General features: G+C 64.3%; 49 protein-coding genes. 21 read left to right on the top strand and 28 right to left on the bottom strand.

Going from position 1 to position 56,475, the window contains the following annotated elements:
* Window positions 1-161 precede the first annotated feature (161 nt).
* On the top strand, window positions 162-1,610 hold the full coding sequence (locus ACUXVH_RS28070) for a catalase (RefSeq protein WP_019094236.1): 1,449 nt from the start codon (window positions 162-164) through the stop codon (window positions 1,608-1,610).
* Between the two features lie 155 nt (window positions 1,611-1,765).
* Window positions 1,766-2,230, top strand: a complete 465-nt coding sequence (gene bfr / locus ACUXVH_RS28065; RefSeq protein ID WP_011063770.1) for a bacterioferritin — start codon at window positions 1,766-1,768, stop codon at window positions 2,228-2,230.
* Window positions 2,231-2,348: 118 nt separating this feature from the next.
* Here the strand turns inward: bfr and uvrA are convergent, their stop codons facing one another.
* Window positions 2,349-5,183 carry an excinuclease ABC subunit UvrA gene (gene uvrA / locus ACUXVH_RS28060; RefSeq protein WP_065363594.1) on the bottom strand — a complete coding sequence of 945 codons (2,835 nt, stop codon included), beginning with the start codon at window positions 5,181-5,183 and terminating at the stop codon, window positions 2,349-2,351.
* Between the two features lie 178 nt (window positions 5,184-5,361).
* Between uvrA and ACUXVH_RS28055 the strand changes: the two genes are divergently transcribed.
* Both ACUXVH_RS28055 and ACUXVH_RS28050 read left to right on the top strand, forming a co-directional pair.
* The gene (locus ACUXVH_RS28055; RefSeq protein ID WP_011063768.1) at window positions 5,362-6,756 is read left to right on the top strand and encodes an MFS transporter; all 1,395 of its coding nucleotides are present in this window, start codon (window positions 5,362-5,364) and stop codon (window positions 6,754-6,756) included.
* Between the two features lie 9 nt (window positions 6,757-6,765).
* The gene (locus ACUXVH_RS28050; RefSeq protein WP_011063767.1) at window positions 6,766-7,275 is read left to right on the top strand and encodes a single-stranded DNA-binding protein; all 510 of its coding nucleotides are present in this window, start codon (window positions 6,766-6,768) and stop codon (window positions 7,273-7,275) included.
* A gap of 97 nt (window positions 7,276-7,372) precedes the next feature.
* Here ACUXVH_RS28050 and ACUXVH_RS28045 read toward each other — a convergent pair whose 3' ends face one another.
* The 13 genes from ACUXVH_RS28045 to ACUXVH_RS27985 form a co-directional block, all read right to left on the bottom strand.
* Entirely contained in the window at window positions 7,373-8,425 is a 1,053-nt protein-coding gene (locus ACUXVH_RS28045; protein WP_065363595.1) for a hypothetical protein, read from the bottom strand.
* A 14-nt stretch (window positions 8,426-8,439) separates the two neighbouring features.
* Window positions 8,440-10,266: a hypothetical protein gene (locus ACUXVH_RS28040; RefSeq protein ID WP_065363596.1), complete on the bottom strand. Its 1,827-nt coding sequence runs from the start codon at window positions 10,264-10,266 to the stop codon at window positions 8,440-8,442.
* A 3-nt stretch (window positions 10,267-10,269) separates the two neighbouring features.
* Window positions 10,270-11,556, bottom strand: coding sequence for a hypothetical protein (locus ACUXVH_RS28035; RefSeq protein WP_065363597.1), 1,287 nt, complete (start codon window positions 11,554-11,556; stop codon window positions 10,270-10,272).
* Window positions 11,557-11,569: 13 nt separating this feature from the next.
* A complete protein-coding gene (locus tag ACUXVH_RS28030) occupies window positions 11,570-12,511 on the bottom strand; it encodes a hypothetical protein (protein WP_053154150.1) in 942 nt (313 codons plus the stop codon).
* Window positions 12,512-12,577: 66 nt separating this feature from the next.
* The gene (locus tag ACUXVH_RS28025) at window positions 12,578-14,989 is read right to left on the bottom strand and encodes a hypothetical protein (RefSeq protein ID WP_065363598.1); all 2,412 of its coding nucleotides are present in this window, start codon (window positions 14,987-14,989) and stop codon (window positions 12,578-12,580) included.
* 10 nt (window positions 14,990-14,999) lie between these two features.
* Window positions 15,000-16,181, bottom strand: coding sequence for a hypothetical protein (locus tag ACUXVH_RS28020; RefSeq protein WP_011063761.1), 1,182 nt, complete (start codon window positions 16,179-16,181; stop codon window positions 15,000-15,002).
* A complete protein-coding gene (locus ACUXVH_RS28015) occupies window positions 16,160-17,605 on the bottom strand; it encodes an alkaline phosphatase family protein (RefSeq protein WP_011063760.1) in 1,446 nt (481 codons plus the stop codon). Before ACUXVH_RS28015 ends, ACUXVH_RS28020 begins: the two co-directional genes overlap by 22 nt.
* Entirely contained in the window at window positions 17,595-18,833 is a 1,239-nt protein-coding gene (eboE, locus tag ACUXVH_RS28010; protein WP_445496452.1) for a metabolite traffic protein EboE, read from the bottom strand. Before eboE ends, ACUXVH_RS28015 begins: the two co-directional genes overlap by 11 nt.
* Window positions 18,830-19,714 carry a TatD family hydrolase gene (locus ACUXVH_RS28005; protein ID WP_065363600.1) on the bottom strand — a complete coding sequence of 295 codons (885 nt, stop codon included), beginning with the start codon at window positions 19,712-19,714 and terminating at the stop codon, window positions 18,830-18,832. Before ACUXVH_RS28005 ends, eboE begins: the two co-directional genes overlap by 4 nt.
* A gap of 50 nt (window positions 19,715-19,764) precedes the next feature.
* Window positions 19,765-20,532, bottom strand: a complete 768-nt coding sequence (locus tag ACUXVH_RS28000; RefSeq protein ID WP_065363601.1) for an EboA domain-containing protein — start codon at window positions 20,530-20,532, stop codon at window positions 19,765-19,767.
* Window positions 20,529-21,413, bottom strand: a complete 885-nt coding sequence (locus tag ACUXVH_RS27995; protein WP_015637217.1) for a UbiA family prenyltransferase — start codon at window positions 21,411-21,413, stop codon at window positions 20,529-20,531. The genes ACUXVH_RS28000 and ACUXVH_RS27995 overlap by 4 nt, the downstream gene beginning before the upstream one ends.
* Window positions 21,410-23,293 (bottom strand): 3-dehydroquinate synthase, encoded by a 1,884-nt coding sequence (locus ACUXVH_RS27990; protein ID WP_065363602.1) that lies wholly within the window; start codon window positions 23,291-23,293, stop codon window positions 21,410-21,412. Before ACUXVH_RS27990 ends, ACUXVH_RS27995 begins: the two co-directional genes overlap by 4 nt.
* Before the next feature lie 731 nt (window positions 23,294-24,024).
* Window positions 24,025-24,591: a cysteine hydrolase family protein gene (locus ACUXVH_RS27985; RefSeq protein WP_011063754.1), complete on the bottom strand. Its 567-nt coding sequence runs from the start codon at window positions 24,589-24,591 to the stop codon at window positions 24,025-24,027.
* A gap of 159 nt (window positions 24,592-24,750) precedes the next feature.
* Here ACUXVH_RS27985 and ACUXVH_RS27980 point away from each other — a divergent pair, with 159 nt between their 5' ends.
* A complete protein-coding gene (locus ACUXVH_RS27980; RefSeq protein ID WP_217438384.1) occupies window positions 24,751-25,692 on the top strand; it encodes a GlxA family transcriptional regulator in 942 nt (313 codons plus the stop codon).
* A 16-nt stretch (window positions 25,693-25,708) separates the two neighbouring features.
* On the opposite strand, the gene ACUXVH_RS27975 is transcribed toward ACUXVH_RS27980, so the two are convergent.
* The gene (locus ACUXVH_RS27975; RefSeq protein WP_065363603.1) at window positions 25,709-26,920 is read right to left on the bottom strand and encodes an MFS transporter; all 1,212 of its coding nucleotides are present in this window, start codon (window positions 26,918-26,920) and stop codon (window positions 25,709-25,711) included.
* Between the two features lie 213 nt (window positions 26,921-27,133).
* Here ACUXVH_RS27975 and ACUXVH_RS27970 point away from each other — a divergent pair, with 213 nt between their 5' ends.
* The gene (locus tag ACUXVH_RS27970; protein ID WP_041120721.1) at window positions 27,134-29,239 is read left to right on the top strand and encodes a mechanosensitive ion channel family protein; all 2,106 of its coding nucleotides are present in this window, start codon (window positions 27,134-27,136) and stop codon (window positions 29,237-29,239) included.
* Window positions 29,240-29,328: 89 nt separating this feature from the next.
* Here the strand turns inward: ACUXVH_RS27970 and ACUXVH_RS27965 are convergent, their stop codons facing one another.
* Complete coding sequence (locus ACUXVH_RS27965) at window positions 29,329-33,615, bottom strand: DEAD/DEAH box helicase (protein WP_065363604.1); 4,287 nt, start codon at window positions 33,613-33,615, stop codon at window positions 29,329-29,331.
* A 190-nt stretch (window positions 33,616-33,805) separates the two neighbouring features.
* Between ACUXVH_RS27965 and ACUXVH_RS27960 the strand changes: the two genes are divergently transcribed.
* Window positions 33,806-34,690 carry a sugar nucleotide-binding protein gene (locus ACUXVH_RS27960; RefSeq protein ID WP_036995925.1) on the top strand — a complete coding sequence of 295 codons (885 nt, stop codon included), beginning with the start codon at window positions 33,806-33,808 and terminating at the stop codon, window positions 34,688-34,690.
* Window positions 34,683-35,612, top strand: a complete 930-nt coding sequence (locus ACUXVH_RS27955) for an NAD-dependent epimerase/dehydratase family protein (protein ID WP_041752620.1) — start codon at window positions 34,683-34,685, stop codon at window positions 35,610-35,612. The genes ACUXVH_RS27960 and ACUXVH_RS27955 overlap by 8 nt, the downstream gene beginning before the upstream one ends.
* 59 nt (window positions 35,613-35,671) lie before the next feature.
* Here the strand turns inward: ACUXVH_RS27955 and ACUXVH_RS27950 are convergent, their stop codons facing one another.
* The 5 genes from ACUXVH_RS27950 to ACUXVH_RS27930 all read right to left on the bottom strand — a co-directional run bounded on the left by ACUXVH_RS27950 (window position 35,672) and on the right by ACUXVH_RS27930 (window position 39,732).
* Complete coding sequence (locus ACUXVH_RS27950; RefSeq protein ID WP_011063748.1) at window positions 35,672-36,370, bottom strand: OmpW/AlkL family protein; 699 nt, start codon at window positions 36,368-36,370, stop codon at window positions 35,672-35,674.
* A 167-nt stretch (window positions 36,371-36,537) separates the two neighbouring features.
* Window positions 36,538-37,059, bottom strand: a complete 522-nt coding sequence (locus tag ACUXVH_RS27945; protein ID WP_169893459.1) for a DUF3299 domain-containing protein — start codon at window positions 37,057-37,059, stop codon at window positions 36,538-36,540.
* A 25-nt stretch (window positions 37,060-37,084) separates the two neighbouring features.
* The gene (locus tag ACUXVH_RS27940; protein WP_015637208.1) at window positions 37,085-38,350 is read right to left on the bottom strand and encodes an ABC transporter permease; all 1,266 of its coding nucleotides are present in this window, start codon (window positions 38,348-38,350) and stop codon (window positions 37,085-37,087) included.
* Window position 38,351: 1 nt separating this feature from the next.
* Entirely contained in the window at window positions 38,352-39,062 is a 711-nt protein-coding gene (locus ACUXVH_RS27935; protein ID WP_019093216.1) for an ABC transporter ATP-binding protein, read from the bottom strand.
* Window positions 39,063-39,123: 61 nt separating this feature from the next.
* Complete coding sequence (locus ACUXVH_RS27930; RefSeq protein WP_011063744.1) at window positions 39,124-39,732, bottom strand: DUF2796 domain-containing protein; 609 nt, start codon at window positions 39,730-39,732, stop codon at window positions 39,124-39,126.
* Between the two features lie 134 nt (window positions 39,733-39,866).
* On the opposite strand from ACUXVH_RS27930, the gene ACUXVH_RS27925 reads away from it, so the two are divergent.
* Window positions 39,867-40,208, top strand: coding sequence for a hypothetical protein (locus ACUXVH_RS27925; protein ID WP_015637205.1), 342 nt, complete (start codon window positions 39,867-39,869; stop codon window positions 40,206-40,208).
* Window positions 40,209-40,291: 83 nt separating this feature from the next.
* Here ACUXVH_RS27925 and trxA read toward each other — a convergent pair whose 3' ends face one another.
* The 3 genes from trxA to ACUXVH_RS27910 form a co-directional block, all read right to left on the bottom strand.
* A complete protein-coding gene (gene trxA / locus ACUXVH_RS27920; RefSeq protein ID WP_011063742.1) occupies window positions 40,292-41,164 on the bottom strand; it encodes a thioredoxin in 873 nt (290 codons plus the stop codon).
* 62 nt (window positions 41,165-41,226) lie between these two features.
* Window positions 41,227-41,883 carry a class I SAM-dependent methyltransferase gene (locus ACUXVH_RS27915; RefSeq protein WP_053154128.1) on the bottom strand — a complete coding sequence of 219 codons (657 nt, stop codon included), beginning with the start codon at window positions 41,881-41,883 and terminating at the stop codon, window positions 41,227-41,229.
* Window positions 41,880-42,338: a lipoprotein gene (locus ACUXVH_RS27910; RefSeq protein WP_041120023.1), complete on the bottom strand. Its 459-nt coding sequence runs from the start codon at window positions 42,336-42,338 to the stop codon at window positions 41,880-41,882. The genes ACUXVH_RS27915 and ACUXVH_RS27910 overlap by 4 nt, the downstream gene beginning before the upstream one ends.
* A gap of 129 nt (window positions 42,339-42,467) precedes the next feature.
* On the opposite strand from ACUXVH_RS27910, the gene nrdR reads away from it, so the two are divergent.
* From nrdR to ACUXVH_RS27850, 12 genes are all read left to right on the top strand, one after another.
* Window positions 42,468-42,932 (top strand): transcriptional regulator NrdR, encoded by a 465-nt coding sequence (gene nrdR / locus ACUXVH_RS27905; protein ID WP_019095943.1) that lies wholly within the window; start codon window positions 42,468-42,470, stop codon window positions 42,930-42,932.
* Entirely contained in the window at window positions 42,929-44,062 is a 1,134-nt protein-coding gene (ribD, locus tag ACUXVH_RS27900) for a bifunctional diaminohydroxyphosphoribosylaminopyrimidine deaminase/5-amino-6-(5-phosphoribosylamino)uracil reductase RibD (protein ID WP_015637201.1), read from the top strand. The genes nrdR and ribD overlap by 4 nt, the downstream gene beginning before the upstream one ends.
* Before the next feature lie 47 nt (window positions 44,063-44,109).
* A complete protein-coding gene (locus ACUXVH_RS27895; RefSeq protein WP_011063737.1) occupies window positions 44,110-44,772 on the top strand; it encodes a riboflavin synthase in 663 nt (220 codons plus the stop codon).
* Between the two features lie 16 nt (window positions 44,773-44,788).
* Window positions 44,789-45,880, top strand: coding sequence for a bifunctional 3,4-dihydroxy-2-butanone-4-phosphate synthase/GTP cyclohydrolase II (ribBA, locus tag ACUXVH_RS27890; protein WP_011063736.1), 1,092 nt, complete (start codon window positions 44,789-44,791; stop codon window positions 45,878-45,880).
* Window positions 45,881-45,971: 91 nt separating this feature from the next.
* On the top strand, window positions 45,972-46,448 hold the full coding sequence (ribH, locus tag ACUXVH_RS27885; protein WP_011063735.1) for a 6,7-dimethyl-8-ribityllumazine synthase: 477 nt from the start codon (window positions 45,972-45,974) through the stop codon (window positions 46,446-46,448).
* Window positions 46,445-46,945: a transcription antitermination factor NusB gene (nusB, locus tag ACUXVH_RS27880; protein ID WP_011063734.1), complete on the top strand. Its 501-nt coding sequence runs from the start codon at window positions 46,445-46,447 to the stop codon at window positions 46,943-46,945. Before ribH ends, nusB begins: the two co-directional genes overlap by 4 nt.
* An 18-nt stretch (window positions 46,946-46,963) precedes the next feature.
* A complete protein-coding gene (gene thiL / locus ACUXVH_RS27875) occupies window positions 46,964-47,929 on the top strand; it encodes a thiamine-phosphate kinase (protein WP_065363605.1) in 966 nt (321 codons plus the stop codon).
* The gene (locus ACUXVH_RS27870; protein WP_011063732.1) at window positions 47,926-48,429 is read left to right on the top strand and encodes a phosphatidylglycerophosphatase A family protein; all 504 of its coding nucleotides are present in this window, start codon (window positions 47,926-47,928) and stop codon (window positions 48,427-48,429) included. The genes thiL and ACUXVH_RS27870 overlap by 4 nt, the downstream gene beginning before the upstream one ends.
* 10 nt (window positions 48,430-48,439) lie before the next feature.
* Window positions 48,440-49,183 (top strand): substrate-binding periplasmic protein, encoded by a 744-nt coding sequence (locus tag ACUXVH_RS27865; protein ID WP_065363606.1) that lies wholly within the window; start codon window positions 48,440-48,442, stop codon window positions 49,181-49,183.
* A 128-nt stretch (window positions 49,184-49,311) separates the two neighbouring features.
* Window positions 49,312-49,929: a GTP cyclohydrolase II gene (gene ribA / locus ACUXVH_RS27860; protein WP_011063730.1), complete on the top strand. Its 618-nt coding sequence runs from the start codon at window positions 49,312-49,314 to the stop codon at window positions 49,927-49,929.
* Window positions 49,926-50,345: an MFS transporter gene (locus ACUXVH_RS27855; RefSeq protein WP_065363607.1), complete on the top strand. Its 420-nt coding sequence runs from the start codon at window positions 49,926-49,928 to the stop codon at window positions 50,343-50,345. Before ribA ends, ACUXVH_RS27855 begins: the two co-directional genes overlap by 4 nt.
* Window positions 50,345-51,142, top strand: a complete 798-nt coding sequence (locus ACUXVH_RS27850) for a cobalamin-binding protein (protein WP_011063728.1) — start codon at window positions 50,345-50,347, stop codon at window positions 51,140-51,142. The genes ACUXVH_RS27855 and ACUXVH_RS27850 overlap by 1 nt, the downstream gene beginning before the upstream one ends.
* Before the next feature lie 68 nt (window positions 51,143-51,210).
* Here the strand turns inward: ACUXVH_RS27850 and ACUXVH_RS27845 are convergent, their stop codons facing one another.
* The 4 genes from ACUXVH_RS27845 to ACUXVH_RS27830 form a co-directional block, all read right to left on the bottom strand.
* Window positions 51,211-53,103 (bottom strand): TonB-dependent receptor plug domain-containing protein, encoded by a 1,893-nt coding sequence (locus ACUXVH_RS27845; protein WP_065363608.1) that lies wholly within the window; start codon window positions 53,101-53,103, stop codon window positions 51,211-51,213.
* Between the two features lie 120 nt (window positions 53,104-53,223).
* Window positions 53,224-55,125 (bottom strand): 1-deoxy-D-xylulose-5-phosphate synthase, encoded by a 1,902-nt coding sequence (gene dxs / locus ACUXVH_RS27840; protein ID WP_065363609.1) that lies wholly within the window; start codon window positions 55,123-55,125, stop codon window positions 53,224-53,226.
* A 112-nt stretch (window positions 55,126-55,237) separates the two neighbouring features.
* On the bottom strand, window positions 55,238-56,125 hold the full coding sequence (ispA, locus tag ACUXVH_RS27835; protein WP_019092778.1) for a (2E,6E)-farnesyl diphosphate synthase: 888 nt from the start codon (window positions 56,123-56,125) through the stop codon (window positions 55,238-55,240).
* The gene (locus ACUXVH_RS27830; protein ID WP_011063724.1) at window positions 56,122-56,364 is read right to left on the bottom strand and encodes an exodeoxyribonuclease VII small subunit; all 243 of its coding nucleotides are present in this window, start codon (window positions 56,362-56,364) and stop codon (window positions 56,122-56,124) included. The genes ispA and ACUXVH_RS27830 overlap by 4 nt, the downstream gene beginning before the upstream one ends.
* Window positions 56,365-56,475: the final 111 nt, after the last annotated feature.

Here is a 56,475-nt window from a genome sequence, read left to right as displayed (position 1 = left end):
CAAGGAACCGGGCCTAGCGCCCGGTTTTTTGTGTCTGCCTATATTGGATATTTCTATCGTTAGCTAATGTGTAATGCATTGGATGTTGTAACACTGGTGGTCAATACTCTTTGTCAGCCGATTAGCCGGCAGTTTCACAGACTGACAGAGGAAGATTGAGCATGAGCCAGACCAAAACTCTTACTACCGCAAGTGGCGCTCCTGTCGCTGATAACCAGAACTCTCGTTCCGCCGGCCCCCGGGGCCCTCTGCTTCTCGACGATTTTCACCTGATCGAAAAGCTCGCCCATTTCAACCGCGAGAATATTCCCGAGCGTCGCGTGCACGCCAAGGGTTCAGGCGCCTATGGCACTTTCACCGTTTCTCGTGATATCACCGAGTACACCAGCGCCAAGTTGTTTGAGGCGGTAGGCAAGAAGACTCCGACCTTCCTGCGTTTTTCCACGGTAGGCGGCGAGCGTGGTTCGGCAGACACCGAGCGGGACCCACGCGGCTTTGCCCTCAAGTTCTACACCGAAGAAGGCAACTGGGACATCGTAGGCAACAACACCCCGGTGTTCTTCATTCGCGACCCGCTGAAGTTTCCCGACTTTATCCACACCCAGAAGCGCTTGCCCCAGAGCAATCTGAAAAGTGCCCAGATGATGTGGGATTTCTGGTCCCATTCGCCCGAGGCGCTGCACCAGGTAACCATTCTGTTTTCCGATCGGGGTATTCCGGACGGCTACCGCCACATGCATGGCTTTGGCAGCCACACCTACAGTCTGATCAACGCCAAGGGTGAGCGGCACTGGGTCAAGTGGCACTACAAGACCAAGCAGGGCATCAAGAACCTGGCGCCGGCTGACGCAGCGCGCCTGGCCGGTACCGATCCTGATTACGCCCAGCGCGACCTGTTCAATGCGATCGAGCGCGGTGAGTTTCCGAAATGGAGCGTGTGCATCCAGGTCATGACCGAAGCTCAAGCCGCCGCGCATTACGAGAACCCCTTCGATGTGACCAAGACCTGGTCGCAGAAAGAGTTCCCGTTGATCGAAGTGGGTGAGCTGGAACTGAACCGCAACCCGTTGAATTACTTTGCAGAGGTCGAGCAGGCTGCATTCGGCCCTAGCAACATGGTACCTGGGGTAGGTCTTTCGCCGGACCGCATGCTGCAAGGCCGGGTATTCGCATACGCCGACGCGCATCGCTACCGTGTGGGTACCAACCACCAACAGTTGCCGGTGAACGCTCCATTGAGCCCGGTGAACAGCTACCAGCGCGACGGCTCCATGGCTTTCGGTACCAATGGTGGTGCGGCGCCTAACTACGAGCCCAACAGCTATGGCGATGCGCCGAAGCAGGCTCCACGTTATGCCGAGCCGGCCCTGGCACTCAGCGGTGCTGCGGACCGCTACGATCATCGTGAAGACACCGACTACTACAGCCACGCTGGTGCGTTGTTCCGCCTGATGAACGATGAGCAGAAGGCATTGCTGATCAATAACATCGCCGGCGCCATGGCTGGAGTGACGGCTGATGTGGTTGATCGGCAGTTGCAGCATTTCTACAAGGCCGACCCGGCTTACGGCGAAGGCATCGCCAAAGCTTTGGGTGTATCGCTCAAGTAAGTCTAAATAAGAAGCAGAACCGCCCTCATTCGGGCGGTTTTTGCGTTATTTCTACTGGTTTTCTCAGATATTCTTCACTTTTTCAGCTGTTTCTAAGTGACCTGCAAGTCAGCTTGGTTCAAACTATCCACTTTCAAGCAGGGAGATGTAGGGCGATGCAAGGTCACCCGGACGTAATCGATTACCTCAACACGTTGCTGACGGGCGAACTGGCAGCACGCGACCAATATTTCATCCACTCGCGGATGTACGAAGACTGGGGCTTTACCAAGCTCTATGAGCGTATCAACCATGAAATGGAAGAAGAGGCGCAACACGCCGACGCCCTGATGCGCCGCATCCTGATGCTCGAAGGCACTCCGCGCATGCGCCCTGACGATCTCGACACCGGAACCACGGTGCCGGAGATGCTGGCCAGCGACCTGCGCCTGGAATACAAGGTGCGCGCCGCGTTGTGCAAAGGCATCGAGCTGTGCGAGTTGCACAAGGACTATGTCAGCCGCGACATCTTGCGCATCCAGCTGGCGGATACCGAGGAAGATCACACCTACTGGCTGGAGAAGCAGTTGGGCCTGATCAAGTCCATCGGCCTGGAGAACTACCTGCAATCGCAGTTCTGATTGCCTTAGGTGTTGCTGCCTGTTCGCGAGTAAAGCTCGCTTCTGCGGGAGGGGCAGCAACCCCTAGAGACAAAAAAGCCCCTGGCACCGTCAAGTGCCAGGGGCTTTTTCATGGGCCTCAGGCGCGGTCGCGGGTCAGCAACGGCTTGAGGTAGTGCCCGGTATGGGACTGCGGCATCTCCGCAACCTGCTCCGGGGTGCCCACGGCAATGATCTGGCCGCCCTTGGAACCGCCTTCCGGCCCCAGGTCCACCAGCCAGTCGGCAGTCTTGATCACATCCAGGTTGTGTTCGATCACCACCACGGTGTTGCCGTGATCGCGCAGGCGGTGCAGTACGTCCAGCAACTGCTGGATATCCGCAAAGTGCAGGCCCGTGGTCGGCTCATCAAGGATATACAGAGTCTTGCCGGTGTCGCGCTTGGACAGCTCGCGAGACAACTTGACCCGCTGCGCTTCGCCACCGGACAGGGTCGTCGCCGACTGCCCCAACTTGATGTAGGACAGGCCCACATCCATCAGGGTCTGCAGCTTGCGCGCCAGGGCAGGCACCGGGTCGAAGAACTCCCTGGCTTCCTCGATGGTCATTTCCAGCACCTCGTGGATGCTCTTGCCCTTGTACTTGATTTCCAGGGTTTCGCGGTTGTACCGCTTGCTCTTGCACACGTCGCAGGGCACGTAGATGTCCGGCAGGAAGTGCATTTCCACCTTGATCAGGCCATCGCCCTGGCAAGCCTCGCAGCGCCCACCCTTGACGTTGAAGGAGAAGCGACCGGGCCCGTAGCCCCGGGAGCGCGACTCGGGTACCCCGGCGAACAGCTCGCGGATCGGGGTGAACAGCCCGGTGTAGGTCGCCGGGTTGGAGCGCGGAGTCCGGCCGATCGGGCTCTGGTCGATATCCACTACCTTGTCCAGGTGCTGCAGGCCGTTGATGCTGTCGTGTGGCGCGACTTCCAGGGTGGTGGCGCCATTCAGTGCGGTGGCGCTCAAGGGGAACAGGGTGTTGTTGATCAGGGTCGACTTGCCCGAGCCCGATACCCCAGTGACGCAGGTCAGCAGGCCAATGGGGATCTCCAGGTCGACATTGCGCAGGTTGTTGCCGCGAGCGCCCTTGAGGGTCAGGGAGAGCTTCTTGTTGCGCGGCGTGCGCTTGGCCGGCACCACGATCTTCACCCGGCCCGAGAGGTATTTGCCGGTCAGGGAGTCCGGATGGGCCATGACCTCTGCGGCGGTGCCTTCGGCAACGATTCGCCCGCCGTGCACACCGGCCCCCGGGCCGATATCGACGACATAGTCGGCCAGGCGAATGGCGTCTTCATCGTGTTCAACCACGATCACCGTGTTGCCGATGTCGCGCAGGTGTTTCAGGGTTCCCAACAGGCGATCATTGTCCCGCTGGTGCAGTCCGATGGACGGCTCGTCGAGGATGTACATCACCCCCACCAGGCCGGCGCCGATCTGGCTGGCCAGGCGGATACGCTGGGCTTCGCCGCCGGACAGGGTGTCCGCGCTGCGGTCCAGGGTCAGGTAGTCGAGCCCGACGTTGACCAGGAACTGCAGGCGCTCGCGGATTTCCTTGAGGATCTTGTCGGCGATTTCGCCACGGCGCCCGGTGAGTTTCAGGGTGCCGAAATAATCGGTGGCGTCGCCGATGGGCAGGCTGGTGACTGCCGGCAGGGTTTTCTCGCCCACCCAGACGTGCCGCGCTTCGCGACGCAGGCGGGTGCCACGGCAATCCGGGCAGGGCTGGGTGCTGAGGAACTTGGCCAGCTCTTCACGCACGGTGGCCGATTCGGTTTCCCGGTAGCGGCGCTCTAGATTCGGCACTATCCCTTCGAACGGGTGGGAGCGCTTGACGATGTCGCCCCGGTCGTTGAGGTATTTGAAGTCTACGTTCTGGGTGCCGCTGCCGTGCAGGATGACCTTCTGCTGATCCGCGGGCAGTTGGTTGAACGGTACTTCCAGGCTGAAGCCGTAATGAGAGGCCAGCGAACCGAGCATCTGGAAGTAATAGACGTTGCGCCGGTCCCAGCCGCGTATCGCCCCTTCGGCCAGGGTCAGCTCGCCATTGACCAGGCGCTTGATGTCGAAGAACTGCTTGACCCCCAGCCCGTCGCAGGTCGGGCACGCACCGGCCGGGTTGTTGAAGGAGAACAGCTTGGGTTCCAGTTCGCTGATGGCATGGCCGCAGATCGGGCAGGCGAAGCGCGCGGAGAAGATCATCTCTTCTCCCGGCTCGTCGTCCATCGGCGCCACCAGGGCAATCCCGTCCGCCAGTTTCAAGGCGGTTTCAAAGGATTCGGCCAGGCGCTGCTGCAGGTCGGCGCGGACCTTGAAGCGGTCGACCACCACATCGATGGAGTGCTTCTTCTGTTTATCCAGCTTCGGCAGCTCGTCCAGCTCGAACAGCTTGCCGTTGACCCGGGCGCGAACGAAGCCCTGGGCTCGCAACTCTTCGAAGACCGACAGATGTTCGCCCTTGCGCTCGCGGATCACCGGGGCCAGCAGCATCAGCTTGCTGCCTTCGGGCTGGGCCAGCACCAGGTCGACCATCTGGCTGACGGTCTGGGCTTCCAGCGGGATGTCGTGGTCCGGGCAGCGTGGAGTACCGACGCGGGCATAGAGCAGGCGCAGGTAGTCGTAGATCTCGGTGATGGTGCCGACGGTGGAGCGCGGGTTGTGGGAGGTGGATTTCTGTTCGATGGAAATCGCCGGCGAGAGGCCTTCGATGGTGTCGACATCGGGCTTTTCCATCATCGACAGGAACTGTCGGGCATAGGCCGAGAGCGACTCGACATAGCGGCGCTGGCCTTCGGCATACAGCGTGTCGAAAGCCAGGGACGACTTGCCGGACCCAGACAGCCCGGTGATGACGATCAACTTGTCCCGCGGCAGGGTCAGGTCGATGTTCTTCAGGTTGTGGGTGCGGGCCCCACGAATCAGAATCTTGTCCAAAAGTGGCCTCGATCGGCGGGCGTAAAGGCAGGAGTATAAAACCAAACACTGGATGGATGCACACTATCGTTCGGCGCTTTTTTGATCGCTGGCATGGGCTGCGCGGCAAAGCGTCGCCATATACCCCCTCAATCGATCCGACTGGTAGAATCGCCGCCGGTTCACATGAGGTTTATCCATGCACGATCCCCACAACGAACGCATGAGTGGCAGCGAGACCCGCGCGGCAAGCGGGCTGGCCCTGGTGTTCGCCTTCCGTATGCTTGGCATGTTCATGGTACTGCCGGTCCTGGCGACCTATGGAATGGATCTCGCAGGAGCGACCCCGACCCTGATCGGGCTGGCGATTGGTGCCTATGGCCTGACCCAGGCAGTGTTCCAGATTCCCTTCGGGATCATTTCCGACCGTATCGGTCGTCGTCCGGTTATCTACCTGGGGTTGATCGTGTTCGCCCTGGGCAGTGTGCTGGCGGCCAACGCCGATTCGATCTGGGGGGTGATCGCCGGGCGTATCCTGCAGGGCGCCGGCGCAATTTCCGCGGCGGTGATGGCGCTGCTTTCCGACCTGACCCGCGAACAGCACCGGACCAAGGCCATGGCCATGATTGGCATGACCATCGGTCTGTCCTTTGCCGTGGCCATGGTGGTTGGCCCGCTGCTGACCCGCAGTTTCGGACTTTCGGGGCTGTTCCTGGCCACCGGGGCCATGGCCCTGGTGGGCATTCTGATCATCGCCTTCATGGTGCCGCGCTCAACCGGGCCGCTGCAGCACCGGGAATCCGGAGTGGCGCGCCAGGCGCTGATCCCGACCCTCAAGCACCCCGATCTGCTGCGCCTGGATCTTGGTATCTTCGTGTTGCACGCGATGCTCATGTCGAGCTTCGTGGCCTTGCCCCTGGCGCTGGTGGAAAAAGCCGGCCTGCCCAAGGAGCAGCACTGGTGGGTCTACCTCACCGCACTGCTGATTTCGTTCTTCGCCATGATCCCGTTCATCATCTACGGCGAGAAGAAACGCAAAATGAAACGAGTTCTGTTGGGCGCGGTCAGTACGCTGCTGCTCACCGAGCTATTCTTCTGGGAGTTCGGCGACAGCCTGCGGGCGCTGGTGATTGGTACCGTGGTGTTCTTCACCGCGTTCAACCTGCTGGAAGCGTCCTTGCCGTCGCTGATCAGCAAGGTTTCGCCGGCGGGTGGTAAAGGAACGGCGATGGGGGTGTATTCCACCAGCCAGTTCCTCGGTTCGGCACTGGGCGGCATCCTCGGCGGCTGGTTGTTCCAGCATGGCGGTTTGTCGGCTGTGTTCCTTGGATGCGCAGTCCTGGCTGCACTCTGGCTGGCCTTTGCTGTTACCATGCGCGAGCCCCCGTATGTGACGAGCCTGCGCTTGCCGTTATCGCCCGAAGCGATCCGCGAAGCCGGCCTGGTCGAGCGCCTGAAGGCCGTTGTTGGGGTAACAGATGCCGTAGTGGTGGCCGAAGAGGCCGCCATTTACATCAAATTGGACACCGAATTATTGGATCGCACGACCCTCGAGCAACTGGTCAATCCAGCGCCGTCGGCGAGCGAAGCCTAGGAGAACGTTATGGCCCGTGGGGTTAACAAAGTCATATTGGTCGGCACTTGCGGCCAGGATCCCGAAGTTCGCTACCTGCCTAACGGTAACGCCGTGACCAACCTGAGTCTGGCCACCAGCGAGCAGTGGACCGACAAGCAGACCGGTCAGAAGGTCGAGCGCACCGAGTGGCACCGCGTGTCGATGTTCGGCAAGGTCGCGGAGATCGCCGGTGAATACCTGCGCAAGGGTTCGCAGGTCTACATCGAGGGCAAGCTGCAGACCCGCGAGTGGGAGAAAGACGGTATCAAGCGCTACACCACCGAAATCATCGTCGACATGCAGGGCACCATGCAGCTGCTGGGTGGCCGTCCACAGGGCGACCAGCAAGGCCAGGGCGGCATGTCCAACTCGGCACCGCGTCCACAGCAGTCCCGTCCTGCTCCGCAGCCACAGCGTGAGTCGCGTCCAGCGCCACAGCAGGCCGCTCCGCAGCCGGCTCCGGACTTCGACAGCTTCGATGACGATATTCCGTTCTGATCGCTGTTTTCAGCGTTCAGCATCGATAAAAACGGGGCCATGCAGATGGCCCCGTTTTTTTATGCCCGGGTTTAACCGGTGTGCCGCATCACTCAGCTCAAAGCGCCACTCGCCGCAGTCGGCCGCTCAGTGCGACCACCTGCTGCTCCGGCGTCGGAATCGGCCGCCCACTCAGGCCCATGCCTTCACTCACCAGCACCGCTTCTCCGACGCAGCACAGGTTGGAAGGCGTATCCAGGCCCTTGGCGAGTACTTGCACGCTTCGTTGCTGCAAATCGCAGCGCAGCAGGCGGCCGCTGAAGCGGGCGAAGCCGCCGTGCAGGACTTCGCCGGCCCAGTCCGGCGGCAACGGTTGCAGCAGCCGGTCGCACAGTTCCAGCACCAGGATCCGCTCCTGCGGGTCCAGCGCCAGCCCGGTGGGCAGTTGCAGTCCGCGAATCAGCACCTCGATCCTGCCGCTCTCGGGCCAGACCCGGATCACCTGGCCCGCCTTGTCGGCGAAGTCGATACCCATCCGCGCCGGGTCCCGGCGCAGCTCGCCGGAGAACAGGCTGATCAGCACGGCATCCGTCTGCGGCTCGTGCACCAGGGTCACCGGCACGGCTTCCTGGCCCTGATCCAGATCGGGCAGTTGCGCCAGGACTTGTTCAGCGCCCTCGCTGAACTCCACCAGTTGGTTGCTATCGGGCTTGACCGCCAGCCAGCTGCGGCGCGACGGGTGATAGCACAGCGAGTTGAGGTTGCCGCGACTATGGAACAGCGGCTCGGGCGGGTTGTATTGCAGGTCCAGCAGCTTGGAGCCGGCGACGTAGTCGGTTTGGCTGGCCAGGCAGCGCCCGTTGCCGAGGGCGATGTCCGACAGGCCCATGATTTCGTCGCGAAGCATGCGCGATTGCATGTTCATCGAACGAAAACCCTGAGCCACGACCTGGGGCGGCAGGTAGGCGCCCGGCTGGCCCGGATCCGGACGCAGGCGGCTGATGCGGCCGCTGAACGGCTGGTCCGGCAGGCCCGAGCCGGCTTCCGCCAGCAGCAGGCTGCCATCGCCTTGCAGGCAAACCCCGCGAGGGTTGAGCAGGCCCTCGGCGATGACGTGATCCGGTCGCAGCACCTGCTCGAGCTGGGTGGGAATATGCAGAGCAACGGGCATGGTCTTCTCCTTGTTCAAGGCTGCCAGGGCGTGCCGTTGAGGTAGGCGGTCAGCAGGGAGCGTTGGCTTGGCGACATCGAACGCACCACGGACATGTACAAGGTGGTGTTCTGGTACTCGGGGGATATCCGGGCCAGGATCGCCTGTTTGTAACCCATCACCGCGTCGGGCTGATTGAGCTGGATGTAGCGCGACATGGCGGGGAAGGCCAGGTAATGAAAGCGCAGCACGTTTTGAAACGCCTGTTCCCAGGTGACGATGCTGCCTGTTGGAACGCCGAAGTCGCTCCAGGCGTACTTGCGGAAGTTGCTGAAGCTCTGGGTCAGAGGGTTGTTGTCGATGGTGTAGGTCAGTGTGGTGAAGCCAGCCTGGGTATTGGAACCGGCGACGGGAACGACGTTGAAACTCACCGAAGGTTGACCGGCCGGCACCGTTACCGAGTTCGGAAGCTCCAGGAAGTTCCAGTAGCGGTTGGCTTGATAGACGGCGGTCGCCGAGGCATCGATGCTGATCGGCGTAGCCTTCTGCACCGGCGCTCCCAGGTAACGGACTTGCAAGGTGATCTGCACGCCTGTGCTGTCGGGATCGAGGTAGGTGTTGCGCTGATCGCTGTAGACCCGATACGGGCATTCGGGGGCCGACAGCGCCGGGTTGCGGGTGGTCCCGGGCGCACTAATGCACAAGGGCGTGCTCTGCACCAACTGTGTCTGGGTCGAGTTGAGCGGCACGTCGATGATGCCGCCGTACCGGTAGTAGTCCTGCAGCAGCGGGTCGCTGGGTTCAAAGCTTGCCAGGGGCGTGGTTCCGGCCGCGATGGTGACGGTACCGTAGTCGGCGTTGGGGCCGATGGGGCTGGTGATGTCGTCGCGTACAGCTCTGAACGTCTGCTTGGGGATCAGGTTGACCATGTCGATGCTCAGTTGCTCGTTGGCAACCTCGGCATAGGCCACGCTGTTGATGTTCAGGTCTTTGTCGGCATTGATGATTTGGCGGCCCGGCGGACAGATCTGCGGCTCATCGGTAAACGCCGTGGCCAGGGTACCGATGACCCGGCCGATGCTCGGGTTCGGGCTGAACTGGTTGGCTGCGTAGTCGGCATTCAGTTGCTCGGTGGTCAGGGTCGGACACATTTCGAACATCACGAAACGCAGCACGATCCCGGTAGCGTTGGGCGCTTCGATCAAGGCCCGGAGTCCGGCACTTTCCTTGTTGTAGCTGACGATGCTGCTCAGCGGAAAGGTCAGTTGAAAGGTGCCGCTGGCATGGAAGGAACCCGGCGAGTCCATGGTTGCAGGCTCCAGCACCCGGGTATTGAGGTCGAAACTGCTGCACACGGTATCCCAGCGAATCAAGAGCTGAGGCGTGTTGCCGTTGCCGATCTGCAGGCCTCCGACAAAGATCTGGGTCGTGGTGCTGGCTGTGGGGTCCAGGTCGACCATCATCGGGCCGGAGTAGGGACCTTGTCCGGTGCCGGGGGTCACGGAGCCGAGCAGGTAAACCGGCTGTCCGACCATATCCCCTTCCAGCGCAATGTTGCCCGGGGTGCCTTGGGAACTGATCAGCGCGTTGTGCAGCGTCACCACGTGTTCGCCATAGTGATTCCAGCCGCCGGCCGTGTACCGGCTGTTGGGGCCGATTCTCGGGTCCGGGGCGTTGATCAGTTGGTACAGGTGCTCATCGCTATAGGTCTTGGCCTGGTCCGCCACGGTCGAGGTGGTCAGGTCGAACAGCTCAAGGGAGGTGGCGATGCCATTGGGCAAGGTCGGTGAGTTGTTTGGCACGCTGACGTCGGTAGAGATGCCGCCCCAGAAGTTCAGTCGGGGTCCATTCAATATGCTCATGATCTATTCCTTATCCTTGGCGACGCTGGTGACTGGGGCTTGGGCGAATCTGAACAGGAAGGAGAAGTCGCTCTTGTACTGGCTGTTGAGCGGTGCGGCCATGGAATGGCAGTTCATGCAGCTGCTGTTGGTCTGGATGTAACTTTCCATGGTGACGTTGGCCGACAGTGATGGCGTTGGTTGCCCCAAGGGGTTGCCGGGGTTATCCGGCGACTGCGGGCGTTGGGTGGTGATCAACTGGTAGTACTTGAACACGCTTTGCTGTACCTGCGGATCGCCCTGGTATTGGGTATTGATCTGCTGGGTGACGTCCGTGATCGGGGTGACCCGGTTCAGCGGGTCCGGGGTACTGAAGCTGTTACCGGGTTTTGGGGTACAGACCATTTGTCCAGCTTGTTGCTGCCACAGGCAGGGGGATTGGTTGAGGCTTTCGGCGGGCGCCTTGGCGTTGAAGTAGGAGTAGAAAATCCCCGAGACCGGTTGGTCCACCCAACGGCCCCCCAGCTGGGTCTTGGGAGGCACGTTGTCGATCTGCTCGAAGGTCGACCAGATCCACTGCGGGAACCCCTCCACCTTGCTGATGATGTGCAACCCCACCAATCCCAAAGTGGCCTCGGTGGTGCCGTTGGGCTGTCCCTGACTGTCGAACTGGGTGACCAGGGCCTTCATTGTCAGATAGCGGCTGCTGTCGTCGGCGCTGCCGAGGATGCGCCAACTGCTCTTGATCTCGCCGGCGTTGTTGGGAAAGCTGATGTTCTTCGCTGCGTTGACGACCACCGCGTTGTAGAAGTCGTTATCGACGATGTAGTTGTAGGAGACCTCGTTGGCGGCGATGTCGTAGTAGGTCGGGTTGCCGCGCTGGTCAATCAGCCAGCCGCCCACCGCCTGGTTGTCCGCTTGCACCACCTGGGTGTTCTTGACCGCGGCGATGTTGATCAGGCTGAGATTTCTGCGGGGCAGTTGCGAGTTCCAGAGGCCCGGATTCTTGGCCCCGGGGAGGAAGGTCTCGCTGACGCTCTTGTAGGTCTGCCACACGGTATCGCCAGGGCTGCCCAGGGGCTTGCTGCAATCGGCCACTCCGCGCTGTCCCGCCTGGGCCGGCCAGTTCAGGTTGATGAACATCTTCCAGCTGTATTGATCGAAAGCCTGCTGCGACGCGCCCGCAGCAGGCACCGCAGCCGTGGGTGGGCAGCTGGTCTGCGGCGCCGCTGCGCTGGGCTGCAGGGCGCTGGCCTGCTGGCTGCCCAGGCCAAGCAACAACAGGGCGGTGAAACGGCTCCAAGGGTTCATGAGGCGGCTCCTGTCATGGCGAGGGGGGCGAAAGTTGGTTCCACTGCGGCCGCGCACCGTTCTTCAGCGATGGCGGTGGCGTGAAGAGCTGGCAGTCCGGCGGGTTGGCCGGGCACATCTTCGCCACCTGGTCCCAGGTCGTGGCCGGATTTGGTTTCTCGGTGCGCCAGTTGAGGTAGTTCTGGCTGACGATTGGCGCGTTGGCGACGCTCTCGTCACCGGAGAAATAGAACGATTGCGGATGCTGATAGGCCGGCTGGCCCGGGCCGTCGCTGCTGGCTTTCTTGTAGAACGCATAGCCGAACAGAATCGGGCTCGGCTGGACCGGGATCTCCAGCGCGTAGGCCTGCACGCTGCCATCCAGATGCTGGCTGCGGGCGGCGCTGTAGGGCAGGTGCTTGATGAAGTCCCGGCGCGGCGGGTGGTTCATGGGCGAGAACATGCAGCAGGCCGGCATGTCCTTTGGCCGGTCCTCGGGGTAGGTGAGGAAGTAGGCCTTGTTGCCCAGGGAAACGAAGGAGCAGGTGTAGTTGTTGTCCTTGATCGGGAAGATCGGCAGGCAGTACTTCTCGTAGTGCTCCATCATCGCCCCGGTGCCGTCCTTGTCGGCCGGCACATAGTCGTTGTCGTAGTAGCTGGTGCCCCGGGACACGGTGTAGTCGGCCGGTTTCAGGGTGCTGGGCGGGCTGCTGTAGGGCGGTGGGTTCTTCACGTAGTTGGCGGTGACCCGGTACATGATCCAGTCACTGACCCAGGTTGCCGGGTAGAGCGGATCGGCCGGCTCGCCGGGTTTGCGCTTGGCGATGCAGTTGTTGGTCTTGGCGTCGCACCCCCGGTCGTTGTGCACGCCCATGTTGAAGTAGACGTTGTCGGGGTAGGTCTCGGCCCATAGCGTTTGGCTGGCGCTCAGCAGGCTGGCGGCCAACAGCAGTTGCTTGAAGAGACTGGCGTTCATCTGACACTCCTTTGAAAGCGCCGGGCGACGGGGTCGCCCGGCATTCCATGAGCTGGCCTTTGCGGCTCAGCCGTGGGGGTAGTCGTTGAGTTTCAGCGGGATCGGTGGGTAGCCCTTGCTCACCAGGTCCTGGGCCCAGATTTCCAGCACCCTGCGCCGGCTTTGCGGCAGGTCCCGGGTGATCGGCATGGCCAGGGTGCTTTCCTCCTGGTAGTCCTTGCTGATCAGTACGATGAACTGGTTGATCGCGCCCTCGATGCGTTGCAGGGAGTTGAGCGGCATGAACTTGTTCATGATCGGGTAGAGGTAATAGAAGGGCTGGAGGATTCTGGGGAAGATGAACTCCTTCCAGATCCGCACGCTGGCGTCGTCCTGGGTGCACACCCGGTTCCAGCAGTCGATGAAGTCCTTGAGCATCTCCGGCTCCTGGGGCAGGACCCGCAGGGGCGCAAGGAAGTCGGTGTAGGCGTCGGTGTAGTTGAAGCTGAAGGGCACCGTCGGTTGCTGCTGGCCGTCCTGGATGAAGAAGCGCAAGGTCGGGAAGCCGGCCGCCACGGCCTTGACCGATACCTGGGCGATGCCATTGGCGTCGGTCAGGATCTGCGCCAGGCTGTACTGCACGGTGGCGTTCAGCGGGTCTGCCAGGGTGCCGCTGCGTGCCTGCCCATTGGTGAACTGCAGGCGGGGGCTCAGGGCCGCGGCCGAGGGCGTGGTCAGGAAGCTCTGGTAGAGCATGGGCTCGGATGGCTCGCTGTCCTCGACGTTCAGCACCGCGCTGAGCCGGCGGCCGCTGCCCACGTGCAACAGGCTTTCAGCGGTCTGGGTGCCGACGAACTGCGGTCGGTTCGAGGTGTTGCTCCCGGGGTCCTTCGGGTAGTTGTTGAACAGGGTGAAGTTGGCCGCGTTACTGAAGGCCAGGTAATAGTCGCTGGTGGTCAGCATGTAGGCGTTGTTGTACTCCGCCACCCACAGCGCGGTGCCCGCGGGCGCGGGCTGGCCGTCGTACTGCACCATGATGCTCAGGACCCGAGTGTCGCCCACATCGATGAAGCAGCCGCTGTCGAGGACCTCGGCGGTCCACATATTCTGGGCGGCGGCGACCAGTTCCTGGCTGCCCTGCAACTGCAGCTCCAGGGCGCCCTGTTGCAACGCGGCCTGGTCGGCGGGGCTGATGGGCAGGTCCAGCAGGCCGGCGCGCTTGTCGAAGGCGGTCTGGCGATACTGTTCGAAGCCAAAACTGGCGACTTTGTGGAAAGCGCCGCCAGTGGGCCGTACCCCGATGTCGTAATCACCGGCCAGGTATTTCCCGGGCACCGGAATTCCCTGGCTCAGGTCAGTGTTGGTGGGCGGCAGTGCGGCGCTGTCTCCGGCGGGATAGAACGGAAAGGTATTGCCCAGGTCCAGGGACAGGGTGTTGTCGTGCACTTGGGCGCTGATCACCCCCAGGGTCATGGCCGCAGGCTTGGTGTCTCTGGGAACCGCCTTGCACACCGGTACCGGGGCCTTGGGTTCCAGGCGCCGGCCAGCCGGAGCGGTGGGGTATTCATTGTCGAACCACAGGCCCAGAGTACCGGCGGTGCGGCTGTAGGCCGGGTTGAAGAAGATGTCGGCGACGTTATCCAGGCCCTTCTGGTACATCGCCTGCAGTGCGGCCATGGCTTCGGGCGTCTTGGAGTGGCTGTCCACCACCGGGAAGTCGTTGAAGATGCCGTTCTTGTCGTAGAAGGTCAGGTAGGTGGTGAACCGGAACATCAGGCCCTTGGCGTTCTGGTTGATCATCTCCTGTTGCAGGGTCTTCAGCAGTTGCGAGTCGCCGACGATCCACTGCAGCTGGTCTTTCGGGAAGCAGGTCTGCCAGGTGGTAGTCACGTAGCTCAAGCCGCCGAAGGCCCCCCAGTTGAAGTTGAGGAAGCGGTCGAGCATGCGGTACCGGCGCTTCAAGGTCAGGCCGCAGGTGGCGTCCCCCAGTACCAGTTTGTCGAAGTACAGGGCGGTGAAGGTGTTCTGCCAGGGGCTGATATCGACGAAGCGCGCGGCTGTCGGCGCGGCGCTGCCGAACGGGTTGCCCTGCAACTGGTAACACTTGTTCACCAGCGGGTCGTTGTCGATGTAGGTGTTGGCCTGGAACTCGCCACCGACGATCACCGAGCGGGTCTGCTCGTAGTCGACCAAGCCGCAGGCGTTGTCGCCGAACAGGTCCCATTCGGCGGGAATCATCGGGTAGCCACTGGGCGAGCCATTGGTGGGCACCTGCAGCACGTAGTCCGGCACGTTCTCGTAGGCCAGCGGGGCGATGGTCCAGGGCATCAGCTGTTGCGGGGCGTTCTGGTCGTTGATCCCGTAGTAGGACAGGAACGGCCAGTTCATGCGCATCTTCACCGCGTCATATAGCGGGAAAACGTCGTTGTTGTTGGCCGTCGGTGGGTTCCAGAACATGTGGCCATTGAAGTAGATCCGGGGAAAGTTCAAGACGCTCATGAGCTGCTCCTTAGCGCTGCCACTGGGCGCGTTTGAGCGACCAGACGTAGTCCAGTTTCTGGTAGCCGACGAAGTCGGAGTCCGGTAGTACGGTGGTGGGGTAGACGATCCCGCCATCCTCTTTCAAGGCGAAGTTGAAGTAGGTGTTGTTGCTCGAATAGGCCGCGGTGTTGTGGCAGGCCAGGCACGAGGAGTGGCTCTGGAAGGCTGATTCCAGCTGGGAGTTGGCCAGCAGCTTGGGCTCGGCCTGGGCCTGGTCGTACTGCACGCCGATCAACTCGTACTGGGCCAGCGTGGGGTTCTGCTGCTGGAACGTGGCATTCACCGGCTGGGCCGCGTCAGTGGGCCCGGTGATGTTGGTCATGGGCTTGGCCGGCGTGCCGTTGGTCACGGTGTACTTGCTGTTGTTGCGGTTCTCGAAGGTGGTCCAGACCCAGTCGTGGGTCAGCTTGTTGATGACGTGCATGCCGCTGAGGCCGGCGTAGCCGGTGTGGTATTGGCCCTGCTTGTCGACGTAGTAGGCCTGGGCGATGAAGTAGCCATCCTTTGCCAGTTGCGCCTGGAAGGTGCTATCGCTGCCGATCCACAACCAGGAGGTCTTCAGCTCCCAGGCCGTGGCGGGAAAGTTCAGGCTGCTGGTCAGGGCGGCAATGCCGTTCCGGTTGTAGATCTTTTGCTGGACGATGTAGTTGAAGGTGTCCTGGCCCATCAACATGTGAAAACGCACCGACTGGCCCCGTTGCGCTTCCGGCACCTGGTTGCCCATTTCCAGGGCCAGGCCATCGACCTGCTGGGTGCCGTTGTCGGTGCTGCCGTCGGTGTCGTTGCCCAGGTTGAGGAACAGCCCGCTGGTGTTCATGCCCGGGATCTTCTGCGCCTGGGTCTGCACCTGGCTCGGCAGGTTGGCCTGGGTGCTGTAGGGCTGGGGAGCCTGCCCCTTGCTCAGGTAGACCTCATCGGATGGTTTGAACGTCTCCCAGAGCCGCTCCGGGCTACCGGAGCCGGCCGGCTGGTTGAGGCACACAAACCAGTTCCATGCCATGGTTTCCGGGCTCTGCTTGAAGGTGCTCAGGGTGCCGGCCTGGTCACCATTGAACGTCAGGAAGTTGCTGCAATTGAAGGCAGGCGTGGTCTGTGCGTGAGCGAGGCCGCTCAACACACCGAGCACGACTATAGGGATGGTTCGCCGCATGGAATCTCCTTGGCCTGAGCCGTATCGTCATAGGGGCGCCCTAGGAAATGCTCTAGGAGCAGGTGCTTTACCGCGGTGGCCGGCAGGTGCGCCGGCAGGGGTAAATCGCAATCGGTGATGAGCAGGGGCCCTACCTCGGCACTGCTGGGCAAGCGTCCGTGGCTGCCGCGAATCAGTGAGGTGTCCAGGGGAATCAGGTCCATGTAGTAGCGAAAGCCGAGCTTCTTCTGCAGCAGCCGGCGAGCGACCCGCAGCTTGGGAAAGCGGATCGCCGGGTCGATGAACAGCTCCAGTGGGTCGTAGCCCGGCTTGCGGTGGATATCCACAGTGCGGGCGAAATCCGGGGCCAGGCGGTCGTCGAACCAGTAGTAGTAATCGAACCAGAAGCCCGGGGCGGCCACCGCCACCAGCTCGCCGCTGCGTGGGTGATCGAGCTGGCAGGCCTGCTGCTCGCTCCTGTCCAGCACCTGCTCGATACCGGGCTGGCGCAGCAGCAGGGCCTTGACCCGGGCAATGTCCTCGGGCTGGCGCACATAGACGTGGGCGATCTGGTGGTCGACCACGGCGAAGGCCGCGCTGGCGCCGGGGTCCAGCAGCTCCCAGCTCAGTGAACGACGTACCTGCAGCAGACCTTGCTCGCGCAGCACGCGGTTGATCGAGATGGACTGCTGCACCGCCTCGATGCCGTATTCGGAGACCAGCATCACGGCCGCGCCTTGCTGCTGGGCAAAATCCAGCAGTCGCCCGACTTCATGGTCGATGGCCCGCACTTCGTCGCTGATGGACGGATGCTCCGGCCCCAGGCGTTGCAGGCTGTAGTCCAGGTGCGGCAGGTAGATCAGTTGCAGGTCGGGGCGGCTGATCTGGAACTCGGCGATGGCGCAGTCGACGATCCAGCGGCTGGAGGCAATCCCCGCGGCCGGGCCCCAGAAGCTCGGAAAGGGGAACTCGCCGATCTGCTGTTCGATGCGTTCGTGCAGCCCCGGAGGCGACGAATAGAGGCCGAACATCTTGCGCCCGTCGGCCGGGTAGTGGGGGCGCGGGGTGATGGCTGCCTCCACCTGGGCATACATGTTGAACCACCAGAACAACTGGCTGCAGCGCAGGCCGGGGATCTCCCGTTGCAGCGCCTGCCAGACCTTTTCACCCTGGATCAGCGCGTTGGGCTGCAGCCAGAAACGCACCTCGGCCTGATCGCGGAAATACCAGCCGTTGCCGACGATGCCGTGTTCCGAAGGCGGCAGCCCGGTGAGGATCGAGGCCTGCACGGTGGAGGTCACGGCGGGGAACACCGGGCGCAGCCGGGCCATTCGCGCCCGTTGCAGCAGGTTGTTGATCCGCGGCGTGGCCGGCCCCAGCAGGCTGGGTGTCAGGCCCACCACATTGATCAGCAGCAAGGGCTGGCGCGGGCGTTCAGAAGGCATGGGCCGGAGCCTCCAGGGCAGACGAGTGGGTACGCAGCAGATGCCGCTGGCGCAGTTGGCCCTCGACCCATTGCAGCTCGGCGGCGATGCCTTGCAGCAAGGCCTGCTCGCTGTCCGGGCGCAGCGCACCGGGCAGCACGTTCCAGCTGTAGGTTTCCACCTCCAGCACCGGCTGGAAGTTCGGGTGCGCGGCGAGAAAGTCGAAGGTGCGCAGCAAGGCCTGCTGGCTGCCGCTGAGCTCGGCCAGTAGAAACTGTTCGCTGAACAGCGGCACATGAAAGTGAATGCGCAACTCGGGGCATTGCCCCTGGGCCGGTTCGGCGGCGTCCAGGGCCCCGGGCAGGTCGGCCCAGGCCAGTAGCTGCCCGGCCAGATCCCGGGCCTTGACCTGATGCAGGTAGGTGGCTTCGGCGAAGTTGCCCAGGGCCTGCAGTACCTGCTGGCGGCGTGGGCGATCGGCAAACGGCAACTGGCAGATCAGGGCGTTGGACAGCTGGATCTTGCCCACCGGAACCCGCGCATCCAGCAGCCGTTGCAGGGATTGGTAGCAGTCTTCGAAGACCACCGCCTGATGGCAGACGTCGAAGCACAGCGCCAGGTAGCCATGATGGGGATCGGTGGCCTGCCAGTGCTTGAAAAAGGCCAGGGCCTGATCGGTGTTTTCCAGCACGCAATCCGGCTCCATCTCCAGGCACACCAGGATCTTCCTGCCGCTGCTGCGATGCAGGCTGGCCAGCTCGGCGGTCAGTTGCCGCAGGTGGGTTTCGGCCTGTTGCTGCTGGGCCTCGTCCCAGGCGGCGGCATAACCGAAGGGCACGCTGGAAATCACCCCCTGCTGGCAATCCAGGGGCAGAGCGGCGGCCAGCAGATGCGCCAGTTGCAGGCTGTATTCCAGGCGCTGGGGTTCGGCCCAGGTGGGCCGGTAGACCTCGGCCTTCACTGCGCCTTCATGGAACTGGCCATAGGGGAAACCGTTGAGCGAGGTCAGGCGCAGGCCACAATCGTGCAGCAGTTCGATGAAGGCCTCGCGCACCTCGGGCACCTGTAGTTCGGCGGCGGCCTGGGCGCTGATCCACAGGCCGCTGTCCTGCACCGCCAGCCCACGCTGACGCCGCACGCCCTGGAAATGTTCCTGGATCGACGCCCGCAGGCCGGCCACGTCACGGGCCGGGTGCACGTTGCTGCAGTAGCCGATCTGCGCGGCGTTCCAGCCGGCCCGGGCACTCATTTGACCACCGGTTCCTGGCCCCTCAGGGCCGAGTTGTCCTGCCACTGGCGGCGCTGGTCGATCGGCAGCGGGGTGCTCACCAGTTGCTTGTCCAACTGCCCGCTCTGGGAGAAGAAATCCACCGGGTTGTGGAACAGCACCTGCTCCACCTGGGCTTCGCTGAAGCCGGCGGCGAGCATGGCCTGGCCGGTCTTGGGCACCTTGAGCGGGTCGCTGATGCCCCAGTCGGCGGCGCTGTTGACCACCATTTTCTCGGTGCCGTACTGCTGCAGCAGGGCCACCATGCGCTGCTCCGACATCTTGGTGTTGGGGTAGATCGAGTGTCCGCGCCAGCAGTCGCTGTCCAGCACCAGGGGCAGGGTCAGTTCGTTGAGGTGATCGATGATCACCAGGTTTTCGGCGATGCCCACCTCGCGGATCACCGCCAGGGTGCGCTTGGTGCCGCCGATCTTGTCGCGGTGCGGGGTGTGCACCAGCACCGGCAGGTTGAACTGTCTGGCCAGTTCCAGTTGCGCGGCGAGAAAGCGATCTTCTTCCGGGGTGATGTCGTCGTAGCCGATTTCCCCTACCGCTACCACGCCGTCCTTGACCAGGTAGCGCGGCAGGATCTCCAGCACTTCGTTGGCCACCGACAGGTCGTTGGCTTCCTTGGGGTTGAGGCCGATGGTGCAGAAATGATGGATGCCGAACATGCTGGCGCGAAAGCGCTCCCAGCCCAGCAGGGTGTCGAAGTAGTCGATGAAGCTGCCGACGCTGGTGCGCGCCTGGCCTTGCCAGAACGCAGGCTCGATGACCCCGGTGATGCCGGCGGCGGCCATGTTCTGGTAGTCGTCGGTGGTGCGGCTGACCATATGAATGTGCGGGTCGAAGTACTTCGCCATGGTGGCTCCTTGCTTGAGTGCGGGAAAAATCGTGGGCTCAGCTGCCGGGGTCAACCGCCTGCCGGGAAGTGGTCGCGCCAGTGCGCAGGCAATCGTCCCTGCTGGTACAGGCCTCGCAGGCGCTGCAACTGGGCCTGGCTCAACAGCTCGAAGGCAATGGCCTGGGGCAGGCCGTCGGCGACCTCGCGTTCGGCGGCCAGCTGTTCTTCCATCAGGTCCAGGGCCAACTGGTTGAGGTCGACGCTGCGCCGTTCTGCCAGGCCGTGGATGTGGCGGCTGTCCAGGCCCATGCCCAGGGTCTTGAGCACCAACTGGTGGAAGGCCCGTTCCGGGTAGTGGCGCGCGGCAAAGGGGTTGTCCAGGGCGATGGCGGCGAACACCTCGCGGTTGTTGGTGCGCCCGGCCTGGAGCGCCAGGTCGAGGCTGGCCCCCTGGCTGTCGAGGTCATCCAGGGCCTTGAGCAGGGCAGCCTTTTCCTGGTCGTCGCCCCAGAGAAACAGCTGGCGCAACAGGGCCAGTTGCCCGGCGCCGGCCTGCTGCTCCAGCAACTGGGCCAGCAGCAGCGCCCGGGCCAGTTGAGTGCAGTTGCAGTCCGGGCTGGGGGCCTGCGGTGCGCTGGCCAAGCGGCGCCGACACTGACTGCTGAGCAGCATCAGGGTGTTGGCCGAGGGCTGCCGGGCCAGTTGTTCCCGGGCTTGCTGCCACCAGCTTCGGCTGTCGTCGTCCAGATGCCGTTCCAGCAATTGCTGGCGCTCGGCGAAGGCACCATGGCGAATGGCAAGCGCCGGCGGCGCAGGGGCGATGAGGTCCATGTTCATGTCGGCTTGATCCAGCGTTGAAGGTGGGGAAGCAGAAAGAACACCAGCACACACAGCAGGCTGCCCAAGGGCTGGTTGGCCACCGCCAGCACCAGGGCGTCGAACAGCGGCAGGGCGGCCAGCCCGGCACCGATGAAGGCGCGGACCTGCCGTTGTTGCGGGTTGGCCAGGTGGCGCTGGTAGTGCCAGCCCAACCAGCCCAGCCACAGCAGCAGAACCAGCCAGAACACGCTGTTGCCGGCATAGGCGGCCAGGAGCAGAGGGCTGAGCATGAGCAGCAGCGGCAGGCGGCTGAGCAACTGGTTGCGATGCTCCAGGCGGGCCAGGTAGGTCAAGCCGGCGATGTAGGTGCCCAGCAGCGCGGCGCACAGCCACAATGGCTGGGGCGGCATGGCCAGGCTGGCGGCGGCGGTCAGGTACAGCGCCGAGCGGCAGCCGCCCATCAGCCAGACGCTGTGGGGATATTTCTTGTGCAGAAGGTTGTAGCCAAGGATAAACAGCAGCAGCAATCCGGCGCTGGCCAGCAGCCAGTGGGGCTGGGCAATCATCCGGCTCAGGCCGAGGACCGCCAGCGCCGCCAGCAGCAGCAGCGCGGCAGTGGCCAGGCGGACCTGGGCGCGGCTGACCAGGCCGAGAACGATCGGCCGCGGGTTGTGGTGCTGCTGGTCCCAGTCGGCGTCCATAAGGTCGTTGAGCAGCATGCCCGCCAGGTACAGCGCCGAGAGCGCCACCAGCAGCAGGGTCCAGACCAGCGGCGAGGGCGGCGCCAGGGTGGTAGCGCTGCTGGCCAGCAGCGCGGCGGCCAGGGCATTGGTCCATACCGTTGGCAGGTTGGAGACCCGGCCCAGGGTCAGCCAGGTGGTCAGCGACGATTGGGTCATTGCGCGCACCCCGGGCCCCAGGCGAAATCCGGCCCGCCGAAACCCGCCAGGCGCAGCAGGGCCTGTTCCATCAGCGGCATGTCGATCTGGTGCACATCCACCGACTGGCCCAGGCGGTTGAGCATCGGGATCGACAGCTGGCCCCCCAGGTGCTGGCGGAACTCTTCCAGGCCCACCAGGATCGGCGAACGCCCCTGGCTGTCCCGCAGGCTCAGTTCCGGCGGGCAGAGGTTGAAGCCGAGCCTGTCCAGCAGTCGCAGCAGGCGCTGGCAGTCGGCGTCGGACAGCAGGCCGCTGGCGTTGGCATACAGCGCATCCAGGGCCATGCCCACGGCCACCGCTTCACCGTGGCGCAAGCGATGCTGGCTGAGATTCTCCAGCTTGTGGGCGGCCCAGTGCCCGTAGTCCAGGGGGCGGCCATTGCCCCGTTCGAACGGATCGCCGGCACCGGTGATATGGCCCAAGTGCAGTTCGGCGCAGCGGTGAATGGCGTAGCGGCTGGCGTTGTGCTCGAAACCGGCCAGGGCTTCGGCCTGCTGCTCCATCCACTGGAAGAACGCGGCATCCTTGATCACCGCGACCTTGACCGCTTCGGCCAGGCCGGCAATCTGGTCCCGGTGGGAAAGGCTGAGCAGCAGCTGGAAGTCGTTGATCACCGCTGTGGCCGGGTAGAAGGCCCCCAGCAGGTTTTTCTGGGCGAAGGCGTTGATGCCATTCTTCACCCCGATGCCGGCATCGTTCTGCGCCAGCACGGTGGACGGGATGCGGATCAGGCGCATGCCCCGATGGAAGGTGGCGCAGGCATAGCCCACTGCGTCCAGCACTGCGCCGCCGCCCAGGGCCAGCACATAGCAGTGGCGATCCAGGCCGTGTTCCAGCATTTGCGCGTACAGCTGCTGGAGCACGTCCGGGGTCTTGCTCAATTCGCCGGCCGGCACCGCGATCGGTGCGGCCTGCAGATGCAGGTCGGCGGCGTGGGCGCTGAAGTAGTGGTCGATCTGCAGCGGCAACTGGGGCGAGCACAGCAGCAGTTGTTCATCGACAAACACCAGCACCGTGGTGCGCCCCGGGTTCTGCCGGGTCAGTTGCTGGTGCAGGCAGGGGTTGTCGGCCTGGAAGATGTGATCGGTGAACAGCACCGGGTAGTGGTAGCTCACCTGGAAGCGGCCCTCCAGAGACTGCGCCTGATCGTACCGGGGCTGGGCCAGGCGGCTCTTGAACAGGCTGCGGGTGCCGAGGAACAGCCCGGGCAGCACCATGCTGGCGAGAATGGTTGCCAGCAGGGCGTTCTGTTCCACCAGCAGGCTGCCGATGGCGGCATAGGCCAGGGCCAGCCCGGCGTTGGCCAGGGTGGTGACCAGGAGAAACTGGCGCAGCGGATAACGTTGCATGCCGGCGGCCAGCACCGAGGTTTCTGCCAGCACCGGCACGCCACGCAGGCACACCAGCGACAGGGTGCTGAGGCGATAGGCCAGTTGCCCGGGTTGCCAGGTCCTGAGCCCCAGCCAATTGGACAACAGGCGGAAGTAGCCGGCCCCCAGCCAGTAGCCGAGGCTGGCCCCCAGGCACAGGCCGATGAAGATCACCAGGTAGCCGCCAATGGCGCCCAGGGCCGCCACGGCCAACAGTGCCACCAGGCTGGAGGGCACGGGCAGCAGCACGTCCAGGGCCAACAGGGTTACCAGCAACAGGGCCAGGCTCAGGCGCTGTACGGGATCGGTGGGAAGGAAGGTGCCCAGGTGACTCAGCAGCTGTTGGATCTGCTGTTCAAACAACAGGAAACTGGCGATAACCAGGATCGAGAATAGTAATAACGAGAGCCAGTAATTTTCGGCCGCACCCTTGAGTGAAAAGGCACGAGAAAACGAGCTGCGCTTCATCAAGCGTCCCTCTTGATTGATATGACTGGATTCCGTGTCAGTGTCAGCTTGGTAGGGCAGGAGGGTGTCTGGTTATTGAATTCCTCGACGGTTTTTATTGATCTTCTGGCGGCTGAAGAACACTTCAGTGGCGAGTAGCTATCAACTTAGTCAAGGCCGAGGGTTTTGCAAGTAAGTTGAATGAAGTGGCCTGCAAGGCATTTTTATGGCCTCAGGGGAAAGTGCGTGTTTAGTCCGGGACGGCTCTGCTGAACGTCTTGCAAGAAGTCTGATGGAGCCTGTTCTTGCTCAATGAATGCTGGGGGTGGTATAGGCGGTGGGGCTGTTTTTTACTTTGCTATAAATATTATGAAAATTGGATATATAGAAAAAATCGTTTCATGAAAGCGCACTAAGTCATGTGCGAGGGCAGCTCTTGATGGATTTTTACAAATGTTTCAAATCAGGTTTTGAAATAACGGATTAACCCTTGATTACTATTAGTCAGCTATTTAATGGCTTGCTTATAAATGGGGGGTTATTTAGTTGTTAGATAGAGCTGTCCGAGCGGGTTGTCGGGGAGTGTTTTTTTGTTAATAGGAATCATTCGTGCGCATTGTGGTTAACTTGTAGGTCCTGCAACTATTGGCATTTGCCGCTATTAACCTCTCGGTAAACAGCGGCGAACTTAATCCGGGAAATGCCTGGTGCCATGAAGTTGCGGCGAGCCACGGCTCACCGCTTGCGGGTGATCAAGCCGCAGGGGCCTGCCCGGCCGCCAGAAACTGCTCGGTGGACAGCACGCTGGCATAGGCGAACGCCAGGGCCGCCATCACCGCACTTTGTACCTGGGCGGCGGGCACGCGCTGGCCAGCGAACTCCAGGTCGAGAGTGGCACAGGCGTCATGGATCACCTTGACCGGGTAGCCCAGGTCGGCAGCGGCCCGGGCAGTGCCTTCCACACACATGTGGCTCATGTTGCCGACGATCACCAGTTCCTCGATGCCCTGCCGCGTGAGCAGCGATTGCAGCTCGGTGTCGCGGAACGCGTTGACGAAATGCTTGAGCACCACCGGCTCATCGGCGTGGTTCTGGACCTTGGGGTGCAACTGCGCACCTGGAGAACCGGGAGTGAAGAAGGGAGCGTCGTCGGAGGTGAATTCGTGGCGGATGTGCACCACAGGTTCAGCGTTCTGGCGAAATGCCTGGATCAGCCGGGCGGCGTTGTCCGCTGCAGCGTCGACGCCGATCAGGGGCCACTTGCCGTCGGCGAAGTAGTCGTTCTGGATATCGATTACGATGAGTGCCTGTCTGGCCATGGGTAATACCTGCGGGTGAGTGATTGACGTGGGAGCCAGTATCGCCATCGGTCGTTCCTTCGAGGATTGGCCGCACCGACATTAACCGGGGGAAAACTGACAGTGGGTATTCAAGGCACGCACGCCGAATTGGGGGTACTGCTCTATCCCGGTGTGCAGATGGCGGCGGTACATGGCCTGAGCGACTTGTTCGAGGTGGCCAACCGGATTGCCGGCGAACAGCCGCAGGCGCAGTTGCCGCGGTTGCGCGTCAGCCACTGGCAGGCCAGCGGCGAACTGCCTCCGGTGCGGGTCCACGACAGCCTGGCCGAAGCCCCCGGGGCCTTGTTGGCGGTATTGATCCCGCCTTCGCTGGCGGGCTTCTCAAGCCATCAGTCATCTGCCGCCCTGATGGACTGGCTGCGCCAGCAACACGCCGCCGGAGCCACCCTGGGCGGGGTCTGTGTGGGCTCGATCCTGCTGGCCGAAAGCGGCCTGCTCGATGGCCGCAGCGCCACCACCCACTGGACCTCGGCCCAGGCCTTCGCCGAGCGTTACCCACAGGTGCGCCTGGAAGCGGACAAACCCATTGTCGATGACGGCGACCTGATCACCAGCGCCGGGCTGATGGCCTGGGCCGAGCTTGGTCTGCGCCTGGTGAACCGCTTGCTGGGGCCGAGCATCGCCAGTGCCACGGCGCGCTTTCTGGTGATGGAACACAGTGCCAGCGCGAGCCAGTGCGGCAGCAATTTCGCACCGATCCTCAGCCACGGCGACGGGGCGATTCTCAAGCTCCAGCACTGGCTGCAGGCCAATGGCGCGGTGGATGTTTCGCTGCCGGTGATGGCGCAGCAGGCGGGGCTTGAGCCGCGCACCTTGCTGCGGCGCTTCCGGGCGGCCACCGGCCTCAAGCCGACCCAGTACTGTCAGCACCTGCGGGTGGGCAAGGCCCGGGAACTGCTGGAGTTCACCAACGGCAGCATCGATCACATCGCCTGGACCGTGGGTTATCAGGACCCTGCCACCTTTCGCAGCCTGTTCCGGAAAATCACCGGGCTGGCGCCCAGTGAATATCGCAATCGCTTCGGTGCCACCTCAACGGCTGCAAGCCGGGTACCGTAGCCCGGCTGCGGCCTGTTCAGTGGCCGGCCACTGCCCGGGCGCTGCCGCCGGCCGGCGCGAACGCTAGCGGGTTGCGGCGATCCAGGTGGCCGCTCAAGACGGTCAGGGCCAGGGCCACCAGCACCACCAGCGCGCCGATCCAGGCGGTGTGGATCAGCCCCAGGTGAGCGACGATCAAGCCCCCCAGCCAGGCTCCACCGGCAATCCCCAGGTTGAAGGCGGCAATGTTCAGGCCGGACGCCACGTCCACCGCCTGGGGTGTGTAGTGCTCGGCCTGACGTACCACATAGACCTGCAGCCCCGGTACGTTGCCAAACGCCACCGCGCCCCACAGCAGCACGGTCAGCAGCGCCAGCCATGGGTTGCCGGCGGTGAGGCTGAGCATCAGCAGCACCGCGGCGAGCAGGGCGAAGATGATCTTCAGGGCGCCGATCGGTCCGCGTCGGTCCGCCAATTTGCCGCCCCAGATATTGCCCACCGCCACCGACACGCCGTACACCAGCAGCACCAGGCTCACGGTGCCGGCGCTGAAGCCGGAAATGTCCTGGAGGATCGGCGCCAGGAAGGTGAAGGCGATGAACGAGCCGCCGTAACCCACCGCGGTCATGGCGTACACCAGCAGCAGGCGCGGTTGCTTGAGCACCTGCAGTTGTTGCAGCAGCGACGCCGGCGGGCGGTGGGTAATATTCTTCGGCACGAACAGCAGGCTGCCGATAAAGGCGATCACCCCCAGGGCGGACACTGCGAGGAAGGTTTCGCGCCAGCCCAGATGCTGGCCGATAAAGGTGCCCAGGGGTACGCCGGTGACCAGGGCCACGGTGAGCCCGGTGAACATGATGGCGATCGCGCTGGCGGCTTTTTCCTTGGGTACCAGGCTGGTGGCGATGGTCGAGCCGATGGAGAAAAACACCCCGTGGGCCAGGCCCGTGACAATCCGTGCCAGCACCAGGGATTCATACCCGGGTGCCTTCCAGGCCAGCAGGTTGCCAAGGGTGAACAGCACCATCAGCGACAGCAGCAACAGCTTGCGCGGCACCTTGCCGCTGAGGGCGGTGAGCACCGGGGCGCCAACCGCCACGCCCAGAGCGTAGAGGCTGACCAGCAGGCCGGCGGACGGCAGGCTGACCCCGAGGTCGGTACCTATGGTGGGTAGCAGGCCAACGATAACGAACTCCGTCGTGCCGATGGCGAATGCGCTGAGGGTCAGCGCGAGCAGAGCAATGGGCATCACTGCAACTCCGGTGAAAGTGGGATTGGCGCGCAGTGTCCGGGTTTGACTCGTGCGGAAAAATAGCCCTATCGGCACAAGATATTTGCCTGTGGGTCAAGGATCCCGGAGCCCGTCGTTCACCGGCGCGCCGGCCCCGGGGGCAACTGAAGCGAACTTGCCGGGCGTTTGCTGATCAGTTCCTTACAGACCCTGCTGAAGGAGCCCTGCGTTGTGTTGAATTTCAAGACCGCGATCTTGCTCGGGATGCTGCTCGTTCTGGGCAGCAGCGAGCTCTGCGCCGCCACTGCCGCAACAGCCCCGGCGGCGGCCCCGGCCAAGCCGGAACTGCTGGTGGAAGGGGGCCTGCTGGGCGCCATCAGTTCGAGCATCGACGATGTCCAGGACAAGCTCGACCTCAATGAAAACCTGATCGACGCCTGGCGCCTGCGGGCCGACCGCGCGGCGGACGAAGTGGGGCGCCTGGTGAACCAACCCTCGGACCGTTCGGGCTGGAGCGTGGCCGGGGATTTCCTCACTTTGTCCGGCACCTGGCTGGGCAGCTTCGCCCTGCTCACGGTGCTGGCCGGGCTGCTGGTACGGCGGCTGAGCCAGCGGCCCTGGCTGCAAGCCCGGCCCCGAGGCCAGGGCCTGTTGGAATACCTGCTGCCTTACACCTTGCCGGCCTTGGTCTGCCTGCCGCTGACGCTTTACGTCAGCCATTCCCTGAACGGTTCGGTGGGGCGGGCGCTGGCCCTGTGCCTGGCCTATGCCACCAGCAGCGGCATCGTCTCGACCTCGGTGCTGTTGTGCCTGATCGTGATGTTCAACGTCGGGCACAAGCGGCCCGCGGTGCGGATCATCCGTGGCTACTGCCCGAAACCGCTGTTTCTGATCGGTTTCCTTGCGGCTCTCAGCGATGCCCTCACCAGCCCGCAGATCGCTCGCCAGCTGGGGGGCAATATCACCAGCAGCGTGGCGGTATTCACCGGCCTGCTGGCCTCGCTGATCTTCGCGGTGCTGGTGATCCGCCTGCGCCGGCCGGTGGCGCACCTGATCCGCAACCGCTCCCTGGCCCAGCGTCTGAAACAGCCGGCGTTGCAGGAGTCGCTGCGGATCTTTTCCGGGCTCTGGTACTGGCCGATCCTGCTGATGGTGCTGGTCTCGGCGGTGAGCCTGATCGGTGCCGGCGAGGACAGCCAGCAGGCCCTGCGCTGCGCCTTGCTGACCACCGTGCTGCTGATCGCCACGGTGTTCCTCAGCACCGTGCTGCAGCACCTGTTCAAGTCCCGTAGCGCCCAGACGATTCAGCGCAGCAGCGCCTACAAGGAGCGTTTCCTGAGCCTGTTGCACGCCCTGCTGCGGATCGTCATGGCCATCGCCTTCATCGAGATCCTCGGGCGCATCTGGGGGATCTCGCTGTTCGAGTTCGCCCAGCGCAATACCGTGGGCCGGGCCATCAGCGACTCCCTGAGCAGCATCGGCCTGATCTTCCTGGTGACCTGGCTGCTGTGGGTGGTGCTCGACACAGCGATCCAGGAGGCCCTCAAGCCACCGGCCAACAAGCGTTCGGCGCGTCAGCCCAGTACCCGGGTCAAGACGATCCTGCCGCTGCTGCGCAATGCGATCAAAATCATCCTGGTGGTGATCTGCGCGATCACCACCATGGCCAACCTGGGGATCAACGTCGCGCCGCTGCTGGCCGGTGCCGGGGTGGTGGGCCTGGCCATCGGCTTCGGCTCCCAGCAACTGGTGCAGGACGTGATCACCGGCCTGTTCATCATCATCGAAGACACCCTGTCCATTGGTGACTGGGTGGTGCTCGACTCCGGGCATGCCGGCACCGTCGAGGGCCTGACCATCCGTACCCTGCGCCTGCGCGACGGCAAGGGTTTCGTGCATTCGGTGCCGTTCGGCCAGATCAAGGCGGTCACCAACCAGTCGCGGCAGTTCGCCTATGCCTTCTTCTCGGTGCAGTTCACCTACGACACCGACGTCGACAAGGCCATCGAACTGATCCGCGAAGCCGGGCGCTCCATCAGCGAGGACAGCTTCCTGCGCTACAACCTGCAAGGCGGCCTGGACGTGTTCGGGGTGGACAAGATGGACCTCAACGGTGTGGTGCTGACGGCCCAGTTCCGCACGGTGTCCGGCGGCCAGTACGCGGTGAGCCGGGCCTTCAACCAGCGTCTGAAAAAGCTTGTGGATAACTGCCCCTGGGTGCATTTCGCCCAGACTTATCCACAGCCGGTGGTGCTGCCGGCGCGGCGGGTGCATGAAGACGAACCGGAACAGGACGACTCGGCGCTGCTGCTCCCCGAATCCCCACGCCCGCAATGATTGCGCAACGACGGCCAGCGCAAGGGCCGCTGGATGTGGCGCAGGGCTCACGAGCCTTTTCGCCGGCAGCCGGCTCCTACGGGGGGAGGTCAGTGCCGGATGAGCTTGTTGCGCAGGGCCTGGGCGGCCTGGGGTTCCAGCTCCAGCCACAGGTGCTGGGTGCCGCCGATGTCGGCGGCCGCCGGCAGGCCGTCGCGGAACACCAGGCGGTTGCCGCTCAGGGCCGGGACCTTGGGCCCGGGCAGCAGGGTCCCGGCAAGGTTCAGCGGGTCGACGCCGCACACCGCGATCAGGCTGCCGTCATGGGGCCGGCGGCGCACTTCGCGCAGTAGCGGGATGGCTTCCGGCAGGGCGAACTGCTCACCGGCCAGGCCGCTGACGAAGCGCCCGCCGCGAATTTCTCCGCGGGCTTCCAGGCGATGGAAGGTACGCAGCAAATCGCGCCAGTTGGGCAGCCAGTCGGCCTCGCGCTCCAGCAGGCGCCAGAACACCACGCCATAGCGGCGTAGCAGGGTCATGGCCACGTGCTCCAGGGTGGCGGCGCTATCCTCGCTGGCGGCGCGGCGCAACAAGGCCCAGCGCCCCGCGTCGTCCATTCCTCCGACGAAGGCGCCGCGACCCCGTCGGCTGCTGCGGTTCTGGCGCTTGCTGGCCGGGGTGATCAGGGCCCGCAGCCCGGCGAAGCTGTCGGCGTTCACCCATCCGGCGCCTACCAGTTCCTGCAGCACGGTTTCCAGTTCGCTGCGCAGCAGGTGGGCTTCCTGCAGCAGTTCATCGAAAAACAGTGCGCCCAGCTGGCTCAGTACGGCGTGAACCTTCTGCGCCTTGGGTGACAAGTCATTGCTGTCGACGGGGCAGGTCAGGGCGTTCCAGAGCGCCACGCGGGCCCGGGGCAGCAACACGATGGGAGTGCTGCGCAGGGCGCTGGCGGCGATCTTGCCGCTGCTGTTGATCCGGCTCCAGACCACCTTGCCGCTGCGGCACAGGTCATCCAGCCAACTGGCGGAGTAATCCTTCAGGCGCGCCGGCAGCAGGTCGCTGTCCCAGGCCGAGGCCGCTGCGGGGTAGCCTTCGAACTGCGCGACCAGCTCGGCCAGCATGGCGCTGCCCTGGCCCTGGGTACCCGGCGACAGGTGCTGCCAGTCGAACAGAAAGCGCATGAAATCCTGCAAGGCCACCGGTTCGATTTCCCGGCGCAGGCGCTTCACCGTGTAGCGGTGGATCCGCGCCAGCAGGTGACGTTCGCACCATTGTTCTTCATCGCCGCCAGGGCTGAAGCGCCCCCGCAGCACATAACCTTCGCTCTCCAGCTGGATCAGCGCCTGGTGGATGCTGGAAGCGGGCAGGCCCAGGGGCGCGGCGATCTGCGCCAGGGTCAGGGGAGCGAAGCCGCTGAGGCGGGCGCGAATCAGCTCCACCAGGGCCGGCTGTGCCTCCCAGGCCTGGTCGAAACCGGGCACCGGTTGCAGCGCGGGTTGCAAGGCGGCCTGAGGGTACAGCGCCCGCAGACAGCAGATGCGCTCCAGGGCCAGCCACAAGCCGCCGCCCGGGCCGGCCTGCAAGCGGCAGGCGCGGCCCTGGCTGGAAAGGGCTTGCAGCCACTCGGGCCAGTGGAGGTTGGCCTGGGCCTCGGCTTCGCTGATACAGGCCAGGCTCATCAGCGCTTCGTGCATTTCATCGGCACTGGCCGGGGCTGGCCAGGCTTCGGCGGCCACCGCGGCAATCGCTTCGGCATCCAGGGCGCCCAGGTCGTCGGTGGCTTGCGGGTCGCTCCAGCGCCGGGCCAGCACCGCCTGGGTGCGGCGTTCCTCCAGGGGGGCGTCATCGAGAAAGGTGTAGGGCTTGGCGCTGAGGATTTCCGCCGCCAGGGGCGAGGGCGCCGGCAGTTCGCGGCTGAGCAGGCGCACCTGGCCCTGTTCCATGCGACGCAGCAGGTTCAACCAGCCTTCGCTGTCCATGGCTTCGTGCAGGCAGTCGTCGAGGGTCTGCTCCACCAGCGGATGGTCGGGAATCTCGCGCTCGCCGGCCAGGTTTTCCAGGCAGGCGATCTGGTCGGGAAACACGCTGGCGATCAGGTCTTCGCTTTTCATGCGCTGGATCTGCGGCGGCACTTTGCGCCCGCCGCTGTAGCGCGGCAGGGCCAGCGCCACTCCGGCGTTCCAGCGCCAGCGCACGCCGAACAGCGGTGCGTCCAGCAGCGCCTGGACTAGGATGTGTTCGGCGCTGTTGCTGTGCAGGTAACGCCAGACCTCGTCCAGGGCGAAGCTGTGGCTGGTGGACAGGGAAAGGACGATCGCGTCCTCGCTGGCGGCCGCCTGCAATTCGAAATTGAAGGTGCGGCAGAAGCGCTTGCGCAGGGCCAGGCCCCAGGCGCGGTTGATGCGGCTGCCGAAGGGGCTGTGGATCACCAGTTGGGTGCCGCCGGACTCGTCGAAGAAGCGCTCCATGATCAGCGTGTCCTGGGACGGCAGCGCGCCCAGGGCCAGGCGCGCCGGTGCCAGGTAATCCACCAGTTGCTCGGCGCTGGCCAGGTTCAGGCCCAGTTCGTGGTGCAACCAGTGGATGGCCGCTTGCAACTGGCCGGGCGTGGCGCCGAGCAACTCGTCGAGTTGGGCCAGCAGGCGCGCCACGGCACCGGAGAGTTCGGCGCTGCGCCCGGGGGCTTCGCCGAGCCAGAAGGGAATGTTCGGCGGCTGGCCCTGGGCATCCTCGACCCGCACCTTGCCGGTTTCCACCCGCAGGATGCGATAGGAGGTGTTGCCCAGCTGGAACACGTCGCCGGCAATGCTTTCCACGGCGAAGTCTTCGTTGACGCTGCCAATGTTCAGCCCCTGGGGCTCCAGCAGCACGCTGTAGTCGGCGTTGTCGGGGATGGTCCCGCCGCTGGTCAGCGCGGTCAGTTGGGCGCCTCGGCGCCCGCGCAGGGTGCGGGCCAGGGCGTCGCGGTGCAGGTAGGCGCTGCGCAGGCCCTGGCGCCCGTTGAAGCCCTCGGCGAGCATCTGCAACAGCGCCTGGTAGTGGGCCTGATCCAGGTCGGCGTAGGGCGCGGCCTGGCGCAGCATGTCCAGTAGCGCGGCTTCCGACCACTCCTGGCAGCTGACTTCAGCGACGATCTGCTGGGCCAGCACATCCAGGGGGGCATGGGGAATCAGTAGAGTGTCCAGTTCGCCCCGGCGCACGCAGTCGAGCAGGGCGGCGCATTCGATCAGGTCGTCGCGGGTCAGGGCGAACAACCGGCCCTTGGGCGTGCCGCCCACCTGGTGACCGGAGCGGCCGACCCGCTGCAGAAAGGCCGAGATCGAGCGCGGCGAGCCGATCTGGCACACCAGGTCGACATCACCGATATCGATCCCCAGCTCCAGGGAAGCGGTAGCGATCAGCACTTGCAGGTCGCCGGCCTTGAGCCGCTGCTCGGCTTCCAGGCGCTGCTCCTTGGCCAGGCTGCCGTGGTGCGCGGCCACCGCCTGCTTGCCCAGGCGCTCGCTGAGGTGGCGGGCCAGGCGCTCGGCCAGGCGCCGGGTGTTGACGAATATCAGCGTGGTGCGGTGTTCCCTGGCCAGGTTGGCGAGGCGCTCGTACACCAGCTCCCAGACGTCATTGGCCATGACCGCCGACAGCGGCACCGGCGGCACTTCGATGTCCAGGTCCCGGGGCCGGGCGTGGCCGATATCGACGATTTCGCAAGGGCGGCCGTGGCCCACCAGAAAGCGCGACACGGCTTCGATGGGCTTCTGCGTGGCGGATAGGCCGATGCGCAGCAAGGGTTCGGCGCACAAGGCCTGCAAGCGTTCCAGGCTCAGGGCCAGGTGGCTGCCGCGCTTGCTGCCGGCCAGGGCGTGGATTTCGTCGACGATCACGCTGCGGGTGCTGGCCAGCATCCTGCGGCCGGAATCCGAGCCCAGCAGCACGTAGAGGGATTCCGGGGTGGTGACGAGGATCTGCGGCGCGCTCTTGCGCATGGCGTTGCGGTCTTTCTGCGGGGTATCGCCGGTGCGCACCGCGGTGCTGATGGACAGTTCCGGCAGGCCCATGCGGCGCAATTGCTCGGTGATGCCCGCCAGTGGCTGCTGCAGGTTGATCTGAATGTCATTGCTCAAGGCCTTGAGTGGCGACACATACACCACCAGGGTGGCGTCCGGCAGCTGACCACCGCCGGCCAGCCCCTGGCGCACCAGGTCATCGATCACCGCGAGAAAGGCGGTCAGGGTCTTGCCGGAGCCGGTGGGCGCGGCGATCAGGGTCGAGCGGCGCTGGGCGATCAGCGGCCAGGCGCGGGCCTGGGCTGGGGTCACAGCGGCAAAGGTATGCTTGAACCAGGCGCTGACAGCGGGGTGGAAGCCGTCCAGCACCGGATTCACGGATTGGGCAAGGTTCATGGATGGATTTATGCGGCCGCATCCGGCAACTTGCAAGCACCGTTGATTCCATGGGGGCCTCGACACTTTCTGAGTGACGCTTGCGCCACAAACCCGCAAAATGCAACGATTCCGGCAATTATCGACGGCCAGCCCCACGAGACTGGCCGACTCCAACCATCGTTCTGAACAGACTGGGCCTGCTGACTCTATGCGAATGCGCCTTATGTTACTGGGCGGCGGAAATGCCCTTGGGCAGGCGCTGATTCGCCTGGGTGCGGAGGAAGACATCGGTTTCCTCGCCCCCCGTCCGCCGCAAGACGGCTGGGATGCCGCGAGCCTTACGCAACTGCTCGACGACACCCGCCCGGATGCCTTGATCAACCTGGCTTACTACTTCGACTGGTTTCAGGCGGAGAGCGTGAGCGAGGCGCGCTTGAGCGGCCAGGAACGGGCGGTCGAGCGCCTGGCAGAGCTTTGCCAGCATCACAACATCATCCTCCTGCAACCTTCGAGCTACCGGGTGTTCGACGGCTCCCGGGCGACTGCCTACAGCGAAAAGGACGAGCCGGTGCCCCTGGGCCTGCGCGGCCAGGCTCTGTGGCGGATCGAGCAAAGCGTTCGCGCCACCTGCCCGCAGCACGTGCTGCTGCGTTTCGGCTGGCTGCTGGATGACAGCCCGGACGGCATTCTCGGGCGTTTCCTGGCCCGGGCCGAATCCCCGGACGAACTGTTGATGGCCGACGACCGGCGGGGTAATCCGACTCCGGTGGACGATGCCGCGCGGGTGATCATCTCGGTGCTCAAGCAGCTCGATTGCGCCGCGCCGCTTTGGGGCACCTACCACTACGCCGGCCAGGAAGCCACCACGCCCCTGGCCCTGGGGCAGGCGGTGCTGACCGAAGCCCGGCAATTGCACCCGCTGGCCATCGAGGCGCCGACCGCCCAGGCCCATGCCGCCAGCGCCGATGCCGCCGAGGAACCGCAGCACGCAGTACTGGCCTGCAAGAAAATCCTTCATACCTTCGGGATCAAGCCGCGCGCCTGGCGTGCCGCGCTCCCGGCTTTACTGGATAGGTTTTATCGTCATGGCTGAAGGCCTCGTATTGATCACCGGCGGTGCCGGTTTCATTGGCTCGCACCTGGCCGATGCCCTGCTCGCCAAGGGCTACGCGGTGCGGGTGCTGGACGACTTGTCCACCGGCAAACCGAGCAACCTGCCGCTGGCTGATCCGCGGGTCGAGCTGATCGAGGGCAATGTGGCCGATGCGTCGCTGGTCAGCCAGGCCATGCAAGGCTGCTGCGCTGTGGCGCACCTGGCAGCGGTGGCTTCGGTGCAGGCCTCGGTGGACGACCCGGTGCAGACCCACCAGAGCAATTTCATCGGTACCCTGAATGTCTGTGAGGCCATGCGTGAGCACGGCGTCAAGCGAGTGCTGTTCGCTTCCAGCGCCGCGGTGTATGGCAACAACGGGGAAGGCCAGTCCATCGATGAGGACACGGCCAAGGCGCCGCTGACCCCTTATGCCTCGGACAAGCTGGCCAGCGAGTACTACCTGGATTTCTACCGGCGCCAGCACGGGCTGGAACCGGCGATCTTTCGCTTCTTCAACATCTTCGGCCCGCGCCAGGATCCGTCTTCGCCCTATTCCGGGGTGATCAGCATCTTCAGCGAACGGGCCCAGCAAGGCTTGCCGATCACCGTGTTCGGCGATGGCGAGCAGACCCGGGATTTCGTCTACGTCGGCGATCTGGTTCAGGTGCTGGTGCAGGCCATCGAGGCGCCGCAGTTGGAAGTGGGAGCGGTCAACGTTGGCTTGAACCAGGCCACGACCCTCAAGCAGATGCTCGCGGCCCTGGCCGAGGTGGTGGGTGCCTTGCCACCCATCAGCTACGGCCCGGCTCGGGCGGGCGATATCCGCCATTCGCGGGCTGGCAACCAGCGCCTGCTGCAGCGCTTCAAGTTCCCCGAGCCGACCCCGATGAGCGTCGGCCTCGCCCGCCTGATGGGGCGCTGAGGGAAAACACGCACATGAAAAAGGCGCCTTGCAAGGCGCCTTTTTTATTGCTGGCGGGTTTAGAACTTGTAACCCAGGCCCACCATGTAGACCCATGGGTCGACGTCCACATTGACCTTGGCACGAGTGCCGGCGGCCAGGGCGTTGTTGTCCACGTAGGCGCGGGTATCGATGTCGATGTAGCGTGCCTGGGCGTTGATCATGATGTTGTCGGTCAGCATGTAGTCGGCACCGATCTGCCAGGCCAGGCCCCAGGAGTTCTTGGCGCGGAAGTTGTCGAAACCTTCGGACTGGGCGCGGCTGCCGACGTGCTCGTCGTAGATCCAGGTGTAGTTGATACCGGCACCGACGTAGGGTTGGAACACCGACTTGTGGTCCAGCGGGTAGTACACCACGCTCAGGGTCGGTGGCAGGTGCTTGAGAGTACCCAGCTTGCCGTTGGCCGGAGCCAGGGACGTGTTGCGGATCTTCACGTCGTGTTCGAACGGGGTGGCGGCCAGCAACTCGATACCGATGTTGTTGGTCAGCATGTAGGCGAAGTTCAAGCCCAACTGAGTGTCGCTGTCCATGGTCGCCTTGCCGCCCAGGTTGGCGCCAGCCAGTGGGCCGCTGTCGACCTTGACGTCGGAGCTGTTGGCTTTGGGTTTGACGGTAATCGCACCGGCACGAACGATGATGTCACCAGCTTCGTGGGCGTTGGCAATCGGGGCGGCGAGTGCGAGCGCGATCAGGGAGGCGCTAAGCAGAGACTTGTGCATGGGAGCTCCAAAGGACGATTCAGATTGGCTATGTCCAATGGTAAGGATCGTCAAGTTGACCGCCTTGACTCAGCTCAATGAAATGGCAAACCCCGGTTGGCGGGGTGAACTATTCTTTTGCCCCGCACTCTTTTGACGTTCCCCGGGCGTCGCCCGCCCGTGCTCTTTTACTCCGGCAACTCGTAGACGTAGATCTTCTGCGCCACCATCTGGTAGCCGGCATCCGCCAGCTCGCTGGTGGAGGGCTTGACCTGCATGTCGCCTTCGATCCAGTACGGCTGGTACAGCTCATCGAGTTTCACCCCGACTTCGCTGGTGACGTGGACGATCTGGTTCGACGGCGGTGGCGGTACGTGGATGCAGGCGCCGAAGTAGGGCACCAGCAGGAAGTCTGTGGTGCGTCCTTCCTCGCTCACTTCCAGGGGCACGATGTAGCCGGGCAGGCGCACCGATTGGCCGTCGAGGCTCTTCACCACCGGGGCATTGGGCAGGTCCTGCTTGGCAGCGGGAGCCGATTCGGCGGACAGCGCATCGCTCATCTGCGACAGGTCGTGCAGCGGCTTCATGTTCGGCACTTCCGGCGGCGCGTCCGGCGGGATCATTTCCGACCAGGTCAGGTCCTTCGGAGCCCCCGCCGCCCACAGCGGCGAGCTGAACAGCAGCGACAGGGCAAGCAGAGAGCGCAGCAAGCGTTGGGTCTTCATAAACCAGGGCTCATAAACGAATCGACAGGCCATCGGCCAGGGATTGCCGGTAGGCGCGCCAGGCCGGCACGCTGCCCATCAGCAGCGCGGCGATCAGAATACCGCCCAGCAGCGTCCACTCATACTGGCTGGGCCAGGACAGTGGCAGGTACAGGCCGTAATTCGACTGCACGTAGCCCTGGGCCAGGGCGATGCCCAGGTACAGCAGGCCAAGCCCGGCCAGCACCCCGAACAGCGCCAGGGCGAAGGCTTCGAAGATCAGCAGGGTCGCAATGTGCCAGGGGCGCGCGCCCACCGAGCGCAGGATGGCCATCTCCCGCCGGCGTTCATTGAGGCTGGTGAGGATCGCCGTGAGCATGCCGATCAGGCCGGTCAGGACCACGAACAGCGACACCACGAACAAGGCTTTCTCGGCGGTGCCCATCAGGCTCCAGAGTTCCTGCAGGGCCACGCCGGGCAGGATCGCCAGCATCGGCTCGCCGCGGAATTCGTTGATCTCCCGTTGCAGGGCGAAGGTCGAGATCTTGCTGTTGAGGCCCAGCATGAAGGCGGTGATGGCCTGGGGCGTCAGGTCCATGTTGCGCGCCTGGTCGGCGCTGATGCGCCCCTCGCCACGGGCCGGCACGCCGTTGTGCCAGTCGATGTGGATCGCCTCCATGCCGCCCAGGCTGATGTGCAGGGTGCGGTCCACCGGAGTGCCGGTGCGCTTGAGGATGCCGACCACGGTGAAGGGCTTGTCGTCGTGCTTGACCAGGCTGATGGCCGCCACGCCATGGGCCAGTACCAGCTTGTCCCCCAGCTTGTAGTGCAAGGCATCGGCGACTTCGGCCCCCAGCACCACTTCGAAGGGGTCGCTGGCGAAGGCCCGGCCCACCGCCAGTTGCAGGTTCTGCTGGTGGCCGTACTGGTAGTGCTGGAAGTAGGCGTCGGTGGTGCCCATCACCCGGTAGCCGCGGTGGGAGTCGCCCAGGGAAATCGGGATCGCCCACTTTACCTTGGGGTTGCTGGCGAAGTGCTCGAAGCTGTCCCAGCGGATGTTGTTGGTGGCGTTGCCGATGCGGAATACCGAGTACAGCAGCAGGTTCACCGAACCGGAACGGGCGCCGACGATCAGGTCGGTGCCGCTGATGGTGCTGGCGAAACTGGCCCGGGCTTCGGTGCGCACCCGCTCCACCGCCAGCAGCAGGCAGACCGAGAGGGCAATGGCGAAGGCGGTGAGGATCGCGGTGAAGCGACGGTTAGCCAGGCTGGCCATGGCTAGACGGAACAGATACATCTCAGACCTCTGCGGGCTTGGCGGCGCGATTGAGTTCGGCCAGCGACAGGTTGCGATCGAACAGCGCTGCCAGGCTCTGGTCGTGGCTGACGAACAGCAGGCTGGCCCCGGCTTCGCGGCATTCGGCGAACAGCAATTGGAGGAAGGCTTCCCGGGCGTCGTGGTCCAGCGCCGAAGTCGGTTCGTCGGCAATCACCAGTTCCGGCTGGCCGATCAGCGCCCGGGCCGCAGCGACCCGCTGCTGCTGGCCGATGGATAGCGAATCGGCGCGGCGGCCGAGCAGCTCCGGGTCCTTCAGCCCCAGGTGGGCCAGCAGGGTGGCTGCGGCCTGGTCGACGCTGCCATGGCGCTGTGCGGCGCGGCCGGCCCGTAGCTTGGAGAAGTGGCAGGGCAGCTCGACGTTCTCGCGTACCGAGAGAAACGGCAGCAGGTTGAACTGCTGGAAGATGTAGCCGGTGTGATCGACGCGAAAGCGGTCGCGGGCGCCGGCCGAAAGCTCGGTCAGCTCCTGGCCCAGCAGGCGAATGCTGCCCTGGTTGGGTTTCTGCACGCCGCCCAGCAGGCCCAGCAGGGTGGTCTTGCCGCTGCCGCTGGGGCCCTTGAGGAACAGGGTTTCGCCGACTTCCAGGCGAAAGTCCGGGATGTCCAGTAACGGTGGATGACCGGGCCAGTTGAAGCCCAGGTTGGACAGTTCGATAAGTGCTTGGGTCATGTCGGGTCGATCATCGGATGAGTGTTGTAGCCGCCGAAGGCAGCGGCTACAGGGTTGGCGCTCAGAACTTCAGGGTTGCCGCCGTGGCGCTGGCTTCGACGCCCTGCTGGCCATTCGGCGAAATGAGTTGTACCTGAATTTTCTGGGTGGCGGGGAAGGTCTTGAAGACCTGCCCCAGATCGAGGGTCTTCAGGGCATCCGGCTTGGCGCAGGTGAACTGGTAGTGGGCGTGGATCTCGCTGTGCTCATGGTGATGCTCGTGGCCAGCGGTGTCCTTGGCATCTTCGTCGTGGTCGTCGTCATCGTGATCATCGGCATCGGGCTTGTCGCCGAACAGCGGGCTCTCCAGCTCCTGCTTGGCCACCACGCACGCCGCTGCCTTGGGCAGGCTGAACAGTACCAGCGGCTGTTCCAGCTGGGTGCGGGCGGCAGCCACCTTGGCCTTGTCGGCGTCGGTGCTCGGAGCGTGTTCGAAGCCCACCAGGTTCATTGCCGGGCTCTCCAGCTCCAGTTCCAGGGTCTGGCCGTCGAGCACTGCGTTCAAACGGCCGACTCCATGTTCGTGGGCGCCGAGGCTGCCATGTTCATGCTCGTGATCATGGGCTTGCGCGGCCTGGGCGGCGGCCAGCGGCAACAGGGCGAACGGCAGGGCGAGTAGCAGACGGCGCATAGCAAGTCTCCGGAGCGAAGATGAAATAAATGTTATGTGATCTTATAACAATCGGCCGCTGAGTTTGACCGGCCGCTTGGCGTTGCGCAAGACGCGTGGGAGCATGCTCGTCAGAAAAATTCAGGAGCACAGCAATGTTGCGGATTCGTGGAAGCATCGGCGACTGGCCGGTGGATTTGACCCTGGAACTGGACGAAGGCGACTGGGCGCAACTGGGTGCGCAGTTGCAGGCGGCCAAGCCCGAGAGCGTCGCGGTGGCGGCGAAGCCAGCCAGCCAGGACGATGCCCTGTGGCAGACCACCAAGGAGTTGCTGCGCAAGGCCGGGCAGCTCAGCGGGCCGGAGTTGCTGGAGCAACTGGAAGGGCTGGCCGGTAGCGCGGCGGCAGGCAAGCGCTTGTTGGTGCGCTTGCGCCACTGCGCCGAGGTCAAGGTGGTGAGCGGCGCCGATACGCCGATCTACAGCTGGGTGCAATGACCCTGCAGGAGCCCGCTTGCTGGCGAACGCGTTCGGCCTGTCAGAACGCTTTTGCTGGCAAGCCAGCTCCTGCACCAGCCGGCTCAGTACAGGGCGGCGAACAGCTTGCGGCGGTAGGCGGTCACCAGGGGGTGGTCGTTGCCCAGCAGGTCGAAGACTTGCAGCAGGGTCTTGTGGGCGATGCCTTCGTTGTAGCTGCGGTTGCGCATGAACAGCTTGAGCAGGGCTTCGAGCGCCGCTTCATATTGCTGGCGCGCCAGTTGCTGGATCGCCAGTTGGTACAGCGCTTCATCGTCCTGCGGGTCCTTGGCCAGGCGCGCCTTGAGCTCGGCGGCGTCCGGCAGGTCCGCGGCCTGCTTGAGGAAGGTGATCTGCGCCTTGGCTCCGGCCAGGGCCGCCTTGTGCTCATCGCTCTTGACCGCGTCGAGCACGGTCTGGGCTTCACCCAGCTCGCCACGCTCGGCCAGGCAGCGGGCGTAGAGGATCAGCGCCTTGGCGTTGCTGTTGTCTTCGCCCAGCAGCACCTTGAGCAGGGCCTCGGCATCGCCGATACGACCTTCGGCAAACAGGGCTTCGGCCTGTTCCAGGGGATCGGCGGCCGGCGGTGGCGGCATCTGCACATGGGGTTCGAGCATGGCCCGCACCGCGGATTCCGGTTGCGCACCGGCAAAGCCGTCTACGGGCTGGCCGTCCTTGAACAGCACCACGGTGGGCAGGCTGCGGATGCCGAAGCGGGCGACGATGTCCTGCTCGATGTCGCAGTTGACCTTGGCCAGCAGCAGTTCGCCCTGATAGCTCTCGGCAATTTGCTGCAGCATCGGCATCAGCGCCTTGCAGGGCGCACACCACTCGGCCCAGAAGTCCACCAGGACCGGCTTGTGAAAGGAGTTCTCGATCACCGACTGGTCGAAATCAGCGGTGCGGGCGTCGAAGATGTAGGGCGTTTCCTGACTCATGGGGTATCTCGAATAAGCGGGAATGGAACCACTATAAAGGCTGGCCGGGAGGCTGAAAATCGCTATCGCCGCTGTGCGTGATAGAGGCTCACGTTGCGAAATTCCCAGGGTTCGGCCAGGTCGGGCAGGGTGAGGGCATTGAGCATTTCCAGGCGCTGATAGAGCGGGTGCTGGAAGTCCCGTACGCGGGAATCCGCCACCAGGGCCTGGCGACCACGGCTGAGGAACTGGTCCAGCAGCGGCAGGTTGGCCCGGTCGTAGAGCACGTCCGCCACCAGGATCAGGTCGAAGCGGTCGGCCTCGGCGAAGAAATCCATGGAATAGCTCAGCTCGACGCCATTGAGTCGGGCATTCGCCCGGCAGGCGGCAATGGCCAGCGGGTCAAGGTCACAGGCCACCACTTCCCGGGCCCCGGCCTTGGCCGCGGCAATCGCCGCCACGCCGGAACCGGCACCGAAATCCAGCACCCGCTTGCCCGCGACCCAATGCGGCTGCTCGGCCAGGTAGCGCGCCAGGGCCAGGCCGCTGGCCCAGCAGAAGCTCCAGTAGGGCGGCTCGTGGAGGATGCGCCGGGTTTCTTCCGGGGTGAAGGCGCGGTCCATGTTGTCGGCGTCGATCAGCCAGAGCTTCAGCGTGGTATCGGGCAGCTCGCAGGCTACCAGTCGCGCGTCCCCCAGCAGTTCGCTGAGGGCAGCTTGCAGGTCGAGCGGGACATTCATGGGGCTTTGACAAATTGCAGTTGGCCCAGGGCCTGGCTGGTGGGTTGGTCGATGCGTTGGGCCGGCAGGTGCAGGATCAGTTGGCCGGACTGGCTGGCGCGGCCGCGCAGTTCGACCCGGGCGCCGGCCGGAAAGGCTTCGGTGGCAAAGCGCAGGCGGAACGGCAGGGCCTGGCTGGTGCCGCTCAGGTTGCTGCTGGCCAGCAGGCGTTGCGGACGGCCGCGCTCATCGATCACCAGCAGGGCCAGCTCGACGTCGGCGCCGGCCGGTACGCCCTCGAGGGTGCCACTCAACTCGCGCTGGTAGGCCGGCAAGGGGCCTGGATCGGCCGGTTCCTGATTTTTTTTCACCGCCTGCTGCTGTGAAGTGGAGGGGGCCGCGGTTTTTGGCGTATCGCTGCTGCAAGCGACCAACAGGCTGACAAGACTGAGCAGAACGAGCGGTCTGAGCGGCATCTGAAGCTCCAACAAGGCGAATTTCCGTGTGCGAAACATAATAGTCGGTCTGTATACCGTAAAGGCTATGGCTTGTCTTGCCAGTGGGATGCGCTACCATGGCCCTCCCTTTTTTTGTTGCCTGCCACCATGCACTGTCCCTTCTGCGGTGCCAACGACACCAAGGTCATCGACTCGCGTCTGGTCGCCGAGGGCGAACAGGTGCGCCGCCGGCGTGAATGCCTGGCCTGTGGTGAACGTTTCACCACCTTCGAAACCGCCGAACTGGTGATGCCGCGCCTGATCAAGACTGACGGCAGCCGTCAGCCCTTCGACGAAGAAAAACTGCGCGCCGGTATGCAGCGCGCCCTGGAAAAACGCCCGGTGAGTGTCGAGCGTCTGGAGGCGGCGCTGGTGCACATCAAGCACAAGCTGCGGGCCACCGGCGAGCGCGAGGTCAAGTCGCTGGTCGTGGGTGAGCTGGTGATGACCGAGCTGCAGAAGCTCGATGAAGTCGCCTACATCCGCTTCGCCTCGGTCTATCGCCGTTTCCAGGACCTCAACGAATTCCGCGAAGAGATCGACCGTCTCGCCCGTGAGCCGGCCAAGCAATGAGCCAGCCTGCCGAGCAAGCGGTCCTCGACGCCCACTACATGGCCCGTGCTCTGGAACTGGCGCGCAAGGGTCGCTACTCCACCCATCCCAACCCGCGTGTCGGCTGCGTCATCGTGCGCGACGGCCAGGTGGTGGGCGAGGGCTGGCACGTGCGGGCCGGCGAGCCCCATGCCGAGGTGCATGCCCTGCGCGCGGCCGGTGAACTGGCCCGTGGCGCCACCGCCTATGTGACCCTCGAACCCTGCAGCCATCACGGGCGTACGCCGCCCTGCGCCGACGCCCTGGTGAATGCCGGTGTGGCACGGGTGGTCGCGGCCATGCAGGACCCCAACCCGGAAGTGGCCGGCCGTGGCTTGCATCGCCTGGCCCAGGCCGGCATCGACACCCATGGCGGTGTGCTGGAAGGCGAGGCGCGGGCGATCAATAAAGGCTTTCTGAAACGCATGGAGCACGGCTTGCCTTATGTGCGGGTCAAGCTGGCCATGAGCCTGGATGGCCGCACCGCCATGGCCAGTGGCGAGAGCCAGTGGATCACTGGCCCTGCGGCGCGCTCTGCAGTGCAGCGCCTGCGGGCCGAGTCCAGCGTGGTACTGACCGGCGCCGACACAGTGCTGGCGGACGACGCGCGGCTGACCGTGCGCGCCGCCGAACTGGGCCTGGATGCCGAGCAGACCGCCCTGGCCATGAGCCGGCCGCCGTTGCGGGTGCTGATCGACGGCCGCCTGCGGGTGCCTCTGGATGCGCCATTCTTCAAGGCCGGCCCAGCGTTGGTTGCCACTTGTGCGGCGGTGGAAGAGCAATACGCCAACGGCCCGGAATGCCTGATTGTTCCCGGCCCCGATGGCCAGGTGGATCTGCGTCGCCTGCTGTTGGAGCTGGCGGCCCGTGGGGTCAACGAAGTGCTGGTGGAAGCCGGCCCACGCCTGGCCGGGGCCTTTGCCCAGCAGGGCCTGGTGGACGAGTACCAGATATTCGTCGCCGGCAAGTTCCTCGGTTCCTCTGCGCGGCCGTTGCTGGACTGGCCGCTGGCGCAGATGAGCCAGGCGCCATTGCTGAAGATCATAGAAATGCGTGCGGTGGGCGATGACTGGCGAGTCACTGCCATCCCGGCCCCGCCAGCGAGCGTATAATTCCCGACTTTCGCCTACCCGGCGGCCCTGTTCTCGAGGAGGACTCCATGTTCACCGGCATCATCGAATCCATCGGCAGCATTCGCGCATTGACCCCAAAAGGCGGAGATGTGCGGGTCTATGTAGAAACCGGCAAGCTTGATCTGGCCGACGTCAAACTGGGCGACAGCATCGCGGTGAACGGCGTCTGCCTGACCGCAGTTGAACTGCCTGGCGATGGTTTCTGGGCCGATGTCAGCCGTGAAACCCTGGACTGCACCGCCTTTCATCAGTTGAAGGCCGGCAGCCGGGTGAACCTGGAGAAAGCCCTGACCCCGACCACCCGCCTGGGCGGTCACCTGGTCAGTGGCCATGTCGACGGCGTCGGTGAAGTGGTGGCGCGGGAAGAAAATGCCCGGGCCATCCAGTTCCGCATCCGCGCACCGAAAGAGCTGGCCAAGTACATCGCCCATAAAGGCTCGATCACCGTCGACGGCACCAGCCTGACGGTCAACGCGGTCAATGGCGCCGAGTTCGAGCTGACCATCGTTCCCCACACCCTGGCGGAAACCATCATGGCCGACTACCGGCCGGGTCGGCAGGTCAACCTTGAGGTGGACCTGCTGGCGCGCTACCTGGAGCGCCTGCTGCTGGGCGACAAGGCGGCCGAGGCCACGGGCGGCACCATTACCGAAAGTTTTCTGGCCGCTAACGGCTATCTCAAATCCTGACTCAAGGGGGTGCCGAGTGGCGCTCAACAGCATCGAAGAACTGGTTGAAGACATCCGCCAAGGCAAGATGGTCATCCTCATGGATGACGAAGATCGCGAGAACGAAGGCGACCTGATCATGGCCGCCGAGTGCTGCAAGGCCGAACACATCAACTTCATGGCCAAGCACGCCCGCGGCCTGATCTGCATGCCCATGAGCCGCGAGCGCTGCGAGCTGCTCAAGCTGCCGCTGATGGCGCCGCGCAACGGTTCGGGGTTTGGCACCAAGTTCACCGTCTCCATCGAGGCCACCGAAGGCGTGACCACCGGCATCTCCGCCGCTGACCGCGCCCGTACCGTGCAGGCTGCCGCTGCCAAGGACGCCAAGGCCGAGGACATCGTCAGCCCGGGCCACATCTTCCCGCTGATGGCCCAGCCCGGCGGCACCCTGGCCCGCGCTGGCCACACCGAGGCCGCCTGCGACCTGGCGCGCATGGCCGGTTTCGAGCCCAGCGGGGTGATCTGCGAAGTGATGAACGACGACGGCACCATGTCCCGTCGCACCGAACTGGAAGCCTTCGCCGCCGAGCACAACATCAAGATCGGCACCATTGCCGACCTGATCCACTACCGGATGATCCACGAACGTACCGTTCAGCGGATTGCCGAGCAGCCGCTGGATAGCGAACTGGGCCAGTTCAACCTGGTGACCTATCGTGATTCCGTGGAAGGCGACGTGCACATGGCCCTGACCCTGGGCGAGATCTGCGCTGAAGAGCCGACCCTGGTACGGGTGCACAACATGGATCCGCTGCGCGACCTGCTGATGGTCAAGCAACCGGGCCGCTGGAGCCTGCGGGCGGCCATGGCCACGGTGGCCGAGGCCGGCAGTGGCGTGGTGCTGTTGCTCGGGCACCCGCTGGATGGCGACGTGCTGCTGGCGCATATCCGTGAAACCGCGGAGCACCAGCCGGCGAAGAAGCCCACCACCTATAGCATCGTCGGTGCCGGTTCGCAGATCCTGCGCGACCTGGGTGTACGCAAAATGCGCCTGATGAGTGCGCCGATGAAGTTTAATGCGATATCCGGTTTCGACCTGGAAGTTGTAGAATACGTGCCCTCCGAATAAAAGCCGCCTGTTTCCGGCAGCCTATTCGCGGTTCAAATATCACTGAAGAGCGTGTACTAGACACGCTCTGGCTCTTTAAGAGATTTGTCGAATGACCCTGAAGACCATCGAAGGTACCTTCATCGCCCCTAAAGGCCGCTATGCCCTGGTGGTCGGCCGTTTCAACAGCTTCGTCGTCGAAAGCCTGGTCAGCGGCGCGGTTGACGCCCTGGTTCGCCACGGCGTGAGCGAAAGCGACATCACCATCATCCGTGCTCCTGGCGCCTTCGAAATTCCGTTGGTTGCACAGAAAGTGGCACAAAAGGGTGAGTTCGCGGCAATCGTCGCCCTGGGCGCGGTCATTCGTGGCGGTACTCCGCACTTCGAATACGTGGCTGGCGAGTGCACCAAGGGCCTGGCCCAGGTGTCCATGGAGTTCGGCGTGCCAGTGGCCTTCGGCGTGCTGACCGTTGACTCGATCGAACAAGCCATCGAGCGTTCCGGCACCAAGGCCGGCAACAAAGGTGCTGAAGCTGCCCTGTCCGCCCTGGAAATGGTCAGCCTGCTGGCGCAGTTGGAGGCCAAGTGATTAGCGACGATAGCGATCGTTTCAACCCGCGCGATCCCAAGCCTGCCAATGCCGGCAAGCCATCCAAGAGCGCCAAGCGTCGCGAAGCCCGTCAGCTCGCGACCCAGGCGCTGTACCAATGGCACATGGCCAAGCATTCGCTGAACGAGATCGAAGCGCAGTTTCGGGTCGACAACGATTTCACTGACATCGATGGCGCCTACTTCCGTGAGATCCTGCACGGGGTTCCGGCCAACAAGAACGAGATCGACACTGCGCTCGTGCCTTGCCTGGACCTGGCCATCGATGAGCTGGACCCTGTGGAACTGGCGGTTCTGCGCCTGTCTACCTGGGAACTGCTCAAGCGCGTCGACGTGCCGTACCGCGTTGTGATCAACGAAGGTATCGAGCTGGCCAAGGTCTTCGGTTCCACCGATGGCCACAAGTTCGTCAATGGCGTACTCGACAAGCTGGCCCCACGCCTGCGCGAAGCTGAAGTGAAGGCGTTCAAGCGCTGAACCGCGCTTGCAGCTGCCATGGGCGAGTTTGAGCTGATCCGCAACTTCTTCGCTGCCGCGCCTTGTGCGCAGGGCGGCGAGGGTGTTGCCCTGGGGATCGGCGACGACTGCGCCTTGCTGGCAGTTGCCCCTGGCGAGCAGTTGGCGATTTCCACCGACACCCTGGTGGCCGGTGTGCATTTCGCCGATCCCTGCGAGCCCTTTCTTCTTGGCCAACGCTCCCTGGCGGTGGCTGTCAGCGACCTGGCCGCCATGGGCGCCACGCCACTGGCCTTTACCCTTGCCCTGACCCTGCCGACGGTAAGCACCGATTGGCTGCAGGCCTATGCCCAAGGCTTGAATGCCATGGCGCAGAACTGCGGGGTGCGCCTGATCGGTGGCGATACCACCCGCGGCCCCTTGACCCTGACCCTGACGGTATTCGGCCGGGTACCTGCCGGCCTGGCCCTGACCCGCAGCGGTGCTCGGGCAGGCGATCTGCTGTGCGTCGGCGGTGACCTGGGCAACGCCGCCGGCGCCTTGCCGCTGGTTCTGGGCCAGCGCAGCGCCGAGCCGGCGCTGGCTGAGCCACTGCTGGCCCATTACTGGTCGCCGCAACCGCAACTGGCCCTGGGCCAGGCGCTGCGGGGCAAGGCCACGGCGGCGCTGGACATCTCCGATGGCTTGCTGGCCGACTGCGGCCATATCGCCACGGCCTCGGCGGTTGGTTTGCAGGTCGAGGTCGAGAAGCTGCCGCTATCGCCGGTGCTGCTGGGCTTTCTCGGCCAGCAGGGCGCTCGCGCCGCGGCCCTGAGTGGCGGTGACGACTACGTCCTGGCCTTCACCCTGCCACCGGCCGAACTGGCGCCGCTACTGACGGCCGGCTGGCCAGTGCGGGTGGTCGGGCGAGTGGTGGCCGGGCAGGGGGTGACCCTGCTGGATGCCGATGGGCAGGACATCACCCCCGGCACCCGGGGTTATCAACACTTTCCGGAGACACAGTGACAGATCATCCCAAACAGGTCCCGGCGGAGTTCGTACCGCCGTCGGTGTGGCGCAACCCCTGGCATTTCCTGGCCTTCGGCTTTGGTTCCGGCACCTTGCCCAAGGCGCCGGGCACCTGGGGTTCGCTGGTTGCGCTACCCTTTATCCCGCTGTGGCAGATGTTGCCGGACTGGGGCTACTGGCTGATGCTCGGCATCACCATGCTGTTCGGCTTCTGGCTGTGCGGCAAGGTGGCCGACGATCTGCGGGTGCATGACCACGAAGGCATCGTCTGGGATGAAATGGTCGGCATGTGGATCACCCTGTGGCTGGTGCCCGAAGGCTGGTACTGGCTGCTGGCAGGTTTCCTGATGTTCCGCTTCTTCGACATTCTCAAGCCCTGGCCGATTCGCTGGATCGACCGGCATGTGCATGGCGGCGTCGGCATCATGCTCGACGACGTCCTCGCCGGGGTGTTTGCCTGGCTGGCGATGCAAGGGCTGGTGTGGTGCTTCAGCTGAGGAAATAGGCATGGGTGTGTGCCGCGCGCTGCTGGTATTGCTGGTTGCCTTGAGCTGTTGCAGCGTCCGGGCCGCGGAGCCGCAGGCGCAGCCCAGGCACATTCGCATCGCCAGCGAGGTCTGGAGCGATTACACCGAAGCCAACGGCGAGGGGCTGGGCTGGGACATCCTGCGCGAAGTCTTCGAGCCGCTGGGTGTGACCATCGAACGTTGCAGCGTGCCCTATACCCGTTCGGTCGGGCTGGTACAGCGCGGCGAAGTGGACGCCCACATGGGTGCCTACCGTGATGAGTCGCCGGGTGTGCTTTACCCCCACTGGAACTACGACACCGATCACATCTACGCCCTGGGACTGGCCAGCAACCCCGAGTTGAGCCTGGCGACTATCGCCAGTTACCGACTGGTCTGGGTGCGCGGCTACAAGTACCAGGACTACCTGCCCAATATCCGTCGCTACAACGAGATCCGCCGGCGCATCGGCATCCTGCCGATGCTGCTGTACAGCCGCGCCGACTATTACATCGATGCCCAGACCGAGATCGACTACGTGCTGGGGCAGGCCTCCGATCCGAGCCAGTTCAAGCGTACCCACCTGACCGAGCTGCCGCTGTACCTGGGGTTCGCCAGCAACCCGCGCGGGCGGGAAATACGCGAACTGTACGACCAGCGCATGGCACAGCTGGTGAGCACCGGGCGTTTGCGGCCGATCTTCGAGCGCTGGAAACAGCCTTATCCCTTTGACGGGAGCCCTTAGCCGGCGGTGCGTTGATCAAACTTATCGATCTTTATCTCCGATAATTCAGCCTAAGCGTCCAGTGGAGGCTGCTGTTACAATGCCGCCTCTGCGAATCTCCAGTCCTCATACAGATCAGGAGCACAACAGTGCCCGTCGTTTTTGTTGCTGCTTGCAAGCTGCCTACGCCTTTTGCGCAATTCACCATGCATGGTTTTCTCGATGAAGCTACCGGCCGCGAGCATGTGGTGCTCAGCCTGGGCGATATCGCCGACGGCGCTCCGGTTCTCGGCCGCCTGCACTCCGAGTGCCTGACCGGCGATGCACTGTTCAGTCAGCGTTGCGACTGCGGCTCGCAACTGGAAGCCGCCCTGCAGGCCATTGCCCGCGAAGGTCGTGGGGTGTTGCTGTACTTGCGCCAGGAAGGCCGGGGTATCGGCCTCTTGAACAAGATCCGCGCCTATGAACTGCAGGACGGTGGCGCCGACACCGTGGAGGCCAACGAACGCCTGGGCTTTGCCGCCGACCAGCGCGACTACGCCATGTGCCTGCCGATGCTGGAGCACCTGGGGGTCAAGTCCCTGCGCCTGATGACGAACAACCCGCGCAAGGTCAAGGCCTTGACCGAGATGGGGATCCAGGTCGCCGAGCGCGTACCGCTGCACACCGGCCATAACCCGCACAACAAACTCTACCTGGCGACCAAGGCCAGCAAGCTCGACCACATGATGGGCAACGAGCATCAGGGCGAGGTCGACCGCGCGTGACCCGGGGCCAAGTCAAGCGGCGCCTGACCGTCAGTTGGTTGCAATACCTGGCCCTGGGCCTGTTGCCGTTGTTCGTGATCAACGCGCTGTTCGGCCAGGGCGAGCCCATCCTGCCGGTGCTGGCGATGCCGTTCTTCATTGCCGGGGTGGCATCGATGTTCGTCAGCCTGCGCTTCTTCGGCGGCTACAAGCACGCCCTGATCGCCACCCAGAAAGCCCTGGACACTCCCGAGGAACCGGCGGCCTGGATCAACCTTGCGGCCAGCCGGCGGGTGGCGTTCCTGGCGGCGTCGCTGCCGGCCTGGATCGGCACCCTGGCGGTGTTCGTCGGCCTGGAAGCGGTGCCGCTGATGCTTCTGGCGGTGTCCACGGCGGTGCTGTTCTACCTCTATCGCATTCCGCGTCAACTGGGCTGATGCTGCGCTGGCTGGCGGTCCTGTGCCTGCTGGCCAGTGTTCCGGCGCTGGCGGCGCAGCGGGTGGTGAGTCTTGCGCCATCGCTCTCGGAAATCGTTGTAGAGCTGGGGGCTGCCGAGCTGCTGGTGGGCGTGCTGGATGCCGGTGAACGGCCCGCGCCGCTGAAGGACCTGCCTTCGGTGGGGCGCTACGGCCAGCTGGATATCGAGCGCTTGCTGAGTCTCAAGCCTGATCTGCTGTTGCTCTGGCCGGGCAGTGTCGGCCCGGCCCAGCGCGATCAACTGGCGCGCCTGGGGATCCCCACCCTGGTTGCCGAACCCCATGACTTCCCGCAACTGACCGCGCAGATTGCCGAGATCGGCGAGCGCCTGGGTCGCCCGGCGGCCGGCCGCGAGCTGGCCGCCGAGTTGAACGGGCAACTGGCTGCATTGCGCGTCCGCTATCACCGCGAACCGCCGTTGCCGGTGTTCTATCAGGTCTGGGACCAGCCGCTGTACACCGTGGGTGGTGGGCAGATCATCAGCGAAGCCTTGAGTGTCTGCGGCGCGCGCAATGTGTTTGCCGACCAGCAACTGCCGGCGCCCCAGGTCAGTATCGAGTCGGTGTTGCAGCGCAATCCGCAGGCGATCCTCGCCACCGCCCAGGGACAACTGGATGCCTGGAAGGACTGGCCGCAGGTCGCGGCGGTGCGGCAAGGGCGGTTGCTGCTGGTAAGGGACAAGGGCCTGGAGCGGCCCAGCGGGCAGATGATTGCCGCGACGGCCAGGCTCTGTGCCTTGATCGCACCTGAGCGCTGAGCCCGTTCACCGGCAGGCCTTGCCCTAGGGGCCTGTAGGAGCCGGCTTGCCGACGAAGGCGGCGAACCTTACAGCTTAGGCGTCCAGGTCACGCCGAGCATCCAGGTACGGCCTTCGCTGCGGTAGCCATAGTCGTTGCCGTTGTACTCGTAGAGCGCGCGGCTATAGGACTTGTCGAAGATGTTGTCGAGTTTCAGGTCCAGCTTCACTTCCTGATTGATCGCCCAACTGCTTCGCAGTCCGAGCAGGCCGTAGCCGCCAATCGGGACCTGCTTTTTCGTGCTCAAGTCCTCACGGCTCTTGCTCACCAGTTGCCAACTGGCACCTAGCGCCAATTGGTCGAACTGCCGGTCTAGATCCAGATTCAAGGTGCGGCGGGCACGGCGCGGCAGTTGATGGCCATCCTTGCGATTGCGCGGATCAATGATCGCGGTGCCGATGCTGGTCTGCCAGCCGAACAGTTCCTGTTTCAGGGCCGCTTCGAAACCGTTGATTCTCGCTGCGCCAACGTTTTCCGGGCGTTGGGCTATGCGGTCATAAATGATTGCGTCCTTGATATCGGTGCGGAAGATCGAGGTCTCCAGGCGAGTGCTTTGCGTCAGTTGGTTACGCCACTGCAATTCATAACTCTTGGAGTGTTCCGGCTTGAGGTCGGGGTTGCTGAAGCCGGGGTAATACAGGTCGCTGAAGTTGGGCGCTCGGAAACCTTCGCTATAGGAGAGCAGCAAGTCATTGTCCGGGTTGAGCGGCAGGGTAAAGGTGCCGCTCCAAGTGTTCTGGCTGCCGTACTGCTGGTTCTGGTCACGGCGCAGACCCAGCTCGGTGGAGAAACTGTCACCGCGAAAGCGGTGCTGAATGAAGGCCGCCCGGTTCCAGCGGCTGTCTTCGGCAAATCGCGCCGGGCTGGTATTGAGCCGGTCTTCGTACCAGTCAGCGCCGAGGATCAGGCTGTTGTGTTCGTCCAGGCGCAGATCGTTCTGCCAGTTCAGCGAGTCCCGGTAGGTATTGAATACGTTTCGTTCGTCACTGAGTTTGTCGCGCTTGAGGTCGCGGTTCTCGCTATGCCCCAGCTCTACTCGCGACGTCCAGTAATCATTGATGTGCGCATCGAGATAGCCGCTGACGCTGCTGACACTGAAGTCGGTGTAAGGATCCTGGGCGAAGACGTCGTAGCTTGAGTCGTAGCGCCCGAAGGGGTTGTCATAGCGCGTGCGACCACGGTTATCCAGCAGGTTGAGGCCTACCTCCAGGTCATCGTTCAGCGCATGGCTGAGGGTGAAGCTCAACGACTTGTTGCGGTAACCATCATGGTCGGCATCGCTGGGGAACGATTCGTGGGTCCAGTCGATCCCGGCGGTTTCATCCAGGTTGGCGCCGAGGCTGAAGCGTGTCTGTTGATCTCCACCGGACAGTCCCAGGCTGCGCTCCCAGGTCTGGTTGCTGCCAGCGGCGACGCGCATGCGCCCATGGAGCCCCGAGTCCGCTCCGCGCCGGGTGAAGATCTGGATCACCCCGCCAATGGCGTCGCTGCCATAGATCACTGAGCGCGAGCCACGCAGTACTTCCACCCTTTCTATCTGCTCGATACTGATGAACTGCAGGTTACTGTCGCCGCTCGATGAGCTGCTGATGCGCTGGCCGTCCACCAGCACCAGGCTCTGGGCCGAGTTGGTGCCGCGAATGAAAATGTTCGGCAGGTTGCCGCGGCCGCCGCTCTGGGCAACCTGGACCCCGGGCACCCGTTGCAACAGGTCGGTCAGGCTGGTGGGTTGCAGGCGGTCGATGTCTTCCCGGGTGAATACGGTGTTGGCGGCGCTGCTGTCATTGCGCGCTTCCACCTGGCGGTTGGCGCTGATCAGCATTTCGGGCAGTTTCAGGGCCTGATCGCGGTCGGGGGTGTCGGCAAAGAGTTCGGTGCAGGGCAAAAGGCAAAGCGGCAGGGCCAGGCGAGAGAGTTTCATGGCTATTCCGTTGGCGCGGCTCGGCCTTTGCCGCAAAGTGGGAGAGGCTGCACAGTGAAGGCCAAAAAGCGACGCCCGCATGGCGGGCGTGCAACAGCGGCTACAGCTGGCCGTTGTGGATCAAGCCAGGCCCAGCAGCGCCAGGCGCTGGCGCACCGAGGCCTCGATGCCGGCTTCGTCGAGGCCGCACTCGGCGAGCATCTGCGCCGGTTTGGCGTGCTCGACGTAGGCGTCTGGCAAGCCCAGGTGGAGGATCGGCTTGAGGATGTTTTCCCGTGCCAGGTATTCGCTGACCGCACCGCCGGCGCCACCCATGATGGCGTTTTCCTCGATGGTCACCAGCAGTTCGTGGCTGCTGGCGATCTCGCGTACCAGGGCTTCATCCAGTGGCTTGACGAAGCGCATGTCGACCACCGTGGCGTCGAGGTTCTCGGCCACTTGCAGGGCTTCGGCCAGTTGCACGCCGAACACCAGCAGGGCCACTTGCCTGCCCTGGCGGCGGATCACGCCCTTGCCGATCTCGATCGGTTCCAGGCTCTTGTCGATCGGTGCGTTGGGGCCGGTGCCGCGCGGGTAGCGCACGGCCGCAGGGCCGTTGTACAGGTGCCCGGTGCTGAGCATCATGCGCAGCTCGTTCTCGTCGCTCGGGGTCATCACCAGCATGCCGGGGATGCAGCGCAGGTAGGAGAGGTCGAAGCTGCCGGCGTGGGTCGGGCCGTCTTCGCCCACCAGGCCGGCGCGGTCGATGGCGAACAGCACGTCGAGGTTCTGTACCGCCACATCGTGGATCAGCTGGTCATAGCCGCGCTGGAGGAAGGTCGAATAGATCGCCACCACCGGCTTGGCGCCCTCGCAGGCCATGCCGGCCGCCAGGGTCACGGCGTGCTGCTCGGCAATTGCCACGTCGAAGTAGCGCAGCGGGAAACGCTCGCTGAAGGCCACCAGGTCCGAACCTTCCTTCATCGCCGGGGTGATGCCCACCAGGCGCGGGTCGGCGGCGGCCATGTCGCACAGCCATTCGCCGAACACACCGGAGTACTTCGGCCCGCCGGCCTTTTTCGGCGCGGCCGCCGGGGCGTCCAGGGGTTCCAGCTTGGTGATGGCGTGGTAGCCGATCGGGTCGACCTCCGCCGGGGCGAAGCCCTTGCCCTTCTTGGTCACCACATGCAGGAACTGCGGGCCCTTGAGGTCGCGCATGTTGCGCAGGGTGGCGATCAGGGTCGGCAGGTCATGGCCGTCGATGGGGCCGATGTAGTTCCAGCCCAGTTCTTCGAACAGGGTGCCGGGGACCAGCATGCCCTTGGCGTATTCTTCGGTGCGGCGAGCGATTTCCCAGGCCCCGGGCAGGCGCGACAGCACTTTCTTGCTGCCTTCGCGCATGCTGGCGTAGGTGCGGCTGGAGAGAATCTTGGCCAGGTAGTTGGACAGCCCGCCGACATTGCGCGAGATCGACATGTCGTTGTCGTTGAGGATCACCAGCATGTTGGCGTCCACTTCCGGCGCGTGGTTCAGGGCCTCGAAGGCCATGCCCGCGGTCAGGGCGCCGTCGCCGATCACGGCGATGGCCTTGCGCTCGCTGTTCTGCAGGCGGGCGGCGATGGCCATGCCCAGGGCAGCGCTGATGGAGGTACTGGAGTGGCCGACGCCGAAGGTGTCGTACTCGCTCTCGGAGCGCCGCGGGAAGGCGGCCAGGCCGTCTTTCTGGCGCAGGCTGGCCATCTGCTCACGGCGCCCGGTGAGGATCTTGTGCGGATACGCCTGGTGACCCACGTCCCACACCAGCCGGTCGTCCGGGGTGTCGAACACGTAATGCAACGCGATGGTCAGCTCGATGACCCCGAGGCCGGCACCGAAGTGCCCGCCGGTCTGGCCGACCGTGTAGAGCAATTCCAGGCGCAACTCATCGGCCAGGGTTTCCAGCTCGGCTTCGCCTAACCGGCGCAGGCCGTCCGGCGTCTGGGCGCGGTCGAGCAGCGGCGTGGTCGGGCGTTTGCGGGGAATCTCATGAAACGTCGTGGGCATCAGGCGAATCGTTATAGGTATAGAAAGAGGCGGCAGTTTACCTTATGCATCGCAAGCTGCCCACGCAGAGCGCCGAACTTGGCCGATATGCGGTCCTGCTGCGGACCGCCGATCAGCTGCGGCGTTCGACGATATAGCGCGCCAGCTCGCGCAGCGGCTCGGCCGCTGCGTCAAACGGACGCAGGGCATGCAGCGCCTGGTCGCGCAGTTCCAGGGCGTACTCCTTGGCCGCGGCCAGGCCCAGCAAGGCCGGGTAGGTCGGCTTGTCCCGGGCGATATCGGCGCCCTGGCGCTTGCCCAGGGTGGCGGTATCGCTTTCGACATCGAGAATGTCGTCCTGCACCTGGAACGCCAGGCCAATGGCCTGAGCGTAGGTTTGCAGGGCCTTGAGCTCGTCCTTTTCGGCCCGGCCGCTGGCCAGGGCGCCAAGGATCACGCTGGCTTCGATCAGTGCCCCGGTCTTGTGCCGATGCATGTATTCCAGGGCCTGCTGGTCCAGCTTGAGCCCCACGGAGCCGAGGTCGATGGCCTGGCCGCCGACCATGCCCGCCGGGCCCGCGGCCTGGGCCAGGGTGGTGACCATGCGCAGGCGGATCTCGGCGCTGGCGTCGCTCAGGGCCGGGTCCAGCAGGGCGCTGAAGGCCAGGCTCTGCAGGCCGTCGCCGGCGAGGATCGCGCAGGCTTCATCGAAAGCCTTGTGGGTGGTGGGCTGGCCGCGGCGCAGGTCGTCATCGTCCATGGCCGGCAGGTCGTCATGCACCAGGGAATAGGCGTGGATCAGCTCCACCGCGCAGGCGGCGCCGTTGGCTTGCTCGGGCTTGCCGCCCAGGGCCTCGCAGGCGGCGTAGGCCAGCAGCGGGCGCACGCGCTTGCCGCCATTCATCACGCTGTAGCGCATGGCTTCATAGAGGCGGGCAAGTTCGGGGCTAGGGGCGGTGAACAGGGTGTGCATTGCAGCGTCGACGCGGGCCTGGCTGGAGGCCTGATAGGCGGTAATCATTCCGGCTGTTCCGCATCGAAGGGCTGTTCCGCCAGCTCGCCATCGCGCTCCAGGAGGATCTGCACCTTCTGCTCGGCCTGGGCCAGGGCCGCCTGGCAATCGCGGGTCAGGCCGATGCCTTGCTCGAAGGCGGTCAACGAGTCTTCCAGCGACAGCTCGCCGTTCTCCAGACGCTCGACCAGGGTTTGCAGGTCGGCGAGGGATTGTTCGAAATCTAAGGCAGCTTTTTTGCGGGCCATGGCGGCTATCCCGGTTGACGTTAAACCGGCGCGACACTAGCAGACAGCGGGGTTTCGGGCAAATGAGAAGCGCCCGCTGGCGGGCCTCGGGCGGGGGGCGTTGGGGTAGGG

This window comes from Pseudomonas sp. 8(2025), from assembly GCF_052665325.1.
The sequence above is the reverse complement of the archived record's forward strand: the minus strand, read 5'-3'. Positions and strand labels throughout refer to the sequence as shown.

What these genes read in the sequence shown, in the direction of transcription:
- ACUXVH_RS28050 (WP_011063767.1), top strand. Translation starts at nt 6,766, where the DNA reads ATGGCCCGTGGGGTTAACAAAGTCATATTGGTCGGCACTTGCGGCCAG.
- thiL (WP_065363605.1), top strand. Translation starts at nt 46,964, where the DNA reads ATGGGCGAGTTTGAGCTGATCCGCAACTTCTTCGCTGCCGCGCCTTGT.
- ACUXVH_RS27995 (WP_015637217.1), bottom strand. Translation starts at nt 21,413, where the DNA reads ATGACCCAATCGTCGCTGACCACCTGGCTGACCCTGGGCCGGGTCTCC.
- ACUXVH_RS27935 (WP_019093216.1), bottom strand. Translation starts at nt 39,062, where the DNA reads ATGACCCAAGCACTTATCGAACTGTCCAACCTGGGCTTCAACTGGCCC.
- bfr (WP_011063770.1), top strand. Translation starts at nt 1,766, where the DNA reads ATGCAAGGTCACCCGGACGTAATCGATTACCTCAACACGTTGCTGACG.
- ACUXVH_RS28005 (WP_065363600.1), bottom strand. Translation starts at nt 19,714, where the DNA reads ATGGCGAAGTACTTCGACCCGCACATTCATATGGTCAGCCGCACCACC.
- ACUXVH_RS28025 (WP_065363598.1), bottom strand. Translation starts at nt 14,989, where the DNA reads ATGAGCGTCTTGAACTTTCCCCGGATCTACTTCAATGGCCACATGTTC.
- ACUXVH_RS28040 (WP_065363596.1), bottom strand. Translation starts at nt 10,266, where the DNA reads ATGAGCATATTGAATGGACCCCGACTGAACTTCTGGGGCGGCATCTCT.
- ACUXVH_RS28070 (WP_019094236.1), top strand. Translation starts at nt 162, where the DNA reads ATGAGCCAGACCAAAACTCTTACTACCGCAAGTGGCGCTCCTGTCGCT.
- ACUXVH_RS27910 (WP_041120023.1), bottom strand. Translation starts at nt 42,338, where the DNA reads ATGCCGCTCAGACCGCTCGTTCTGCTCAGTCTTGTCAGCCTGTTGGTC.
- ACUXVH_RS27930 (WP_011063744.1), bottom strand. Translation starts at nt 39,732, where the DNA reads ATGCGCCGTCTGCTACTCGCCCTGCCGTTCGCCCTGTTGCCGCTGGCC.
- ACUXVH_RS27955 (WP_041752620.1), top strand. Translation starts at nt 34,683, where the DNA reads ATGGCTGAAGGCCTCGTATTGATCACCGGCGGTGCCGGTTTCATTGGC.
- ACUXVH_RS27975 (WP_065363603.1), bottom strand. Translation starts at nt 26,920, where the DNA reads ATGCCCATTGCTCTGCTCGCGCTGACCCTCAGCGCATTCGCCATCGGC.
- ACUXVH_RS27980 (WP_217438384.1), top strand. Translation starts at nt 24,751, where the DNA reads ATGGCGGCGGTACATGGCCTGAGCGACTTGTTCGAGGTGGCCAACCGG.
- ACUXVH_RS27830 (WP_011063724.1), bottom strand. Translation starts at nt 56,364, where the DNA reads ATGGCCCGCAAAAAAGCTGCCTTAGATTTCGAACAATCCCTCGCCGAC.
- ACUXVH_RS27845 (WP_065363608.1), bottom strand. Translation starts at nt 53,103, where the DNA reads ATGAAACTCTCTCGCCTGGCCCTGCCGCTTTGCCTTTTGCCCTGCACC.
- ACUXVH_RS27895 (WP_011063737.1), top strand. Translation starts at nt 44,110, where the DNA reads ATGTTCACCGGCATCATCGAATCCATCGGCAGCATTCGCGCATTGACC.
- ACUXVH_RS27950 (WP_011063748.1), bottom strand. Translation starts at nt 36,370, where the DNA reads ATGCACAAGTCTCTGCTTAGCGCCTCCCTGATCGCGCTCGCACTCGCC.
- ACUXVH_RS27940 (WP_015637208.1), bottom strand. Translation starts at nt 38,350, where the DNA reads ATGTATCTGTTCCGTCTAGCCATGGCCAGCCTGGCTAACCGTCGCTTC.
- eboE (WP_445496452.1), bottom strand. Translation starts at nt 18,833, where the DNA reads ATGAGTGCCCGGGCCGGCTGGAACGCCGCGCAGATCGGCTACTGCAGC.
- ACUXVH_RS27865 (WP_065363606.1), top strand. Translation starts at nt 48,440, where the DNA reads ATGGGTGTGTGCCGCGCGCTGCTGGTATTGCTGGTTGCCTTGAGCTGT.
- ACUXVH_RS28030 (WP_053154150.1), bottom strand. Translation starts at nt 12,511, where the DNA reads ATGAACGCCAGTCTCTTCAAGCAACTGCTGTTGGCCGCCAGCCTGCTG.
- ACUXVH_RS27965 (WP_065363604.1), bottom strand. Translation starts at nt 33,615, where the DNA reads ATGAACCTTGCCCAATCCGTGAATCCGGTGCTGGACGGCTTCCACCCC.
- ACUXVH_RS27990 (WP_065363602.1), bottom strand. Translation starts at nt 23,293, where the DNA reads ATGAAGCGCAGCTCGTTTTCTCGTGCCTTTTCACTCAAGGGTGCGGCC.
- ACUXVH_RS28015 (WP_011063760.1), bottom strand. Translation starts at nt 17,605, where the DNA reads ATGCCTTCTGAACGCCCGCGCCAGCCCTTGCTGCTGATCAATGTGGTG.
- ACUXVH_RS27960 (WP_036995925.1), top strand. Translation starts at nt 33,806, where the DNA reads ATGCGAATGCGCCTTATGTTACTGGGCGGCGGAAATGCCCTTGGGCAG.
- trxA (WP_011063742.1), bottom strand. Translation starts at nt 41,164, where the DNA reads ATGAGTCAGGAAACGCCCTACATCTTCGACGCCCGCACCGCTGATTTC.
- ACUXVH_RS28055 (WP_011063768.1), top strand. Translation starts at nt 5,362, where the DNA reads ATGCACGATCCCCACAACGAACGCATGAGTGGCAGCGAGACCCGCGCG.
- ACUXVH_RS27925 (WP_015637205.1), top strand. Translation starts at nt 39,867, where the DNA reads ATGTTGCGGATTCGTGGAAGCATCGGCGACTGGCCGGTGGATTTGACC.
- ACUXVH_RS28000 (WP_065363601.1), bottom strand. Translation starts at nt 20,532, where the DNA reads ATGAACATGGACCTCATCGCCCCTGCGCCGCCGGCGCTTGCCATTCGC.
- ispA (WP_019092778.1), bottom strand. Translation starts at nt 56,125, where the DNA reads ATGATTACCGCCTATCAGGCCTCCAGCCAGGCCCGCGTCGACGCTGCA.
- ribD (WP_015637201.1), top strand. Translation starts at nt 42,929, where the DNA reads ATGAGCCAGCCTGCCGAGCAAGCGGTCCTCGACGCCCACTACATGGCC.
- ACUXVH_RS27915 (WP_053154128.1), bottom strand. Translation starts at nt 41,883, where the DNA reads ATGAATGTCCCGCTCGACCTGCAAGCTGCCCTCAGCGAACTGCTGGGG.
- nrdR (WP_019095943.1), top strand. Translation starts at nt 42,468, where the DNA reads ATGCACTGTCCCTTCTGCGGTGCCAACGACACCAAGGTCATCGACTCG.
- dxs (WP_065363609.1), bottom strand. Translation starts at nt 55,125, where the DNA reads ATGCCCACGACGTTTCATGAGATTCCCCGCAAACGCCCGACCACGCCG.
- ACUXVH_RS28035 (WP_065363597.1), bottom strand. Translation starts at nt 11,556, where the DNA reads ATGAACCCTTGGAGCCGTTTCACCGCCCTGTTGTTGCTTGGCCTGGGC.
- ACUXVH_RS28020 (WP_011063761.1), bottom strand. Translation starts at nt 16,181, where the DNA reads ATGCGGCGAACCATCCCTATAGTCGTGCTCGGTGTGTTGAGCGGCCTC.
- ACUXVH_RS27985 (WP_011063754.1), bottom strand. Translation starts at nt 24,591, where the DNA reads ATGGCCAGACAGGCACTCATCGTAATCGATATCCAGAACGACTACTTC.
- ribH (WP_011063735.1), top strand. Translation starts at nt 45,972, where the DNA reads ATGACCCTGAAGACCATCGAAGGTACCTTCATCGCCCCTAAAGGCCGC.
- ACUXVH_RS28045 (WP_065363595.1), bottom strand. Translation starts at nt 8,425, where the DNA reads ATGCCCGTTGCTCTGCATATTCCCACCCAGCTCGAGCAGGTGCTGCGA.
- ACUXVH_RS27850 (WP_011063728.1), top strand. Translation starts at nt 50,345, where the DNA reads ATGCTGCGCTGGCTGGCGGTCCTGTGCCTGCTGGCCAGTGTTCCGGCG.